The sequence below is a fragment of the Micromonospora sp. RP3T genome, from assembly GCF_003027925.1.
In the GTDB taxonomy this organism is placed as follows: Bacteria; Actinomycetota; Actinomycetes; order Mycobacteriales; family Micromonosporaceae; genus Micromonospora.
The window spans coordinates 1-57,091 of the sequence record NZ_PYPS01000007.1 but is presented as its reverse complement, the minus strand read 5'-3'; the positions used below and the strand labels follow the sequence as shown (position 1 = coordinate 57,091).

General features: G+C 74.3%; 53 protein-coding genes and 1 pseudogene (1 of these 54 cut by a window edge). 37 read left to right on the top strand and 17 right to left on the bottom strand.

Annotated features, from left to right (window positions below; all coding sequences use genetic code 11):
• The 4 genes and pseudogenes from C8054_RS08170 to cofC all read right to left on the bottom strand — a co-directional run.
• Nucleotides 1-826: the 5' portion of an NUDIX hydrolase gene (locus C8054_RS08170; protein WP_107156139.1), read on the bottom strand. The gene continues 56 nt to the left of window position 1, outside the view; the window shows 826 of its 882 coding nt (coding positions 1-826); it begins with the start codon at nt 824-826; its stop codon lies off the left edge, out of view.
• A 40-nt stretch (nt 827-866) separates the two neighbouring features.
• Nucleotides 867-3,161 carry an RNA degradosome polyphosphate kinase gene (locus C8054_RS08165; protein ID WP_199199605.1) on the bottom strand — a complete coding sequence of 765 codons (2,295 nt, stop codon included), beginning with the start codon at nt 3,159-3,161 and terminating at the stop codon, nt 867-869.
• A gap of 53 nt (nt 3,162-3,214) precedes the next feature.
• Nucleotides 3,215-3,412, bottom strand: coding sequence for a cold-shock protein (locus C8054_RS32605; RefSeq protein WP_233219543.1), 198 nt, complete (start codon nt 3,410-3,412; stop codon nt 3,215-3,217).
• Nucleotides 3,413-3,451: 39 nt separating this feature from the next.
• Nucleotides 3,452-4,060: pseudogene (gene cofC / locus C8054_RS32600) on the bottom strand (2-phospho-L-lactate guanylyltransferase); the annotation flags it as partial.
• Nucleotides 4,061-4,156: 96 nt separating this feature from the next.
• Between cofC and C8054_RS08155 the strand changes: the two are divergent.
• The 5 genes from C8054_RS08155 to C8054_RS08135 all read left to right on the top strand — a co-directional run bounded on the left by C8054_RS08155 (nt 4,157) and on the right by C8054_RS08135 (nt 9,080).
• The gene (locus C8054_RS08155) at nt 4,157-4,882 is read left to right on the top strand and encodes a 1-acyl-sn-glycerol-3-phosphate acyltransferase (RefSeq protein WP_107156136.1); all 726 of its coding nucleotides are present in this window, start codon (nt 4,157-4,159) and stop codon (nt 4,880-4,882) included.
• Nucleotides 4,879-5,886, top strand: coding sequence for an NAD(P)H-dependent glycerol-3-phosphate dehydrogenase (locus C8054_RS08150; protein ID WP_107156135.1), 1,008 nt, complete (start codon nt 4,879-4,881; stop codon nt 5,884-5,886). The genes C8054_RS08155 and C8054_RS08150 overlap by 4 nt, the downstream gene beginning before the upstream one ends.
• Nucleotides 5,883-7,001 (top strand): cystathionine gamma-lyase, encoded by a 1,119-nt coding sequence (locus tag C8054_RS08145; protein WP_107156134.1) that lies wholly within the window; start codon nt 5,883-5,885, stop codon nt 6,999-7,001. Before C8054_RS08150 ends, C8054_RS08145 begins: the two co-directional genes overlap by 4 nt.
• Before the next feature lie 185 nt (nt 7,002-7,186).
• Nucleotides 7,187-7,978, top strand: a complete 792-nt coding sequence (locus C8054_RS08140) for a putative protein N(5)-glutamine methyltransferase (protein ID WP_107156133.1) — start codon at nt 7,187-7,189, stop codon at nt 7,976-7,978.
• A gap of 67 nt (nt 7,979-8,045) precedes the next feature.
• Nucleotides 8,046-9,080 (top strand): ROK family protein, encoded by a 1,035-nt coding sequence (locus tag C8054_RS08135; RefSeq protein ID WP_107156253.1) that lies wholly within the window; start codon nt 8,046-8,048, stop codon nt 9,078-9,080.
• A 56-nt stretch (nt 9,081-9,136) separates the two neighbouring features.
• Here the strand turns inward: C8054_RS08135 and C8054_RS08130 are convergent, their stop codons facing one another.
• Both C8054_RS08130 and C8054_RS08125 read right to left on the bottom strand, forming a co-directional pair.
• The gene (locus tag C8054_RS08130) at nt 9,137-9,334 is read right to left on the bottom strand and encodes a DUF397 domain-containing protein (protein WP_107156132.1); all 198 of its coding nucleotides are present in this window, start codon (nt 9,332-9,334) and stop codon (nt 9,137-9,139) included.
• A 4-nt stretch (nt 9,335-9,338) separates the two neighbouring features.
• The gene (locus C8054_RS08125; protein ID WP_107156131.1) at nt 9,339-10,184 is read right to left on the bottom strand and encodes a helix-turn-helix transcriptional regulator; all 846 of its coding nucleotides are present in this window, start codon (nt 10,182-10,184) and stop codon (nt 9,339-9,341) included.
• A 275-nt stretch (nt 10,185-10,459) separates the two neighbouring features.
• On the opposite strand from C8054_RS08125, the gene C8054_RS08120 reads away from it, so the two are divergent.
• Nucleotides 10,460-10,684, top strand: coding sequence for a hypothetical protein (locus C8054_RS08120; protein WP_107156130.1), 225 nt, complete (start codon nt 10,460-10,462; stop codon nt 10,682-10,684).
• 241 nt (nt 10,685-10,925) lie between these two features.
• Complete coding sequence (locus C8054_RS08115; RefSeq protein WP_107156129.1) at nt 10,926-12,029, top strand: D-alanine--D-alanine ligase family protein; 1,104 nt, start codon at nt 10,926-10,928, stop codon at nt 12,027-12,029.
• 16 nt (nt 12,030-12,045) lie between these two features.
• Here C8054_RS08115 and C8054_RS08110 read toward each other — a convergent pair whose 3' ends face one another.
• Both C8054_RS08110 and C8054_RS08105 read right to left on the bottom strand, forming a co-directional pair.
• Nucleotides 12,046-12,681: a DUF3515 family protein gene (locus tag C8054_RS08110; protein ID WP_107156128.1), complete on the bottom strand. Its 636-nt coding sequence runs from the start codon at nt 12,679-12,681 to the stop codon at nt 12,046-12,048.
• Nucleotides 12,682-12,915, bottom strand: coding sequence for an Lrp/AsnC ligand binding domain-containing protein (locus C8054_RS08105; protein ID WP_013284547.1), 234 nt, complete (start codon nt 12,913-12,915; stop codon nt 12,682-12,684).
• Between the two features lie 156 nt (nt 12,916-13,071).
• Between C8054_RS08105 and C8054_RS08100 the strand changes: the two genes are divergently transcribed.
• Nucleotides 13,072-14,010 (top strand): thiamine-phosphate kinase, encoded by a 939-nt coding sequence (locus C8054_RS08100; RefSeq protein WP_107156127.1) that lies wholly within the window; start codon nt 13,072-13,074, stop codon nt 14,008-14,010.
• A gap of 97 nt (nt 14,011-14,107) precedes the next feature.
• Entirely contained in the window at nt 14,108-14,575 is a 468-nt protein-coding gene (locus tag C8054_RS08095) for a GNAT family N-acetyltransferase (protein WP_107156126.1), read from the top strand.
• Between the two features lie 9 nt (nt 14,576-14,584).
• On the opposite strand, the gene C8054_RS08090 is transcribed toward C8054_RS08095, so the two are convergent.
• Both C8054_RS08090 and rpmB read right to left on the bottom strand, forming a co-directional pair.
• Nucleotides 14,585-15,838: an ATP-grasp domain-containing protein gene (locus C8054_RS08090; RefSeq protein ID WP_107156125.1), complete on the bottom strand. Its 1,254-nt coding sequence runs from the start codon at nt 15,836-15,838 to the stop codon at nt 14,585-14,587.
• Between the two features lie 182 nt (nt 15,839-16,020).
• Nucleotides 16,021-16,212, bottom strand: coding sequence for a 50S ribosomal protein L28 (rpmB, locus tag C8054_RS08085; RefSeq protein WP_013284551.1), 192 nt, complete (start codon nt 16,210-16,212; stop codon nt 16,021-16,023).
• 242 nt (nt 16,213-16,454) lie between these two features.
• Here rpmB and C8054_RS08080 point away from each other — a divergent pair, with 242 nt between their 5' ends.
• Nucleotides 16,455-18,068 (top strand): DAK2 domain-containing protein, encoded by a 1,614-nt coding sequence (locus C8054_RS08080; protein ID WP_107156124.1) that lies wholly within the window; start codon nt 16,455-16,457, stop codon nt 18,066-18,068.
• On the top strand, nt 18,065-20,266 hold the full coding sequence (gene recG, locus C8054_RS08075) for an ATP-dependent DNA helicase RecG (protein WP_107156123.1): 2,202 nt from the start codon (nt 18,065-18,067) through the stop codon (nt 20,264-20,266). Before C8054_RS08080 ends, recG begins: the two co-directional genes overlap by 4 nt.
• A gap of 232 nt (nt 20,267-20,498) precedes the next feature.
• Here recG and C8054_RS08070 read toward each other — a convergent pair whose 3' ends face one another.
• Nucleotides 20,499-21,452, bottom strand: coding sequence for a cell wall anchor protein (locus C8054_RS08070; protein WP_107156122.1), 954 nt, complete (start codon nt 21,450-21,452; stop codon nt 20,499-20,501).
• Nucleotides 21,453-21,701: 249 nt separating this feature from the next.
• On the opposite strand from C8054_RS08070, the gene rsmD reads away from it, so the two are divergent.
• From rsmD to C8054_RS08020, 10 genes are all read left to right on the top strand, one after another.
• Nucleotides 21,702-22,265 carry a 16S rRNA (guanine(966)-N(2))-methyltransferase RsmD gene (rsmD, locus tag C8054_RS08065; protein WP_107156121.1) on the top strand — a complete coding sequence of 188 codons (564 nt, stop codon included), beginning with the start codon at nt 21,702-21,704 and terminating at the stop codon, nt 22,263-22,265.
• Entirely contained in the window at nt 22,262-22,738 is a 477-nt protein-coding gene (gene coaD, locus C8054_RS08060; protein ID WP_107156120.1) for a pantetheine-phosphate adenylyltransferase, read from the top strand. Before rsmD ends, coaD begins: the two co-directional genes overlap by 4 nt.
• Nucleotides 22,739-22,967: 229 nt before the next feature.
• The gene (locus C8054_RS08055) at nt 22,968-23,465 is read left to right on the top strand and encodes a hypothetical protein (RefSeq protein WP_107156119.1); all 498 of its coding nucleotides are present in this window, start codon (nt 22,968-22,970) and stop codon (nt 23,463-23,465) included.
• Between the two features lie 127 nt (nt 23,466-23,592).
• Nucleotides 23,593-24,156, top strand: coding sequence for a DUF177 domain-containing protein (locus C8054_RS08050; RefSeq protein WP_107156118.1), 564 nt, complete (start codon nt 23,593-23,595; stop codon nt 24,154-24,156).
• A 5-nt stretch (nt 24,157-24,161) separates the two neighbouring features.
• The gene (gene rpmF / locus C8054_RS08045; RefSeq protein ID WP_107156117.1) at nt 24,162-24,335 is read left to right on the top strand and encodes a 50S ribosomal protein L32; all 174 of its coding nucleotides are present in this window, start codon (nt 24,162-24,164) and stop codon (nt 24,333-24,335) included.
• Nucleotides 24,336-24,467: 132 nt separating this feature from the next.
• Complete coding sequence (locus tag C8054_RS08040) at nt 24,468-25,427, top strand: phosphate acyltransferase PlsX (RefSeq protein WP_233219542.1); 960 nt, start codon at nt 24,468-24,470, stop codon at nt 25,425-25,427.
• Nucleotides 25,424-26,233: a ribonuclease III gene (gene rnc, locus C8054_RS08035; protein WP_107156115.1), complete on the top strand. Its 810-nt coding sequence runs from the start codon at nt 25,424-25,426 to the stop codon at nt 26,231-26,233. The genes C8054_RS08040 and rnc overlap by 4 nt, the downstream gene beginning before the upstream one ends.
• On the top strand, nt 26,226-27,083 hold the full coding sequence (mutM, locus tag C8054_RS08030; RefSeq protein WP_107156114.1) for a bifunctional DNA-formamidopyrimidine glycosylase/DNA-(apurinic or apyrimidinic site) lyase: 858 nt from the start codon (nt 26,226-26,228) through the stop codon (nt 27,081-27,083). Before rnc ends, mutM begins: the two co-directional genes overlap by 8 nt.
• A 236-nt stretch (nt 27,084-27,319) precedes the next feature.
• Nucleotides 27,320-29,527 carry an MMPL family transporter gene (locus C8054_RS08025; protein ID WP_107156113.1) on the top strand — a complete coding sequence of 736 codons (2,208 nt, stop codon included), beginning with the start codon at nt 27,320-27,322 and terminating at the stop codon, nt 29,525-29,527.
• Between the two features lie 208 nt (nt 29,528-29,735).
• Nucleotides 29,736-31,241, top strand: a complete 1,506-nt coding sequence (locus tag C8054_RS08020; protein WP_107156112.1) for an MFS transporter — start codon at nt 29,736-29,738, stop codon at nt 31,239-31,241.
• Nucleotides 31,242-31,293: 52 nt separating this feature from the next.
• Here C8054_RS08020 and C8054_RS08015 read toward each other — a convergent pair whose 3' ends face one another.
• Both C8054_RS08015 and C8054_RS08010 read right to left on the bottom strand, forming a co-directional pair.
• Entirely contained in the window at nt 31,294-32,166 is an 873-nt protein-coding gene (locus C8054_RS08015) for an endo alpha-1,4 polygalactosaminidase (RefSeq protein ID WP_107156111.1), read from the bottom strand.
• 78 nt (nt 32,167-32,244) lie between these two features.
• Nucleotides 32,245-33,621 (bottom strand): CAP domain-containing protein, encoded by a 1,377-nt coding sequence (locus tag C8054_RS08010; protein WP_107156110.1) that lies wholly within the window; start codon nt 33,619-33,621, stop codon nt 32,245-32,247.
• Between the two features lie 377 nt (nt 33,622-33,998).
• Between C8054_RS08010 and C8054_RS08005 the strand changes: the two genes are divergently transcribed.
• The 3 genes from C8054_RS08005 (at nt 33,999) to C8054_RS07995 (ending at nt 38,653) form a co-directional block, all read left to right on the top strand.
• Entirely contained in the window at nt 33,999-34,193 is a 195-nt protein-coding gene (locus C8054_RS08005) for a hypothetical protein (protein ID WP_107156252.1), read from the top strand.
• A 243-nt stretch (nt 34,194-34,436) separates the two neighbouring features.
• Nucleotides 34,437-38,036 (top strand): chromosome segregation protein SMC, encoded by a 3,600-nt coding sequence (gene smc, locus C8054_RS08000; RefSeq protein WP_107156109.1) that lies wholly within the window; start codon nt 34,437-34,439, stop codon nt 38,034-38,036.
• A complete protein-coding gene (locus C8054_RS07995; protein ID WP_107156108.1) occupies nt 38,033-38,653 on the top strand; it encodes an HAD family hydrolase in 621 nt (206 codons plus the stop codon). Before smc ends, C8054_RS07995 begins: the two co-directional genes overlap by 4 nt.
• A 39-nt stretch (nt 38,654-38,692) precedes the next feature.
• Here the strand turns inward: C8054_RS07995 and C8054_RS07990 are convergent, their stop codons facing one another.
• Entirely contained in the window at nt 38,693-39,628 is a 936-nt protein-coding gene (locus tag C8054_RS07990) for an SMP-30/gluconolactonase/LRE family protein (RefSeq protein ID WP_107156107.1), read from the bottom strand.
• Nucleotides 39,629-39,705: 77 nt separating this feature from the next.
• On the opposite strand from C8054_RS07990, the gene C8054_RS07985 reads away from it, so the two are divergent.
• Nucleotides 39,706-40,695 (top strand): winged helix-turn-helix domain-containing protein, encoded by a 990-nt coding sequence (locus C8054_RS07985; protein WP_107156106.1) that lies wholly within the window; start codon nt 39,706-39,708, stop codon nt 40,693-40,695.
• Here the strand turns inward: C8054_RS07985 and C8054_RS07980 are convergent.
• The 3 genes from C8054_RS07980 to C8054_RS07970 form a co-directional block, all read right to left on the bottom strand.
• A complete protein-coding gene (locus C8054_RS07980; RefSeq protein ID WP_107156105.1) occupies nt 40,682-41,215 on the bottom strand; it encodes a DinB family protein in 534 nt (177 codons plus the stop codon). The genes C8054_RS07985 and C8054_RS07980 overlap by 14 nt on opposite strands.
• 68 nt (nt 41,216-41,283) lie before the next feature.
• Nucleotides 41,284-41,709 carry a MarR family winged helix-turn-helix transcriptional regulator gene (locus C8054_RS07975; protein ID WP_107156104.1) on the bottom strand — a complete coding sequence of 142 codons (426 nt, stop codon included), beginning with the start codon at nt 41,707-41,709 and terminating at the stop codon, nt 41,284-41,286.
• Nucleotides 41,710-41,722: 13 nt separating this feature from the next.
• Complete coding sequence (locus tag C8054_RS07970) at nt 41,723-43,435, bottom strand: alkaline phosphatase D family protein (protein WP_107156103.1); 1,713 nt, start codon at nt 43,433-43,435, stop codon at nt 41,723-41,725.
• A gap of 146 nt (nt 43,436-43,581) precedes the next feature.
• On the opposite strand from C8054_RS07970, the gene ftsY reads away from it, so the two are divergent.
• From ftsY to C8054_RS07910, 12 genes are all read left to right on the top strand, one after another.
• A complete protein-coding gene (gene ftsY / locus C8054_RS07965) occupies nt 43,582-44,763 on the top strand; it encodes a signal recognition particle-docking protein FtsY (RefSeq protein ID WP_107156102.1) in 1,182 nt (393 codons plus the stop codon).
• A gap of 8 nt (nt 44,764-44,771) precedes the next feature.
• Nucleotides 44,772-45,635, top strand: a complete 864-nt coding sequence (locus C8054_RS07960; RefSeq protein ID WP_199199603.1) for an aminoglycoside phosphotransferase family protein — start codon at nt 44,772-44,774, stop codon at nt 45,633-45,635.
• A 164-nt stretch (nt 45,636-45,799) separates the two neighbouring features.
• On the top strand, nt 45,800-47,209 hold the full coding sequence (locus C8054_RS07955) for an ammonium transporter (RefSeq protein WP_107156100.1): 1,410 nt from the start codon (nt 45,800-45,802) through the stop codon (nt 47,207-47,209).
• A gap of 25 nt (nt 47,210-47,234) precedes the next feature.
• Nucleotides 47,235-47,573: a P-II family nitrogen regulator gene (locus C8054_RS07950; RefSeq protein ID WP_013284578.1), complete on the top strand. Its 339-nt coding sequence runs from the start codon at nt 47,235-47,237 to the stop codon at nt 47,571-47,573.
• Nucleotides 47,574-47,590: 17 nt separating this feature from the next.
• Entirely contained in the window at nt 47,591-49,855 is a 2,265-nt protein-coding gene (locus C8054_RS07945) for a [protein-PII] uridylyltransferase (RefSeq protein ID WP_107156099.1), read from the top strand.
• 134 nt (nt 49,856-49,989) lie between these two features.
• Nucleotides 49,990-50,892 (top strand): ABC transporter ATP-binding protein, encoded by a 903-nt coding sequence (locus C8054_RS07940; protein ID WP_107156098.1) that lies wholly within the window; start codon nt 49,990-49,992, stop codon nt 50,890-50,892.
• Nucleotides 50,882-51,703, top strand: a complete 822-nt coding sequence (locus C8054_RS07935; RefSeq protein WP_107156097.1) for an ABC transporter permease — start codon at nt 50,882-50,884, stop codon at nt 51,701-51,703. Before C8054_RS07940 ends, C8054_RS07935 begins: the two co-directional genes overlap by 11 nt.
• A gap of 17 nt (nt 51,704-51,720) precedes the next feature.
• Entirely contained in the window at nt 51,721-52,848 is a 1,128-nt protein-coding gene (locus tag C8054_RS07930; RefSeq protein WP_107156096.1) for a sensor histidine kinase, read from the top strand.
• Nucleotides 52,845-53,501, top strand: coding sequence for a response regulator transcription factor (locus C8054_RS07925; protein ID WP_107156095.1), 657 nt, complete (start codon nt 52,845-52,847; stop codon nt 53,499-53,501). The genes C8054_RS07930 and C8054_RS07925 overlap by 4 nt, the downstream gene beginning before the upstream one ends.
• A gap of 118 nt (nt 53,502-53,619) precedes the next feature.
• A complete protein-coding gene (gene ffh / locus C8054_RS07920; RefSeq protein WP_107156094.1) occupies nt 53,620-55,176 on the top strand; it encodes a signal recognition particle protein in 1,557 nt (518 codons plus the stop codon).
• A 67-nt stretch (nt 55,177-55,243) separates the two neighbouring features.
• Nucleotides 55,244-55,825: a Uma2 family endonuclease gene (locus C8054_RS07915; protein WP_107156093.1), complete on the top strand. Its 582-nt coding sequence runs from the start codon at nt 55,244-55,246 to the stop codon at nt 55,823-55,825.
• A 20-nt stretch (nt 55,826-55,845) separates the two neighbouring features.
• A complete protein-coding gene (locus C8054_RS07910; RefSeq protein ID WP_107156092.1) occupies nt 55,846-56,925 on the top strand; it encodes an amidohydrolase family protein in 1,080 nt (359 codons plus the stop codon).
• Nucleotides 56,926-57,091: the final 166 nt, after the last annotated feature.

The following is a 57,091-nucleotide window of genomic DNA, read 5'->3' as shown; positions in this document are numbered from 1 at the left end:
CGCCCTTGGCGGTGGTGAAGTCGTCGGACCGGCCGGTGAGCCGTTCCAACGCGCCCGGGATCACCTTGCCCTGGCTGCACACCGCGACCGGCTCCCCGTCGGCGGCCAACGCCACCAACCGCGCGGCGGCGGCCAACGCGCACTCCTCCGGCTGCTGGCCCGGCCCCGGCTCGTCCAGGTCGCCGCAGACCTCGATCGGCAGGTCCAGCCGCGCTGCCGCCGGGTCCAGCGTCTGCACGCACCGGCGGGCCGAGGCGGAGAGCAGGCGGGCCGGGCGGACCAGGGCCACCAGCGGAACCAGCGCCCGCGCCTGGGCCCGCCCCTCGGCGTCCAGCGGCCGGCCGGTGTCCGGACCGGACCACGTGCCCCGCTTGCCGGCGTGCGCGTGCCGCATCAGCAGCACGGTCGTGGTGACCGGCGGCAGCGCCGCGAACGCGCCGATCACCTCCGCGTCGTGCGGGTAGCTGACCCGGCGGGCCGCCGCGTCGACCGGGAACCAGGCCACGTCGTCCACCTCGGTGCCGGGCTGGAAACCGCCGCTGCCGACGGCCCGCATCGACCACCAGTCGACCGCCTTGGCGCGGCCCTCGCTGCGGTAGTGGACCGTGGGCAGGCGCACCTGCGGCACCGCCCGCACGTCGGTCTCCTCGGCCACCTCCCGGACGGCCGCCGCCAGCGGGTGCTCGCCGGCGTCCAGCTTGCCCTTCGGCAGCGACCAGTCGCCGTACCGGGGGCGGTGCACCAGGCAGACCTCGACACCGTCGGGGCCGGGACGCCAGACGACCCCGCCCGCCGCCCGGATCCGCACCGGCTCGTCGTCGCTCATCCGATCACCGTATGCCCGCCCACCGCGTGCCGCGCGCCGCTCAGTCCGCCCGGCCGCCGACCCGACGCAGCAACAGTTCCTGGAGATGGGTCGACGGCCCGTCGCCGGTACGCCGGTGCCAGGTGCCGTCCGCCGCCAACTCGAACGCGTCCACCTCGGGATCGAACGCGGCGGCCAGCACGTGGTCCAGCTCGGCGCGGGCCACCGGGTCGCTCACCTGCACCAGCGCCTCCACCCGGCGGTCCAGGTTGCGGTGCATCAGGTCGGCCGAGCCCATCCAGAACTCGGCGTCGCCGTTGTTGCCGAACCGGAAGATGCGCGAGTGCTCCAGGAACCGGCCGAGGATCGACCGGACCCGGATGTTCTCCGACAGCCCCGGCACGCCCGGCCGCAGCGTGCACATGCCCCGGATCAGCAGGTCCACGTGCACGCCGGCCCGGGACGCCCGGTAGAGCGCGTCGGTGATCTCCTCGTCGACGAGTGCGTTCACCTTGAACTGCACCAGGCCCGGCATGCCCAGCCGGACGTGCTCGATCTCCCGCTCGATCCGTTCGATCAGGCCGCTGCGGATGCCCTGCGGCGCGACCAGCAACCGCCGGAAGGCCGTCTGCCGGCTGTAGCCGGTGAGCACGTTGAACAGGTCGGTCAGGTCGGCGCCGATCTCCGGGTCGGCGGTGAGCATGCCGAAGTCCTCGTAGAGCCGGGCGGTCTTCGGGTGGTAGTTACCGGTGCCGATGTGGCAGTAGCGCCGGATCTGGTTGCCCTCCTGCCGCACCACCAGCGCGGTCTTGCAGTGCGTCTTCAGGCCGACCAGGCCGTAGACCACGTGGCAGCCGGCCCGCTCCAGCGTGCGCGCCCAGCCGATGTTGGCCACCTCGTCGAAGCGCGCCTTCACCTCGACCAGCACCACCACCTGCTTGCCGGCGGCGGCGGCGTCGACGAGCGCGTCGACGATCGGGGAGTCGCCACTGGTGCGGTACAGCGTCTGCTTGATGGCGAGCACGTTCGGGTCGGCCGCGGCCTGCTCGACGAAGCGCTGCACGCTTGTCGCGAACGAGTGGTACGGGTGGTGCACCAGCACGTCCCCGTCGCGCAGGGTGGCGAAGACGCTGCGCGGCACCTCGCCCTCGGTCAGCCGGGGATGGGTGGCCGGCACGAACGGCCGGTCCTTGAGGTCGGGGCGGTCGGCCTCGCCGTACACCTGCCAGAGCGCGGAGAGGTCGACCAGGCCGCGGACCCGCAGCACGTCGTGGTCGTCCATGTCCAGCTCGCGGACGAGCAGCTCCAGCATGTGGTCGGAGATGGAGGCGGCCAGCTCCAGCCGCACCGGCGGGCCGAACCGGCGTCGGGCCAGTTCCCGTTCGAGCGCCTGGAGCAGGTCCTCGTCGCGGTCCTCGTCGACCTCCACCTCGGCGTTGCGGGTGACCCGGAACAGGTGGCACTCGACCACCTGCATGCCGGAGAAGAGCTGGCCCAGGTGGACGGCGATGAGGTCCTCCACCGGCAGGAAGCGGACGCCGGGCCGGTCCCGGGCGACCCGGACGAACCGGGGCACGTTGTTCGGCACCTTGACCCGGGCGAACAGCTCGGAGCCGCCGTCCGGGTCACGCACCGAGACGGCCAGATTCAGTGACCGGCCGGAGATGTAGGGGAACGGGTGCGCCGGGTCGACCGCCAGCGGGGTGAGCACCGGGAAGATGTGCTCCCGGAACCAGGTGCGCAGCCGCTCCCGCTCGGCGTCGTCCAGCTCGCTCCAGCGCAGGATGCGGACGTCTTCCTCGGCGAGCCGGGGGAGCACGTCGTCGACGAAGCAGGCGGCGTGCCGGGCGACCAGGTCGGCGGCCTTCTCGGTGATCAGGTCGAGCTGGGTGCGCAGCGGCAGCCGGTCGCCGCCGCGGACCGGCAGGCCGGCGGAGAGCCGGCGCTTCAACCCGGCCACCCGCACCATGTAGAACTCGTCCAGGTTCCCGGCGAAGATGGCCAGGAACTTCGCCCGCTCCAGCAGCGGCGTCCGGGGGTCCTCGGCGAGCGCGAGCACCCGGGCGTTGAAGTCGAGCCAGGACAGCTCCCGGTTGAGGAAGCGGTCCTCCGGCAGCGGCTCCGCGGCCGGCGGCTCGTCCCGCGGGCCGGCGATCGGGCCGGGCCCCTCGACCGGGTCGAGCGGCTCGTCCAGCCCGGTGGCGCCGGCCGCGTCCGGGTCGGCCCCGAGGCGCTCCTCGGGCGGCCGGGACGGCCGGAACCGCCCGTCCGCGCCGCGCGTCGGGCCGCCGTTGCGGGGCGGGCCGGGGTCGAGGATGGGCGGCGGACCGTCGGAGTGCTCGCGAGGGGTGCTCACCACCCCATGATTCCCCGACGAGGGTGAACGGAAAATGAACTCGACCAGGTTGTTCAGGCCATCGTCGGCAACGTCACCCGGGTGACCTCGCCGGTCTCGTCCCGTTCCACACGCACCCGCTGCCCGAGCCGCAGCAGCCGCAGCCCGGAGGCGTCGAAGGCGCGGGCCGGGAACGCCAGCTCGGTGCCGTCGTCGAGCAGCAGCACGCCGCTGCGCGTCGACGCGTCGTAGGTGGCCACCGTGCCCTGCATGTCAGCACCGTACCGGACCGGGTCGCCGGCGCGGTCCAGCAGCGCAGCGGTGCGCGGCCCCAGGCCCAGCCCGGCGGCGGTGGCCAGGTCGGCGGCGGTGTCCACGTCCCGCCGCAGGCTGGGCCAGTCGCCGGCCAGCGGCAGCGCGCCGCTGGCCGCGTGCGCACCGGCCGAGCCGGGCCCGAACCGGGGCTCCAACGGCACCCCGGGCGGTGTGGCCAGCAGCACCGTGCCGGTGCCCGGGGCGTCGGTGACGAAGCCGCGTACCCCCTCGACCGCGCGTAGCGCCGCGGCCAGCTCGGCCGGGCGCAGCGCCGGCAGGTCGGCGGTGAGGGCGGCCACCGGGGCGCGCGGCCCGGCCACCGCGGCGCCGTGCCGGAAGGCGGCGTTGAGCCCGCCGGCGGGGTCGCCCGCGACCCGGGCGCCCGCCGCGGTCACGGTGGCGGTCACCCGCGGGTCGTCGGTGACCACCAGCACCCGCCCGACCGCCGGGCAGGCCAGCGCCGCGCGCACCGTGTCGGCCGCCAGGGCCAGCGCCAGCTCCTCATGGGGTACGCCGGGGAGCGCGCCACGCAGGCGGCTCTTCGCCACCCCGAGGTGCTTCACCGGCGTCACCACGGTCCAGCTGGGCTCAGGCACACCGACCATCCTGCCAGCGCGGCCGGCGGTACCCTCACTGGCCGGACCGGTGGCGAGCAGGCATGATTCTTCCCCGGGGCGCGTGGGGCGGAACGAGGAGGCACTGTGGCACCGCGGAGGCTGGGATTCTGGCAACGGTTCGCCGTGGTGCTGGTGAAGCCGGTGTTGACCGTCTGGACCCGGCGCACCTGGCGGGGCATGGAGCACCTGCGGGGCGACGGCGGCATCATCATCGTGCCCAACCACATCTCGCACGCCGACCCGCTGGTCTCCGCGCACTTCATCTACGACGCCGGGCGCTGGCCGCAGTTCCTCGGCAAGGCCAGCGTGTTCCGGGTGCCGGTGATCGGGTGGATCCTGCACCGGTGCAAGCAGATCCCGGTCGAGCGGGGCAGCGTCGAGGCGGTCAAGTCGCTGGACAAGCTGATCGCCGCGCTGGACGAGGGAGGCGCCGTGGTGATCTACCCGGAGGGGACCACCACCCGGGAGCCGGAGCTGTGGCCGATGAGGGGCAAGACCGGCGCGGCCCGGCTGGCGCTGGCCACCGGCGCCCCGGTGATCCCGGTGGCCATGATCGGCCCGGAGCGGATGTTCGACCCGCGCACGGCCCGGTTCGGGCTGCGCCCGCGTACGCCGGTGACGGTGGTCGCCGGGCCGCCGATCGACCTCAGCCGGTGGGCGGGCGCCACGCCGACCCGGCCGATCCTGGAGGAGATGACGGACACCATCATGCTGCGGATCCGGGACCTGGTCGCGGAGATCCGGGGCGGCACACCGCCGCCGCTGTGGCAGCGCCCGGCCCGTACCGGCACCCCGGAGGTCTCCGAATGAGCGGCCACGTCGCGGTGCTGGGCGCCGGTTCCTGGGGGACCGCGTTCGCCAAGATCCTCGCCGACGCCGGGCGGGACGTGACGGTGCTGGCCCGCCGCGTCGCGGTGGCCGAGGCGATCCGCGACGGGCGGCACAACCCGGAGTACCTGCCGGACGTGCGCCTGCCCGAGCGGGTCACCGCCACCGGCGACGCCGCCGAGGCGATCGAGGGGGCCGAGGTGGTGGTGCTCTCGGTGCCCTCGCAGACGCTGCGCGGCAATCTCGCCGAGTGGACGCCGCACCTGGCCCCCGACGCCACGCTGGTGTCCCTGATGAAGGGCATCGAGCTGGGCACCACCAAGCGGATGAGTCAGGTGATCATGGAGACGGCCGGGGTGCCGGCCGACCGGGTGGTCGTGGTCTCCGGGCCCAACCTGGCCCCGGAGATCGCCGCCGAGCAGCCCGCCGCCACCGTGGTCGCCGGCACCGACAGCCGGCGTACCGCGCTGGTGCAGGCGTCGATCCGGACGCCCTACTTCCGCCCCTACACCAACGACGACGTGATCGGCTGCGAGCTGGGCGGCGCGGTGAAGAACGTGATCGCGCTGTCGTACGGCATCGCCACCGCGATGGGCTTCGGCGACAACACCCGGGCCATGCTGATGACCCGTGGCCTGGCCGAGACCGCCCGCCTCGGGGTGGCGCTCGGCGCCGACCCGATCACCTTCGCCGGGCTGGCCGGCATGGGCGACCTGGTCGCCTCCTGCTCGTCGCCGCTGGCCCGCAACCGCACGTTCGGCGAGCACCTGGGCCGGGGCGAGACGCTGGAGCAGGCCCAGGCGGCCACCCGGCAGACCGCCGAGGGCGTGAAGAGCTGCCTGGCCATCCGGGACCTGGCCCGGGCGCACGGGGTGGAGATGCCGATCACCGAGCAGATCGAGCGGATCTGCCACGAGGGGATGGACCCTCGCCTGGCCGTGGACGCGCTGATGAGCCGCACCGCCAAGCCGGAGTCGTACGAGTGAGCGCGGGCTGGGGGGACGGCACCCGGAGCGTCCACGCCGGCCTGCCGGACGCGGTGCCGGGCCAGCCCTTCCTGCCCGGCCCGGTGTTCGCCGCGCCGTACCACCTCGACCCGTGGCGCGGGCCGGCGGCGGCACCCGACGGGTACGGGCGGCCGGACAATCCCACCCGCCGGCTGCTGGAGGCGGCGATCGGCGAGCTGGAGGGCGGGGAGTGCCGGGCCTTCGCCAGCGGCCAGGCGGCCATCACCGGGCTGCTGCTGGCCGTACTGCGCCCCGGTGACACGGTGCTGCTCCCCGCCGACGGCTACTTTCCGGTGCGCGCGTTCGCCACCGAGACGCTGGAGCGGATCGGGGTGCGCGTCGTCCTCGTGCCGACCGCCGGGCCGTACCCGTCGTTCGACGGCGTCCGGCTGGTGCTGCTGGAGACGCCGGCGAATCCCGGTCTCGACGTGGCCGACGTGCCGGCGCTGGCCGGGGCGGCGCACGCCGCGGGCGCGCTGCTGGCGGTGGACAACACCACCGCGACGCCGCTCGGGCAGCGCCCGCTGGACCTCGGCGCGGACGTGGTGGTGGCCTCCGGCACCAAGGCGCTCACCGGCCATTCGGACCTGCTGCTCGGCTACGTGGCGACGCGCGACGCCGCGCTGCGCGACGCGGTGACCGGGTGGCGGACCACCACCGGCGGGGTGCCCGGCGCGTTCGACTGCTGGCTGGCCCACCGCTCGCTGGCCACCGTCGACCTGCGGCTGGCCCGACAGACCGCCAACGCCGGGGCGCTTGCCGAACTGCTCGCCGGCCGACCGGACGTGACCGGCCTGCGCTGGCCGGGGCGGCCGGCGGACCCGGCGTACCGGGTGGCGTCGACGCAGATGCGGCGCATCCCCGGCGTGCTCTCGTTCGACCTGGGCGACGCCGACCGGGTGGCCCGGTTCCTCGACGCGTCGCGCCTGGTGGCGGCCGCCACCTCGTTCGGTGGGCTGCACACCACCGCCGACCGGCGGGCCCAGTGGGGCGACGACACCGCGCCCGGCTTCGTCCGGCTCTCCTGCGGCATCGAGGACGCCGCCGACCTGGTCGCCGACGTGGCCGCGGCGCTGGACGCCGCCGCGCGCTGACGCGCCGGGCTGACGCCGGGTCGACCGCTGGGCTATCGTGACGGGCAGCCACGGCCCGTGCGGCCCCGACGCGAGGAGGTGAGTCCGATCCACCAGCAGAGGACCGGCGCTCCCTCCGAGTCCGTGTCGCCCCGGGGCTGAGGCGACGCCGGGGGCGCCGACGAGCGTTCCCCGAGAGGCTTGCCATGGCATCCACCGTGTTCACTCCCGACCGTCCCGCCCTCGTCCGTCGGCTGCGTGCCGCCGGTTGCGTCTTCGCCGAGGACGAGGCGGATCTCCTGATCGCCGCCGCCGACTCGGCCCGCGCGCTGACCCTCCTGGCCGATCGTCGCGTCGCCGGCCTGCCGCTGGAGCACCTGCTCGGCTGGGCCGAGTTCTGCGGGCGGCGGATCGTCGTCCACCCCGGCGTGTTCGTGCCCCGGGGGCGTACCGCGCTGCTCGTCGACGCCGCCGTGGCGGTGACCGGGCCGACGCCGGCGGTGCTCGACCTGTGCTGCGGCTCCGGCGCCGCCGCCGTGGTGCTGCACGACCGGCTGGCGCCGCGCTGGCTGGGCGCCGCCGACGTCGACCCGGTGGCGGTGGCCTGCGCCCGGCGCAACCTCGACCCGCTGGGCGTGCCGGTCTACCGGGGCGACCTGTTCGCGCCGGTGCCGGCGCGCTGGCGCGGCCGGCTGGACCTGGTGGTGGCGAACGCCCCGTACGTGCCGAGCGACGCGGTGGCGACGCTGCCGCCCGAGGCCCGGCTGTACGAGGCCCCGGTGGCGTTGGACGGCGGCGCGGACGGGCTGGCGGTGCTGCGCCGGGTGGCCGCCGGCGCGGCCGAGTGGCTGGCCCCGGGCGGCCACCTCGTGGTCGAGGCGAGCGCCGAGCAGGCGCCGGCGCTCTGCGCCGAGTTCACCGCCGTCGGGCTGGACCCGACAGTGGTGCGCGACGAGGAGTGGGAGGCCACCGCCGTGACCGCGCGCCGCCCCGGCTGACGTAGCCGTGGCGGGTGGGCCGGCCGGGAACTAACCTCGGCTCAGACTCGACGGCGAGGCGGTGACGGTGGGCAGCACAGGAATGCCGGTGGTGGTGGGGCTGGACAACGGCGGCACGAGCAACAACGCCACCGTGCTGACCGTCGACGGCCGGTTCCTGGTGGACGGGCTGCGGGAGATCCCGAGTGAGGTGGGCGACGGCCCGGAGGTGGCCGTCGAGGCGCTCGCGCGGGCCTTCGACGGGGTGCTCGCGGACACCGGGGTGCCCCGTGAGCTGGTGCGCGCGGTCGGGCTGGACACGCCCGGCCCGGCCAGCGCCACCGGGGTGATCTCGTCGCGCGGGTCGACCAACTTCGCGCAGCCCGCCTGGCGCGGCTACGACGTGCGCAGCGCGCTGGAGCGGCGGCTCGGCCTGCCGGTGGTGTACGCCAACGACGGCAACGCCGCCGCGCTCTACGCCCACCACGTGCACTTCGGCGCGGACGCGGCGGCCCGCTCGTCGGTGTCCGCGATCGTCGGCACCGGCCTCGGTGGGGGCGTGGTCGAGGCCGGCCGGGTGGTCGGCGGCGCGGCCGGCATGGCGGGCGAGTTCGGGCACGTGCACGTCCCGCTGGACGGGCTGCTCGAACCGGGCCAGCCGGTGCCGGTCTGTGCCTGCGGCTTCGCCGGGGACGCGGAGAGCGTCGCCTCGCTCACCGCCATCCGGCGCAACCTGCTGCCGTACTGGCTGGCCCGGCATCCGGAGCATCCGCTGGCGGCGGAGGAGCCCGGCCGGGCGGCGCGGCTGCTCCGGGACCTCGGCGAGCGGGGCGACCCGTTGGCCCGTCAGGTGTTCGGCCAGCAGGCCCGGGCGTTGGGGCGGTTGTTCACCATCGCGGCGAACTTCACCGACCCGCACGCGTACTTCGTCGGTGGCGGCGTGGTGGAGGCCGCGCCGGAGTTCCGGGACTGGTTCCTCGCCACCGTCGCGGAGCACACGGTGCTCCGCGACGAGCAACGCGCGGTGGCGAGGTTCGCGCTGGTCCCCGACCGCGACATGGCCGGCGCGCGGGGCGTCGCGATCGCCGCCCTGGACCGGGTGAAAGGCGGGGCCCCCGCTTAACGTCTTCGGTAGAGGCGGGGGCCCCGCTTAACAGCGCCCGGCGCGGCGCGATGTCGTCAGGCGCGGGGCGGCGCGGCGGTGAAGGCGGCCCAGGCGGCGGGCGGGAACACGAGCACCGGGCCGGTCGGGTCCTTGGAGTCGCGGACCGCGACGGTCTCCGGCAGCGGCGCCATCTCCACGCAGGCGCCCTCGTCGCCGCTGTGGCTGCTCTTGCGCCATCGCGGCGTCGGGTGGCTGGGGGTCGTGCCGTTCATGCGGTCACCTCTCGTTGAGCAGACGGAGGAGCTGGTCCCGACTGGCCGCCGGGCTCAGCGCCACGGTCCGCAGGTGCTCCATGATCTTTGTACAGGTACGCAGGTCGCCCGGCCGGTCCAGGACCATCTGCCCGGCGACGGTCTCCACCGACGCGATGATCGGGTCCTCCGGGTCGGCGAACTCCAGGATGTGCAGGGAACCCCGGGTGCCCCGGTGGTAGCCGGCGGAGAGGGGGATCACCTGCACCGTGATGTTCGGCAGCTCGGTCATCTTGAGCAGGTGCTGGAGCTGGCCGGCCATCACCGCCCGGCCGCCGACCGGGCGCAGCAGCGCGCCCTCGTCGATGATGGCGTCGAGGATCGGCGGCTCCGCCGCGGTGATCCGCTGCTGGCGGTCCAGCCGTAGGTGGACGCGCTGCTCCACCTGCTCGTCGCTGAGCGTGTGCGGGCCGCCGCGCATCACCGCGCGGATGTAGTCGGCGGTCTGCAGCAGGCCCGGCACCACCGACGGTTCGAAGTTCGCGATGCCGGTGGCCTCGGCCTCCAGCGCGATGAAGTCGATGGTGCGGCGGTCCAGCAGGTACGAGTAGGACACCCACCAGCCGGGCTTGCGGGCGTCCTTGGCCAGTTGGACCGCGGCGGCGATCTCGTCGGGTCCCACGCCGTAGCTGGTGAGCAGCGCGCGCACGGTGGCCGGGCTGATCAGCGTCTGGGCGTTCTCGTAGCGGGACAGCGTGCTGCGGGTGCTGTTGATCTCGTCGGCCGCGGTCTCCAGCGTGAGGCCGGCGGCCTCACGGTGGGTTCGCAGGGCGATGCCGAGCCGTCGGGCTCGGGCGGTCTTCGGCGCCATGTATCGATGGTCTCATATCCGGTGGGAAAATGGGCATGAGAGAAAGCCGATGAGAGTTGCATTCACGCCCGTCCACCTGTCAACCTGTGATGGCGTCCTCACCACCGGTTGTCGTGGCGACGGTGGTGGTGAGCGACCGGAGGGGATGGGGTGCGCGGCGGTCGGGTTTACTCCCCCACGACCCGATCGCCGCGTGCCCCTGACCGGTCCGCCAGACGGGGAGGATTCGCGATGACGGTGACGGCCTGCCGCCCCGGGGGCGGGGGTGGCCCGGAATGACCCGGTTCCTCGTGGTCCTCACCGACGTACGTCCCACCGAAGGCCCCGGACGCGACGAACGCACCAGCCCCGAACGACGCCGGCAGGTGGTCGGCGCGAGCAGCCGGGAGGCGGCCGACCGGATCGCCGGCGCGTTCATGGCGCTGGGCATGGTGCGGGCCGGCCGGCAACGGGTCAAGGTCATCGCGGTCGGTCGCCGGCTCCGGCGTCCGGCCACCTGAACCACACCGGGCCCGACCCCGTGGAGGCGGCAACGGGGGTCGGGGAGCCGGGCGGCCGACGGCAGGTCCCGCCGTCGGCCGCCCGCGCCGTTACTCCCTGTATATGTCATCTTGACCGTTTGCCACGCGGTTGCGCTCTGCCCGGGTATCGGCCACCGCTGCCGGCGACGCACAGTAAGGTCAACCGGGTGAGCGCCACCGGCGAGCACGGCCAGCCGCAGCCGCGAACGATGAGGTGACCATGACCACCCCAGGCAAGACCCGTGTGGCGATCGTCTTCGGTGGCCGGAGCCCCGAACACGGCATCTCCTGCGTCAGCGCCGGCAGCGTGCTGGCCGCCCTGGACCCGGACGAGTTCGAGGTCGTCCCGGTCGGCATCACCCGGCAGGGCCAGTGGGTGCTCGCCAGCGGCGACCCGGCCGGGCTCGCCATCGCCGACCGCAAACTGCCCGAGATCACCGCCGGCTCCGGCGCCGAACTGCTGCTACGCGCCGACCCGGCCGCCGGCGGCCTGGTGGTGCTCGACCCGGCCCAGGGCCCGGTGGCGCTGGCCGACGTGGACGTGGTCTTCCCGGTGCTGCACGGCGCGTACGGCGAGGACGGCACGATCCAGGGCATGCTGGAGATGGCCGACCTCCCCTACGTCGGGGCGAACGTGTTCGCCTCCGCCGCCGCCATGGACAAGGAGTTCACCAAGAAGCTCTGCGTGGCCGAGGGCATCCCGGTCGGCCCGTACGCGGTGCTGCGCGCCGGAATGTCGCTGAGCGAGGAGGACAAGGAGCGCCTCGGCCTGCCGGTCTTCGTCAAGCCGTCCCGCGCCGGTTCCTCGTTCGGCATCACCAAGGTCGACGACTGGGCGCAGTTGGACGCCGCGCTGACCACTGCCCGCAACATCGACAGCAAGGTGCTGGTGGAGGCCGCCGTGGTGGGCCGCGAGATCGAGTGCGGCGTGCTGGAGGGCGAGGCCGGCGGCGCGCCCGAGGCGTCGGTGCTCGCCGAGGTGCGGATGATCGGCGACCGCGACTGGTACGACTTCGAGGCCAAGTACATCTTCGCCGACGAGGTCACCGAGTACGACGTCCCCGCGGAGCTGCCCGAGGCGGTGACCCGGCAGGTGCGCGACTACGCCACCCGGGCGTTCACCGCGCTGGACTGCTCCGGCCTGGCCCGGGTCGACTTCTTCGTCACCCCGGCGCAGGAGGTCTTCCTCAACGAGATCAACACGATGCCGGGCTTCACGCCGACCTCGATGTTCCCGCGCATGTGGGCGGCCAGCGGGCTGGAGTACCCGAAGCTGGTCAACCGCCTGATCCGGACCGCCCTGCACCGCCGCGCCGGCCGCTGACGGGCCGGCGCGGGCGTCACCCGGCGCAGCCCGAGGGGGCCTGCTTCGCCGAGGGGACCGCGCTGACGATCGCGTCGGAGATCTGCACCACCCACTGCAACGCGGGCTGGTACGTCCCCGGCGCCCGGACCTGGACGGGCACCTCCCGGTCGACGGTGGTCAGCACCGTGGCCCCGCCCCCGGTCACCGGGTGCCAGCAGACGCCGTTGACCCGGAACACCTCGTCGGTGTCCGGGAAACAACCGGCGGGCAGCGTGGCGCCGCCGGTGGGCGACGGGCAGGGTCGCACCGGCGGCGTTGCGCCGCAGGCCACGGTGAGCGCCGGGTCGCCGTACGCCGCGTTCTGCTCCGGACCCGCGGTGACCGGGCGCTGCCGCAGGTCACGCACGCTGTCGGGAAGCTGCGAGACCAGCGCGCGGCAGACCACCCCGGGACGCTGGGCGAGCGTCGGCGCGGGCAGCTCGACCGGCGCGGTGGACTGCGCCCGAGGGCTCGCCGACGCGCTCGGCGCGGCGTCCGGGGACTCCGGGGCGAGCTTTGCGAACGTGAAGCCGGCCACCGCCAGGGTCACCGGCACCGCGATCACCGTGGCCCAGAGCGCGGCCCGTCGGGTGCCGGGGTCCCGGCGCGTGGTGGGTTCCGTCTCGTCCACTTACAGCCGCACCACCGAACACGTGAGCGTGCGGGTGATGCCGGGCACCATCTGCACCTTGCTGACGATGAGTTTGCCCAGCTCGTCGACCGTGTTCGCCTCGGTGAGCACGACCACGTCGTAGGGCCCGGTGACGGCGTCGACCCGTACCACGCCGGCAAGGTCCGCGATCAGACCGGCCACGTCACGCGCCCGGCCGACCTCGGTCTGGATGAGGATGTACGCCTGTACCACGACTCGACCTCCGTCCGTCGCCGCCTGGGGCGGCCCGAAGGGTGAAACTACCGTACCGACCGGGCGTGATCCCTATCGGTCGCCGGTGGGCGGGCAGGCCGGGGGCGGGGGACGGGTGCGGAACGTGCGGAACGACGGAGCGAACGAGGGGACGGCATGACGGTCGAGGGCGTCGGGGAGTTCGGACTGATCGACCGGGTGACCGCCCGGCTGTCGTACGGGGAGAGCTGCCTGCTCGGCCCCGGCGACGACGCGGCGCTGGTGGCGGCGCCGGACCGGCGGGTGGTCGCCTCCACCGACGTGCTCGTCGAGGGGCGGCACTTCCGGCGGGACTGGTCCTCGGCGCGGGACGTCGGGCACCGGGCCGCCGCGGCCAACCTCGCCGACGTCGCCGCCATGGGCGCGACGCCGACCGCGCTGCTGGTCGCGCTCTGCATGCCGGCCGACCTGGACCCGGCCTGGGCCGAGGAACTGGCGGACGGGCTGGGCGCGGAGGCGGCCGGCGTGGGCGCGAGCGTGGTCGGCGGGGACATGTCCGCCAGCCCGACGCTGACCGTCGCGGTCACCGCGCTCGGTGACCTGGCCGGCCGCGCGCCGGTGGTCCGCTCCGGGGCGCGACCGGGCGACGTGGTGGCGCTCGCCGGGCGTACCGGCTGGGCGGCGGCCGGCTTCACCGTGCTGTCCCGCGGCTTCCGTACGCCCCGGCTGCTGGTCGAGGCGTTCCGCCGCCCCGAGGTGCCGTACGCCGCCGGGCCGGCCGCCGCCGCGGCCGGCGCCACCGCCATGATCGACGTCTCGGACGGGCTGCTCGCCGACCTGGGACACGTGGCCACGGCCAGCGGGGTGGCGGTCGACCTGAGCCGGGGCGCGTTCGAGGTGCCCCGACAGATGCGCGACGCGGCGCAGGCGCTCGGCGTCGACCCGTACTCCTGGATCCTGGCCGGTGGCGACGACCACGCCCTGGCGGCCACGTTCCCCGCCGACGCGGCGCTGCCGGACGGCTGGCGTCCGGTCGGCCGGGTCACCGACGGCGCCGGGGTCACCGTCGACGGCGGTGACTACGACGGCCCCCGTGGCTGGGACCACTTCCGCTGAGCCGGTCAGGGCCCGCCCGCCAGGGGCCGTAGTGATCTGCGTCCGAGCGTGGCGACCGGCGCCGGCCGGGTGCCCGGGCCGGTCGTAGCCTGGCACGGTGAGCGAGATCGAGATCCTCCCGCGGCGTTTCGACGCGCCCGAGTCGCAGGAGCTGATCCGGGCGGCGCTGGCCGACCTGGGCGCGCGGTACGGCGGCAACGGCGACGAGACGCCCGTCGACGCCGCCGAGTTCGTCCCGCCGGCCGGCGCGTTCCTGGTCGCGTACCTGGACGGCCGGCCGGTGGGCTGCGGCGGCTGGCGCAGCCACGGCGTGGACGGCGAGGAGGCCGAGCTGAAGCGGATGTACACCGCGCCGGCCGCCCGGGGCCGGGGCGTGGCCCGTGCGGTGCTCGCCGCGATCGAGCGGTCCGCCCGCGACGCCGGCCGGAAGCGGATCGTGCTGGAGTGCGGCGACAAGCAGCCCGAGGCGCTCGCCATGTACGCCTCGGCCGGCTACGAGCGGATCCCGAACTTCGGCTACTACCGGGACGCGCCGGGCTGCCTGTCGTTCGGTCGACCGCTCTGACCGTCGCCGTCAGCCGACCGTGATGCGGATCTCCGCGGCGGCCCGCCGGGCGGCGACCGCCGCCTCGTCCGGCGTCGCGCCCCAGGTCATCAGGTGCCCGCTGCGGTGCGCCGAGGAGAGCAGCTCGGGCACGGTCTGCCCGACCTTCGTCTCGACCTGGACGTCGAGCACGCCGGGCACGCGCAGCGCCGCCCGCCGGCCGTCCACCGCGATGACCCGGCCGGGCTGGGCGGTCAGGAACTCGACCGCCGCCGCGCCGGTGGGCCGCTGCGGCAGCGCCGGCCGTTCGCCGCACAGCACCCGCAGGTACGCCTCGATGACGTCCCCTTCGTAGGCGATCGAGATGAGCGCCGTGATCATGTCGCCGGGCATCCGGGCGGCGCACTCCACGAGCGTCGGCACGCCGTCGGTCAGGATCCACTCGCTGTGCAGCATGCCGCTGCCGAAGCCGGCCGCCGCGGCGAGGCGGGCCGCCGCCGACCGCATCGCGTCATGCTCGGCCGGCGGCAGCGCGGACGGCACCGTGTGCCCGGTCTCCACCGGGTGCCGGCCACCGGCGACCCGCTTGTCGGTGACGTTGGCGAAGATCACCTCGCCGTCGGCGACCAGCAGCTCCACGCTGTGCTCGGAGCCGACGAGCAACTCCTCGACCAGGACGCCGGTGGGCAGGCCCGCGGTGGCCTCGGGCGGCTCCGGCGGGGTGGCGCTGGCCGCCCAGCGGGCCGGCACCTCGGCCGGGTCGGTGATGAGCTGCACGCCGAGGCTGCCGGAGCGGCGGGTGGGCTTGAGCACGCACCGGCCGCCGTGCGCGCGGGCGAACTCCGCCGCCCGGCCCGCGTCGTCGACCAGCTCGTAGGCCGGGTTGGCCAGGCCGATCTCGTCGGCGAGCAGCCGCATCCGGTGCTTGTCGGAGAAGATGTCCGCGGCGACCGCCCCGGCGCCGGGCCGGCCGAGCCGGTCGGCCAGCCGGGCGGTGGCGGCGACCGCGTACTCCAGGCCGGGCAGCACCAGGCGCGCGTCGGCCAGGCCGGGCTCGCGACCGAGCAGGGCGTCGACGTCCAGGCCGGTCTGGTATTCCGCGGCCACCAGGCGGCCGATCAGCGGCAGCTCCTCGGCGAACCGGACCAGGTCGCGTCGGCGGATCACGTCCGGCTCCTCGACCAGCACCACACTGCCGGCCGGCAGCTCCTGGTCGAACCAGCGCAACGAGCCGAACGACCCGCCCACCACCACCAGTTGCTCGCGGCCCAGATCGAGGTCCACCGGTCGTCCTCCCCACGGTCCGCGCCGGAACCGGACGGCCGGCGCAGCAGCACCCTAACCGGCGGGGACCAGGCGGTCGCCGTACGGTCGGTCAGCGGTCGCCGCGAACCGGCGGACACGACAGAAGCCGGCGGACCCGAGGGGGCCGCCGGCGACCGACGATGTTCCGGTGGTGCTCCGCGTCAGGCGCGGGTGACCTTGCCGGCCTTGATGCACGAGGTGCAGACCTGCAACTTCTTGGTGGTGCCGCCACCGGCCGGGGTACGCACCGACTGGATGTTCGGGTTCCAGCGGCGGTTGGTCCGCCGGTGCGAGTGGGACACGTTGTGGCCGAAGCCCGGTCCCTTGCCACAGACGTCGCACACGCTAGCCACGGGATACTCCTGGGATTGAAACGTTCATGAGGTCGCCGCCAGGCGCAGCCCGGGCAACCTGGCCAGGTTACCCGATGCCGGTCGGTACGCCCAATCGGCCCTACGCCGAGTCCACCGCAGCGTACCGGCCGGCCGGGTCGGCGCGTGGTCGACCCGGGACCGGGGCCGACCGGGCCGACCGGCCGGGCGGACACGCCGGACGACCCCGGCGCGTGTCGGTGTGCGCCAGTAGGCTTCCCGACGTGCTGGACACCCTCGACGCCGCCGCGGTGCGCCGCTGGTGCACGAGCGGGCTGGCCGCCCTCCAGCGGCACCAGGGCGAGATCGACGGCCTCAACGTCTACCCGGTGCCGGACGGCGACACCGGCACCAACCTGGTGCTCACGCTCACCTCGGCCCAGCAGGCCCTGGCCATGGATCTCGGCACCCTTCCCGACGACGGGCACACCCCGCACGGGCACGCGCTGCGGCTGATGGCCCGCGGCGCGCTGCTCGGCGCGCGGGGCAACTCCGGGGTGATCCTCTCGCAGATCCTGCGCGGCCTCGCGGACGCCCTCGCCGCCGCGCCGGCGGTCCGGGGCCGGCAGCTCGCCGGTGCGCTCGCCGACGCCGCCACCGCCGCCTACGCCGCGGTCGCCCGGCCGGTCGAGGGCACGCTGCTGAGCGTGGTCGCCGCGGCGGCCCGCGCGGCCCAGCGGGCGGACAGCGACGACCTGCACACGGTGGCCGGGGCCGCCGCCGAGGCGGCCACGCACGCGCTGGCTCGCACCCCGGAGCAACTGCCGGAGCTGGCCCGCGCCGGCGTGGTCGACGCCGGCGGGCGCGGGCTCTGCCTGCTGCTCGACGCGCTGGTCGAGGTGATCACGGGGGAGAGCCCCGGCCGGCCGGCCGCCGCGCCGGCCGCGCCGCACCGGCCCGGGGCCGCCGTCCGGGAGACCGGCTCCGACGCGTACGCCTACGAGGTGCAGTACCTCCTCGACGCCACCGAGGAGGCGGTCGCGCGGCTGCGCGGCGAGCTGGCCGGGCTCGGCGACTCCCTGGCGGTGGTCGGGGACGGCGACGGCACCTGGAACGTGCACGTGCACGTCAACGACGTCGGGGCCGCCGTGGAGGCGGGCGTGGTCGCCGGCCGGCCGCACCGGATCACCGTGACCCGGTTCGCCGACCACCCCGTTCCGACGCCCGGCCCGCCGCCGACGCCGTCCGGTGGCCGGGCCGCCGTGGTGGTCGCCACCGGCGCCGGCATCGCCGAGCTGTTCGCCGCCGAGGGCGCGGTGGTGGTGCCGGCCAACCCGTCCACCGGCGAGCTGCTCGACGCGGTCCGGGCCACCGACGCGGCCCGGGTGGTGGTGCTGCCGAACGACCCGAACACGCAGTCGGTGGCGAGCGCGGCGGCCAGGGAGGCGCACCGCCTCGGCATCAAGGTCAGCGTGGTGCCCACCCGCTCCCCGGTGCAGGCGCTCGCCGCGCTCGCCGTCCGCGACCCGAAGCGCCGCTTCGAGGACGACGTGATCGCGATGGCCGAGGCCGCCGGCGCCTGCCGCTACGCCGAGGTCTGCCACGCCGGCCGGGAGGCACTCACCGTCGCCGGCCCGTGCCGGCCGGGTGACGTGCTGGCCCTGGTGGAGGGCGAGGTGCACCTGATCGGGCAGGATCTGACCGACACCTGCACCGCCGTGGTCGACCGGATGCTCGGTGGCGGCGGCGAGCTGGTCACGTTGCTCTGCGGGGCGGACGCCCCGGCCGGGCTGGCCGACCGCGTCCGCGCGCATGTCGAGCGCGCCTGGCCGTTCGTCGAGGTGCAGGCGTACGAGGGCGGCCAGCCGCACTACCCGCTCCTGCTGGGGGTCGAATGACGAGCGAACCGTCGACGGTGGACACCCCGCTCAAGAAGCTGGTCGGGGAGAAGACCGCGAAGGCGCTTGCCGGTCACCTCGACCTGCACACCGCCGGTGACCTGATCTACCACTTCCCGCGCCGCTACGACGAGCGCGGCGAGCACACCGACATCCGCTCGCTCGATGTGGGGGAGCAGGTCACCGTGCTGGCCCAGGTGCAGCGCACCGCGGTCCGCCCGATGCGCCAGCGGCGCGGCAACCTGCTGGAGGTGACCGTCGGCGACGGTTCCGGCGGCGTGCTGACCTGCACCTTCTTCGGTAACCAGGCGTGGCGGGAACGGGAGCTGCGACCGGGCCGCTGGGGGCTGTTCGCCGGCAAGGTGACCGAGTTCCGGGGCAAGCGGCAGCTCAACGGCCCGGAGTACGTCCTGCTCGGCGAGGGCGGTGACGGCGAGGCGGCGGCCAACGAGGAGGTCGAGGAGTTCGCCGGCGCGCTGATCCCGGTCTACCCGGCCGCGGCGGCGGTGCCGACCTGGGTGATCGCCCGCTGCGTCCGGGTGGTGCTGGACACGTTCACCCCGCCGGACGACCCGCTGCCGGCCGCCCTGCGGACCACCCGCAACCTGGTCGGCATCGGCGCCGCCCTGCGGGAGATCCACCGGCCGTCCAGCAAGGAGGCGCTCTACCGGGCCCGCCGCCGGCTCAAGTGGGACGAGGCGTTCGCGGTGCAGCTCACCCTGGCGCAGCGCAAGCACCGGGCGGCGGCGTGGCCGGCGCGGGCCCGACCGGCCCGGCCCGGTGGCCTGCTGGACGCGTTCGACGCCCGACTGCCGTACGAGCTGACCCCCGGCCAGCAGGTGGTCGGGCGGGAGATCGCCGCCGACCTGGCCACCGCGCACCCGATGCACCGGCTGCTCCAGGGCGAGGTGGGCTCCGGCAAGACGGTGGTGGCGCTGCGCGCCATGCTCCAGGTGGTCGACGCCGGCGGTCAGGCCGCGCTGCTCGCTCCGACCGAGGTGCTCGCCGCCCAGCATCACCGCGGCATCCGGGAGCTGCTCGGCCCGCTCGGCACGGCGGGTGAGCTGGGCGCCGCCCCCGACGCCACCCGGGTGGAGCTGGTCACCGGCTCGCTGGGCGCGGCGGCCCGACGCCGTGCCCTGGCCGAGGTGGCCGAGGGCCGGGCCGGCATCGTGCTCGGCACGCACGCGCTGCTCTACGAGGGTGTCGACTTCGCCGACCTGGGCCTGGTGGTGGTGGACGAGCAGCACCGCTTCGGCGTGGAGCAGCGGGACGCGCTGCGGGCCAAGGCCGAGCAGCCGCCGCACGTGCTGGTGATGACCGCCACCCCGATCCCACGCACGGTCGCCATGACCGTCTACGGCGACCTGGAGACCTCCACGTTGTCCCAGTTGCCGCAGGGCCGCTCGCCGATCGCCTCGCACGTGGTGCCGGCCGCCGAGAAGCCGGCCTTCCTGGACCGGGCCTGGCGTCGGCTGCGCGAGGAGGTCGGCAAGGGCCACCAGGCGTACGTGGTCTGCCCCCGGATCGGTGAGGGGCCGGTCTCCGACGAGGAGGCGCCGCGGGAGGACGACAACGGCCGCCGGCCGCCGCTGGCGGTGACCGAGGTGGCCCCGCTGCTCGCCGACGGGCCGTTGCACGGGCTGCGGATCGGGGTGCTGCACGGGCGGCTGCCGGCCGACGAGAAGGACGCGGTGATGCGCGCGTACGCCGCCGGCGACCTGGACGTGCTGGTGGCGACCACTGTGGTCGAGGTGGGCGTGAACGTCCCCAACGCGACCGTGATGATCGTGCTGGACGCCGACCGGTTCGGCGTCTCCCAGTTGCACCAGTTGCGCGGCCGGGTGGGCCGGGGGTCGGCCGCGGGGCTCTGCCTGCTGGTCACCGAGGCGGCAGAGGGCTCGTCGGCCCGGGAGCGGCTGGACGCGGTGGCCTCCACCACCGACGGGTTCAAGCTGGCCGAGCTCGACCTGGAGCAGCGCCGGGAGGGCGACGTGCTCGGCGCGTCCCAGTCCGGCCGGCGCTCACACCTGCGGTTGCTGTCGCTCCTGCGCGACACGGAGCTGATCCGGGACGCCCGCGCCGAGGCGATCGAGCTGGTCGAGGAGGATCCGGAGCTGGCCCGGCACCCGGCGCTGGCCGCGTCCGTCGCCGCCCTGGTCGACGAGGAGCGCGCCGAATACCTGGAGAAGGGCTGACCCCACCGGTCGACCCGGTGCTCCCCATGCTCCGACGAATGTCAGTGAGGTACCGCGCGGGCGAGGACGCGGGGGCGCGACGCCCCGGCGCCCTGTTTCACGGAAATAGTGGCTGACTGGGCCCCGACGGCCACTCTTTCCGTGAAACAGGTCCGTGAGGCGTGTGAGGTGCGGGGGATGCGAGGGCGCGCCGACCGGGTGGTCGACGCGCCCTCGCGGCGGTGCGGGCGGGTCAGGCGGTGAAGCGGATCCGACGGCGGCGGGCCACCACGAACAGCACCGCGCCGGCGGCCAGCAGCAGCGCGGCGCCACCGGCGATCGCGCCGGCGGCCGGGCCGGTCACCGGCAGGCCGCCGCCCTGGCCGGAGCAGTCCTCCGGCTGGGTGTACGGGACGGTCTCGGCGTCGGCGACCACGTCGTACTTCACGGTGACCTTGAGGCCCCGGTAGGCGTCGAACTCGACCGAGGTGGTCGTGCCCGGCTCGGAGGTGAGCTTCTTGGTGACGCCCTTCTCGGTGGTCAGCGTGGCGGTGAAGGGGATGCCCTTCGCCGGGTTCTCCACGATGAAGGTCATCGAGTCGCAGTCCTGGTCCAGCTTGAAGATCGGCTCGGCCGGCTCGGCCGGGGCGGACGGCGTCGCGGACGGGCTCGGCGGCGTGGAGACGGACGCGGACGGCGTCGGGGTGGGCTGCTCCGGCGACCGGGTCGGCTCCGGCGTGGCGCTCGGCGACGGCGAGCTGGGCGACGGCGACGGGCTCTCCACGATTTCGCAGTCGCGGCTGGGCCGGGCCACCACGGTGCGCTCGCCGTCGTGCGACTGGCGGCCCCGCTCCCAGTGCGCCCCGACGGTCAGCTTCAGCTCGGGGATCTCACCGGTGAACGTGTGGGTCTGGGTGCCGGTCAGCGGCCCCTCGCTCTGCTTCTTCAGCTCCGCGCCGACGGTCAGGCCGCCGGTGATGTCGCCGGGCACGGTGGACTCCAGCTTGGTGATCCGGCCGGAGATGTCGCGCTCGCTGCTGATCACCGACCAGGTGACGGTGACCGTGCCGTCCTTGGTGGCGCAGAAGCTGCCGGACGGTTCGGGGTGGTGGGCCGCGGCCGGGGCGGCCGTGGTGGCGACGCCCGCGAGGCCGATCAGCGCGCCGGCGGTGAGGACGGCGGCACGCCGGAGGTTGAGACGGTTCACGTCTTCTCCTGATGAGGGGAGGTGCGGAGAGGGGTGCGGCGGACGGACCGGAGTCACGCGTCCACGCGGCAACCGGGCAGACCCTAGCGAGATCGACACCGTGGGCGTTACCGCGATCTACGGGTCGTAAAGGGTCCGTTATGAATTCGAGATCATTGATGTACGGGGTGTCACGAACCGTCGCTCCCGGTGGTCCGCTCGTCCCGTGTCCGCGGTCGCGTAGCGTCGGGGCATGCGGAGGGAACGACGGTGACCCGGATCGTGGCCGGCGCGTTCGGTGGGCGGCGGATCGCCGCGCCACCCGGCGCCGGCACCCGACCGACCTCGGACCGGGTGCGGGAGGCGCTGTTCAGCGCCGTGCAGGCCGATCTCGACCTGGCCGGGGCGCGCTTCGCCGACCTGTTCGCCGGCTCCGGCGCGGTCGGGCTGGAGGCGCTGTCCCGGGGTGCGGCGCACGTGCTGCTTGTCGAGTCGGACGCCCGGGCCGCCCGGGTGATCCGGGAGAACATCGCCACGCTCCGGGCTGCGCCGGCCGCCCGCCTGGTCACCGGCAAGGTGGCCGGTGTGCTGGCGGCCGGGCCGGACGGCGGGCCGTACGACGTGGTCTTCGCCGACCCGCCGTACGCGGTGCCGGCCGCGGAGATCACCGCGATGCTGGCCGCGCTGGTCGACGGCGGCTGGCTCGCGCCGGACGCCCTGGTGGTCGTCGAGCGGTCCCGCCGATCCGGACCGGTCGACTGGGTGGAGGGCGTCACGCCGGAACGCAGTCGCCGCTACGGCGAGACCACCCTTTGGTACGGTCGCCGATCATGAGACGTGCGGTCTGTCCGGGCTCGTTCGACCCGGTCACCAACGGTCACCTCGACATCGTCGGCCGGGCCAGCAGGCTCTTCGACGAGGTGATCGTCGGCGTGCTGGTCAACCAGTCGAAGCAGGGGTTGTTCACGGTCGAGGAGCGGATCACGATGCTCCGCGAGGTCACCGCCTCGTACGACAACGTCCGGGTGGAGTCGTTCCGCGGCCTGCTCGTCGACTTCTGCCGCGACCAGCAGGCGAGCGTGCTGATCAAGGGCCTGCGGGCGGTCAGCGACTTCGACTACGAGCTGCAGATGGCCCAGATGAACATCGGTCTGGCCGGCGTGGAGACGCTCTTCATGCCGACCAACCCGCTCTACTCCTTCCTCTCCTCCAGCCTGGTCAAGGACGTGGCCAAGTGGGGCGGCGACATCTCCGCCCACGTCCCCGACCTGGTCCGCGAGCAGCTCGTCGCCCGCCTCCGCCCCTGACCGCCCCTGACCCCGCCGATCTTGCACTTGTGGCCCGGCAGGTGTCCCTTTCGCGCCAGATGTCGGGGCGGAAAGTGCAAGATCAACGGCGGTGGCGGAGCGGGGGCGACGCGCCGGGTGGGCGGGGTGGGGCGGGAGTGGGCGGGGCGCGACATGATGGGGGCAGCGCCGGAACCGGGCGCAGGCCGCATCATGGAGGGCGGCCGACGAAGACAGGAGTGAGGCGCCGGTGGACCCGCTCGATCGCATCGACGAACTGATCGCCATGGTGGAGCAGGCCCGCTCCGTCCCGATGTCGCGCAACAACTGCATGGTCGACCGCGGTGAGATGATCGCCGTGCTCGACGAGCTGCGCGCCGAGCTCCCCGCCGACCTGCGCCGGGCCGCCGCGCTGCTGGAGGAACGGGACAAGATCATGGAGGCCGGCAAGCGCGAGGCCGACCGGATCATCAGCGAGGGTGAGGCGGAACACGCCCGCCTGGTCTCGGTGAACGAGATCACGGTCTCCGCCGAGCACGAGGGTGCCCGGATCATCGGCGAGGCGCGGGCCGAGGCGCAGCGCCTCCGCGAGGAGGTGGACGACTACGTCGACACCGCGCTGGCCAACTTCGAGCAGTTCCTCACCAGGGCGTTGGCCTCGATAGAGCGCGGCCGGGACAAGATGCACGCGCTGCGCGAGATCGGCACCTTCGCGGGGGACGAGGCCGATCGCCCGCTACCCTTCTGAGCGGCGCACGGGCCGGTCGCCGACAGCCGGCTGCCGCCGGACCGGGGCGGACACGCCCCCGGTTCGACGGTCCGCCCCCCTGCCAGGTAACCTTTTTTGTCGGCCTCTCACCGGCCGGAGTCTGACTATGCCCAAACATTCGCCACGCCAACTCGACCCCAGGGCGCCGCTGGTCCTCGACACGAGGGACCTGCCGCGTCGCCCTGGCGCGTTGCGTACGCACCGGCGGGTCGTGACGGCACCGGCGGACCTCGGCGTCGAGTTGATCGGCGTGCCGGCGGGCGCGGACCTCGACCTTGACCTGAGGTTGCAGTCGGTGTCCGAGGGCGTGCTCGTCTCCGGGACCGTCACCGGTCCCGTCAAGGGCGAGTGCGGTCGCTGCCTGCGCGAGATCGACGACTCGGTGGTCGTGAACCTCCAGGAGCTGTACGCGTACGAGGACAGCACCACGGACGAGACGACCGACGAGGACGAGGTGGGCCGGATGCAGGGCGATCTGATCGACCTGGAGCCGGCGTTGCGGGACGCGGTGGTGCTCGCGCTGCCGACCAACCCGCTCTGCCGGGAGGACTGCCCAGGGCTGTGCCCCGAGTGTGGGGTGCACTGGGACGATCTGCCGGCCGACCACAGTCACCAGCAGGTCGACCCGCGTTGGGCGGGCCTGTCGCAACTGACCCGTACAGAGGAGTAGGAACCGTGGCCGTCCCCAAGCGCAAGATGTCGCGCAGCAACACCCGCGCCCGCCGGGCGAACTGGAAGGCCACGGCGGTGTCGACCGTTGCCTGCCCGCAGTGCAAGTCGCCGAAGCTGCCGCACGCCGCCTGCTCCGTCTGCGGCACGTACAACGGCCGCCAGGTTCTCGAGGTCTGACCTGGACGCCGAGTGACGCCCCCGACCACCGGTCGGGCGGCGCGCGCACCACGGCTCACGCCCGGTGCCCCGGCTCCCTCCGCCGCCGGCCGTTCCCCGGCCGGCGGGCCGACGGAGCCGGGCACCGCGCGGATCGCCGTCGACCTCCTCGGCGGGGACGATGCTCCCGCCGTCGTGGTTGACGGCGCTCTGCGGGCGGTGCGCACCGACCCTGACCTGCGCCTGATGCTCGTCGGCCCGACCGAGGTGGCCGACGGGCTGATTGCTGCGCTCGACCCGGCGCACCGCGCCCGGGTCACGGTCCGCCCGGTGCGGACCGCCGTCGGCATGGCCGACCATCCGACCGCCGCACGCGGCGAGAGCACGGTACGCACGGCCGTGCAGGCCGTCCACGACGGGCTCGCCGACGCCGTGGTCTCCGCCGGCTCGACCGGGGCCACCGTCACCGCCGCCGCGCTCGGCCTGGGCCGCTGGACCGGGGTACGCCGACCCGCGCTGGTCGCCACGCTGCCGGCCGTCGCCGGGCCGGTGGTCCTGCTGGACGTCGGCGGCACACTCGAACCCGGCCCCGCCACGCTGGTCCGGCACGCCGTCCTCGGCGCCGCCTACGCGGCGGTGGCGCACGGCATCGTCGCACCCCGGGTGGGGCTGCTCTCCGTCGGCCACGAGGCCGGCAAGGGGGACCGCCTGCGCCGGGCCGCCGACCCGGCGCTGGCCGCCGTGCCACTGCCCTGCGGCGCCCGCTACGTCGGCCTCGTCGAGGGATTCGACCTCTCCCTGGGCGGTCGCGCCGACGTGGTGGTCACCGACGGCTTCACCGGCAACGTCCTGCTGAAGGCCATCGAGGGCGCGTACGCCATGGCCGGTGGGCCGCCGGTCGGCGGTGGCGCGCCGCGCGCGGCGGCCCTGCTCGGGGTGGCCGGCACGGTGGTGGTGTGCCACGGCGCGGCCGGCCCCGAGGACGTGGCCTCGGGCATCGCGCTGGCCGCCCACCTCTGGCGTCGCGACGCCGCCGGCACGGTCCGTGCCCTGCTCGCCGAGATCCCGCACGATCCCGCACCTGACCGCAACGACACCGAGGTAGCACCATGACCAACGACAAGCGGCGGCGTGCTCCCGTCGGCCTCCTCGAGGCGGCCTTCGGGGTGTCGCTCGACCCGGAGCTGCTGGAACGCGCCCTGACCCACCGCTCGTACGCGTACGAGAACGGCGGGTTGCCCACCAACGAGCGGCTGGAGTTCCTCGGCGACTCGGTCCTCGGCGTGGTGATCACCACCGCGCTCTTCCACAACCATCCGGACCTGCCCGAGGGGCAGTTGGCGAAGCTGCGGGCCAGCGTGGTCAACATGCGCGCGCTGGCCGACGTGGCGCGTGGCCTCGGCCCGGACGGGCTGGGTGCGTACCTCCTGCTCGGCAAGGGCGAGGAGGCCACCGGCGGTCGGGACAAGGCGAGCATCCTGGCCGACACACTGGAGGCGCTGCTCGGCGCCATCTACCTCCAGTACGGCCTGGACACCGCCGCCATCGTGATCCACCGCCTCTTCGACCCGCTGATGGCGGAGTCGGCCGGGCGGGGCGCGGCACTGGACTGGAAGACCAGCCTCCAGGAGTTGACCGCCGCGCTGGGTCTGGGCGTGCCGGAGTACCGCATCGAGGGCACCGGACCGGACCACCTGAAGACGTTCACCGCCTGGGTGGTGGTGGCCGGCAACCGGTACGGCGGCGCGGAGGGGCGCAGCAAGAAGGAGGCCGAGCAGCGGGCCGCCGAGTCGGCCTGGCGGATGCTCACCGAGCAGGCGGAGGCGACCGCGCGGGCGGAGGCCGAGGCGCGGGCGGCGGCCGAGGCCGGGGCGGCGGTCGACCCGGAGGACGCCGAGGCGGGCGCCGGCCGTGCCTGAGCTGCCCGAGGTCGAGACCGTCCGGCAGGGGCTGGCCGAGTGGGTGGTCGGCCGACGGATCAGCGCCGTCGAGGTGCGCCATCCCCGGGCGGTCCGCCGGCACGCGCCGGGCGGCGCGCACTTCGCCGACGTGCTGGCCGGCCGGACGATCACCGACGTCCGCCGCCGGGGCAAGTATCTCTGGCTGCCGCTGGACAGCGGGGACGCGGTGATCGGCCACCTGGGCATGTCCGGGCAGTTGCTGCTGCAGCCGGTCGGCGCGGCCGACGAGCTGCACCTGCGGGTCCGGTTCCGGTTCGCCGACGACGGCCCGGAGCTGCGCTTCGTCGACCAGCGCACGTTCGGCGGCCTGTCCGTCTCCGACGGCGGGGCGGAGCTGCCGGCCGAGATCGCGCACATCGCCCGGGACCCGATGGACCCGGAGTTCTCCGACGACGCGTTCGTGGCCGCGCTGCGCCGCCGGCGTACGGAGATCAAACGGGCACTGCTCGACCAGACGCTGATCTCCGGCGTGGGCAACATCTACGCCGACGAGGCGCTGTGGCGGGCGAAGCTGCACGGCGCCCGGCCGACCGACGCGTTGACCCGGCCGGCGGCGCTGCGGCTGCTCGGCCACGTGCGGGACGTCCTCGGCGAGGCGATCAAGCAGGGCGGCACCAGCTTCGACGAGCTGTACGTGAACGTCAACGGCGAGAGCGGCTACTTCGACAGGTCGTTGAACGCGTACGGCCGGGAGGGCGAGCCCTGCCCGCGCTGTGGCGCGCCGATCCGGCGGGAGGCGTTCATGAACCGTTCCTCCTACAGTTGCCCGCGCTGCCAGCCGCGTCCCCGGGGCACCCTCCGGGGATGACCCCGAGCCGGTTCGGGGTTGCGCCGGTGTGCTGCGCCGGGCCGGGCCCGGGGGCCCACCGCGACGTACCGGAGAAATGCCCTTTTCCGCCCGACCGGCGCGGCCGGCTCCGGCCGCCCGGTAGGGCCAGCCCTATCGGGGAGGAGCCGGGGCCGTTCCCCGATGTCCGGGCTCCGTCGGCTGCCTAGCGTCTCCAGACGTCGGCACGGCGCCGACGGCTGGAGGGGGACCCGGATATGGGCAGGCGACCGGTGACCGTGCGGGTGGCACGGTGGAGTGCGGAGCATCCGTGGCGGGCCATCGCGCTGTGGGTGGTGTTCGTGGCGGTGTGCTTCCTCGGCGGCAACGCCGCCGGGCTGAACGAGGCCACCGACGCGGATCAGGCGATCGGTGAGTTCGGGCGGGCCGAGCTGATCGTCGACAGTGGCGGCTTCCACCAGGCGGCCACCGAGAACGTGCTGATCACCGCGCGGTCGGGCGCGCTCGATCCGGCCGCGGCGCGGGCCGCCGCGACCGACGCCGCGGGCCGGCTGCGGCAGGTCGAGGGCGTCGCGTCGGTGGGTACGCCGATGCCGTCCCGGGACGGGAGCGCGCTGCTGCTGCCGATCACCATGTCCGGCGACCCGGAGACCGCCGGGGACCGGGTGGGGCCGCTGCGGGACGCCACCGCCGACGTGCAGGCGGCCCATCCGGGGTTGCGGGTGGAGGAGGTCGGCGGCCCGTCGATCGACAAGGCGCTCGACGACACGCTCGGCAAGGACTTCAAGCGGGCCGAGCTGCTCAGCCTGCCGGTGACGCTGGCCATCCTGATCATCGCGTTCGGCGCGTTGATCGCCGCCGGCGTGCCGGTGCTGCTCGCGCTCTCCTCGGTGGCCGCCGCGATGGGCCTCTCCACGCTCGCCTCGCACCTGGTGCCGGCGACCGACACCACGGCCAGCGTGATCCTGCTGATCGGCATGGCGGTGGGCGTCGACTACTCGCTGTTCTACGTGCGGCGCGAGCGCGAGGAACGGGCGAAGGGGCGGTCCGGCCTGGACGCGGTGGAGGTCGCGGCGGAGACGTCCGGGCACGCCGTGGTGGTCTCCGGGACCGCCGTGATCATCGCGATGGCCGGCTTGCTGCTCGCCCAGGACGCGATCTTCTCGTCGCTGGCGGTCGGCTCGATCCTGGTGGTCGCGGTGGCGGTGCTCGGCTCGCTGACCGTGCTGCCGGCGCTGCTGGCCAAGCTGGGCCGGTGGGTGGACCGGCCCCGGGTGCCGCTGCTGTGGCGGCTCACCACCCCGCGTGCCGGGCGGCGTCCCCGCTTCTGGCCGGCGGTGCTCCGGCCCGCGCTGCGCGCGCCGGTGGCCACCCTGCTGGTGTCGGTGGCGCTGCTGCTCGCCCTGGCCGCGCCCGCGTTGGGCATGAAGCTGAAGTTCCCCGGGACCGAGGACGTGCCGCGCACCACGGCGGCCATGCAGGCGTACGACCGGCTCGCGGCGGCCTTCCCGAGCAACGGCACCAGCCACACGGTGGCCGTGCGGGCGCCCGCCGACCAGGCCGACCGGGTGCGGGCCGCGCTCACCGGGCTGGCCGCCCGCACCGGCGCCGACCCGCTCTTCGCGCCGGCCGAGGGGGACGGCCCGGAGATCCGGGTGTCGACGGACCGGCGGGTGTCGGTGCTGGAGGTGGCCACCCCGTTCGCCAGCCGCTCGGACGAGGCGTCCCGCTCGCTGCACGAGCTGCGCGACGACCTGGTGCCGGCCGCCCTGAACGGCGTTCCCGGCGTGGAGTACGCGGTCGGCGGCGGGGTGGCCGCCAGCGAGGACTACGCCGACCACATCTGGGCGAAGCTGCCGGTGGTCGCGGCGTTCGTGCTGGCGCTGACGTTCCTGGTGATGGCCTGGACGTTCCGGTCGGTGGTGGTGGCGCTGACCTCGATCCTGCTGAACCTGCTCTCCGTCGGCGCCGCGTACGGGCTGCTGGTGCTGGTCTTCCAGAGCCACTGGGCGGAAGGGCTGCTCGGGTTCACCTCGATGGACGCGATCGTCACCTGGCTGCCGCTGTTCCTGTTCGTGGTGCTGTTCGGGCTCTCCATGGACTACCACGTCTTCGTGGTCAGCCGGATCCGCGAGGCGGTGGACCGGGGCATGCCCAACCGGGAGGCGGTGGCGTACGGGATCACGTCCTCGGCGCCGGTGGTGACCAGCGCGGCGATCGTGATGGTCGGGGTCTTCTCGATCTTCGCCACGCTCAGCATGATCGACTTCAAGCAGCTCGGCATCGGACTGGCGGCGGCGATCCTGCTGGACGCCACGATCATCCGTGCGGTGGTGCTGCCGTCGGTGATGACGCTGCTGGGTGACGCGAACTGGTGGGCGCCGCGGTTCCTGCGCCGCCGGGTGACCACCCCGCCGGCAGAGCCGCCGCCCGCGCCGGCGCCGGAACTGGTCGGCGTCCGCTGACCGACGGGGGCCGGATCGTCCGATCCGGCCCCCACCGGCGACTCCCATGCGATTGCCATCCGATTCCCAGCCGGCTCCCATCCGGCCGGGAAAGCCGAAGGCAGGATTAGTGCTGGTGGCCCCGGGGCATCTGGGCGGCCATGGACGAACAGCTCTCGCCGGAGGCGCTTACTTCCGCCCCGGCTCCCGAATCCCGCCGGCGGGCGTCATGAGCACCGACGTGTCGACCGGCACCGTACGGACCAACGTCCCGGCCCGCCTCGACCGGCTGCCGTGGTCCCGCTGGCACTGGATGATCGTGATCGGTCTCGGGACGGTGTGGATCCTCGACGGTCTCGAGGTGACCATCGTCGGCAACCTGTCCGGGAAGCTGGCCGAGCCGGGCAGCGGTCTGGACATCACCCAGAGCCAGGTCACCGGCCTGGCCGCCGCGCTCTACGTGGCCGGCGCGTGCACCGGCGCGCTCTTCTTCGGCTGGCTCACCGACCGGTTCGGCCGCAAGAAGCTGTTCCTGCTGACGCTGGGGCTCTACCTGGTGGCCACCGCGCTCACCGCGCTCTCGTTCGACACCTGGTGGTTCTTCCTGTTCCGGTTCCTCACCGGCATGGGCATCGGTGGCGAGTACGCGGCCATCAACTCGGCCATCGACGAGCTGATCCCGGCCCGCCACCGCGGCCGGATCGACATCATCATCAACGGCACGTTCTGGCTCGGCGCGGCGATCGGCGCGCTGCTGACCGTACCGCTGCTCAACGGCCTGCCGACCAACCTCGGCTGGCGGGTGGCGTTCGGCATGGGCGCGGTGCTCGGCGTGGTGATCCTGCTGGTCCGCCGGCACGTGCCGGAGAGCCCACGCTGGTTGTTCATCCACGGCCGGGCGGACGAGGCGAACCACCTCGTCGACTCGGTCGAGGCCGAGGTGGAACGGGAGACCGGCAAGGACCTCGCCGAGGCCGACAACTACATCGAGATCCGGCAGCGGAAGAGCACGAACTTCCTGGAGATCGCGAAGACGCTGTTCCGCCGCTACCCGAAGCGCGCCACGCTGGGCTTCTCGCTCTTCATCGGGCAGGCGTTCCTCTACAACGCGATCACGTTCGGCTTCGCCCAGATCCTGGAGACCTTCTTCGACGTCCCGCCCGGCAACAGCGGCTACTACTTCGCGGTCATCGCGGTCGGCAACCTGCTCGGCCCGCTGCTGCTCGGCAAGCTGTTCGACACGGTCGGCCGGGTGCCGATGATCGCCGGGTCGTACATCGGCTCGGGCGTGCTGCTGCTCGGCACCGCCTGGCTGTTCCACTCCGGCGTGCTCAGCGCGGTGACCATGACCGCCTGCTGGTGCGTGGTGCTCTTCTTCGCCTCGGCGGGGGCCAGCGCGGCGTACCTGACGGTCAGCGAGATCTTCCCGATGGAGACCCGGGCCATGGCGATCGCGTTCTTCTACGCGATCGGCACCGCCGCCGGTGGCATCACCGGCCCGCTGCTCTTCGCCAAGCTGGTCGGCAGCGGCCAGGTCGGCGACACCGTGATCGCGTTCGTCATCGGCGCCACCATCATGATCATCGGTGGTCTGGTGGAGCTGGCGCTCGGCGTCAAGGCGGAAGGAAAGTCCCTGGAGGACCTGGCCACCCCGCTCAGCGCCGAGCACCCCGACCTGCCGTCGCAGCGCGGCGCCGACAGCCCGACCTCGACCACCGGCGCGAGCGCCGGCTGACCCCCACCACGCCCACCGCCCCCGCCCACGACGGGCGGGGGCGGTGCCGCGTTCACGGCAGCGCGCAGGGCTCACGCCAGGCGTCGAGGGCGCGGTCCTTGCGGATCGACGCGAAGCCGTAGCCGACCGAGGTGACGCAGAACGTGGCCGGCTCGCCGACGTACTCGACGTGGAAGACCGGCTTGTGCGCGTCGACGAACGGCAGCAGCTTCGCGCACTCGCGCCGGCGGACGCACTCCTGGTTGACCGCGAAGTCGAAGTCGGGCGCCAGCGCCGCCACCTGCGTCACGTCGTCGACCAGGCCGGGGGAGAGGTCGAACCGTCGGGCCAGCCCGGCCAGCCGACGGTTGAACAGCAGCTGCTCGTCGAAGCCGAGCGGGAAACCGGAGCGGTGCCGGAAGCCGTCCACGTCGGACAGCGCCACCGCGCCGAAGCCCTTGCCCCGGCAGAGCCGGAACCGGTCGGCCAGCACCGGCTCCAGCGAGTCCCAGCGCCGGACGTCCAGGAACCGGCTACCGGGCCGGTCCGGCACCGCCGCGCCGCGCACCGCGGCCGGGAAGCGGGTGGCGTCCGGGTCGCCTGTCGCGTACGTGCCGACCCGGACCTGACAGACCAGCCGGCGTCCCCTGGCCCGCAGCGCGGCGGTCTCGGTCGAGGTGGTCGCGACCGGGTCGAGGAGGAAGACGTCCGCCGCGACCGAGACGTCGACCGGGCCGGTGAGCTGCCACTGCCACGCCCAGCGACGGGCCAGCGCGGCCGGCCACGAGGTGGGGGCGCCGGGCGGCGGGGCGAGCCGGTCCCGGCAGCCCGGGAGCGGGGCGAGCAGCAGCGCGGTCAACGCCAGCGCCACGCCCCGGCGCGGCCCTCGTCGGCGGACGCGGACCGGCCGGGAGCGCGGCACGGCGTGCGCCGGCCGGATCCGCATCGACAGCTCCCCGGACGCGGGCGGCCCGACGCCGCCCCCGACCGGTCAACGAGCGCCGGCCCGGTCACGACGCGCCGGTCAGCGCGGGGTGCCGAAGTCCTGCGTCCAGTACGGTCCGTTGCTGCGTGCCACGCCCACCCCGATCTCGGTGAACGAACAGTTGAGGATGTTGGCCCGGTGGCCGGGGGAGTTCATCCAGGCGTCCATGACCGCGGCCGGGCTCTGCTGGTTCCAGGCGACGTTCTCGCCGTACGCCCGCCAGGCGTAGCCGGCCCGGTCGAGCCGCTGCCCGACGTCGCTGCCGTCACTGCCGTCGTGCGTCATGGTCTTGTGGTCGGCCTGGTCCTGGCTGTGCCGCTGGGCGGCGAGCGTCAGCTTCGTGTCGACGCCGAGCGCCTTGCAGCCGGCCTTGGCCCGCTCCTGGTTGACCAGGTCGACGACCTGCTGCAACTCGGCGCTGAGCGCGCCCGAGGAGGTGGTCCGGGCGGTGGTGCCGCTCGGCGCGCTGCTGCGCTCCTGCTGGCGCGACGGGGCGGTGGTCCGGCTCGGCTTCGGCGCGACCTTCCTCGTCGGGCTCGGCTTGGCGGTGGTCGGCGCGGTGGACGGGCTGGCGGACGCCGAGCCGGAGGCGGACGCGTCCGGGGCGGGCGTGGCGTCGGACTCCCCGGTCGGCGACGGGGCGGCGGCCACCGGCGCGTCCACCGCGGCCCGCTCGGCCGGCCCGTCGTCGCCGGGCAGCAGCACCGCGCCCACGCCCAGGCTCACCACGAGCGTGGCCGCGGCGGCGGCGCCACCGATCACGAACGGACGGGACAGCCGCCGCTTCGGCCGGTGCCGGCCGTCGTCGTCGGCGGGGGTGTCGGTCACCGGCTGCCAGGCGGCGGTGGGCTGCTCCCACCCGCCGGCGGGCTCCTCGCCGTTCCAGCGGTCCCGGTCCGCCGGGTGGCTGTCGCCCGGCGCGTACGCCGCCCGCGGGTCGTACGCCGGCTGCGCCTGGGCATGGCCGGACGCCGTAGCGGCCCCGTAACCGGGCTGGCCGTAGCGGGCCTGGTCGTAGCCGGCGGTCTGGTCGTAGCCGGCGGTCTGGTGGTAGCCGGGCGCGGCGGCGGGGCCGTGACCCGGGTGCGCGGCCTGGCCGTACCCCGGCTGGTCGCCGTGGCCGTAGCCGGCGGCTGGGCCGTACCCCGGCTCGGCCGGGTGGCCCCAGCCCGGGTGCGCCCCGGTGGCGTCGGCCGGGCCGTGGCCGGGCCGGGCGGTGTCGCCGTAGCGGTCCGCGTCGAGGGTGGGCGGCAGGTGGCCGGCGGGCGGCTGCCCGGACTCGTCCCCGAAGAGGTACGACGACCGCGGCTCGGGCCGGTCGGTGAGCCACGCCGGACCCTGGTCGGTCGGCGGCTCCGGGCGCCGGGAGGCGTCGTCCGGGTCGATCGGGTCGATCGGGTCGGTCCAGCGGTACACGCCTGTGCCTCCACGGGTCGGTTGCGGGCCGGGGTGACGCTACGGGCGCGGCCCGAGCAGCGGCAACGTGGCTAAGAAAGAGTTAAGGCGAACCGGGCGGGAAGGGGGAGGTGTTCCCGGGTACCCGGGCGTACAGTGAAGGCGTCCGGACAGAGCGTGTCCGCGCCCTTTGTGGCAGCCCCCCGGTGAGTGGCCCGGCCGACGTGGAGATGATCTACGGCCTGCGGCAACTTGACGAAGGAGGGGGGTTCGGCTCAATATATAGGTGTCGCCAGTCGCGCCCAGCCATGTCCCGATGCACAGCGGGAATGGCAGTCGCGAACATCATGGGCGCGCGTTGGCCGGCCTTTCCGGCAGCGCATATCGAGGAGTTCAGCATGGCGAAGGCCCTCTACGGCCACGTAGGTGCAGCGTCCGACCGGCGTCTGCTCGACGAGGTCACCCGACTGCGTGCCAGGGTTCAGGCACTGGAATTCGAGATCACGCGTCTGCGCGCCGAGAACGATCGGCTCGCGGCGGCGGCAGCGGAGGCGGACGACCTCCTCCGTCTCGCCGAGCCCGCGCTGACCTGAGTTCCAGTTGTCGGAAAACTGAATCGCACCACACCGAAAAGCGCGCCGACACTTCAGTGCCGGCGCGCAGCCATGTGCGTACCCTTTCCGCAATTATCGATCTTGCGAGGCGTTCCGGAATTGCGCCGGAGGAAACCGGGTGGGTCGCGTGCCGGCGGCGTCCCGGTCGCGGGTTAGTCTGCGGGTTCACCAGGTCCGCGGCTCCGGCGACGGTACGGCGGCCACCGGACGAGGATCGAGAAGGTGCATCTCAAGAGCCTGACGGTGAAGGGCTTCAAGTCCTTCGCCTCCGCCACGACGTTGAAGCTGGAGCCCGGGATCACCTGCGTGGTCGGTCCGAACGGCTCCGGCAAGTCCAACGTCGTCGACGCCATCGCCTGGGTGCTCGGCGAGCAGGGCGCCAAGGCGCTGCGCGGCGGCAAGATGGAGGACGTCATCTTCGCCGGCACCGCCGGACGGGCCCCGCTGGGCCGGGCCGAGGTCACCCTCACCATCGACAACACCGACGGCGCGCTGCCGATCGAGTACACCGAGGTCTCCATCACCCGCCGGATGTTCCGCTCCGGCGAGAGCGAGTACGAGATCAACGGCGACTCCTGCCGCCTGCTCGACATCCAGGAGCTGCTCTCCGACTCGGGCATCGGCCGGGAGATGCACATCATCGTCGGCCAGGGCCGGCTCGACGGCATGCTGCACGCCAAGCCGGAGGACCGGCGGTCGTTCATCGAGGAGGCGGCCGGCGTCCTCAAGCACCGCAAGCGCAAGGAGAAGGCGCTGCGGAAGCTCGACGCGATGCAGGTGAACCTCAACCGCCTCACCGACCTCACCGCGGAGCTGCGCCGCCAGCTCAAGCCGCTGGGCCGGCAGGCCGAGGTGGCCCGGCGGGCCGCCGCCATCCAGGCCAACCTGCGCGACGCCCGGCTCCGGCTGCTCGCCGACGACCTGCACACGCTGCGGACCACGCTGGACAAGGAGATCGCCGACGAGACCGCGCTGCGCGAGCGGCGCGAGCAGATCGAGGGCGAGCACGGCGAGGTGCAGGGCCGCCTCGGTGAGCTGGAGGCGGCGCTGGCCGAGGACGCCCCGCTGCTCGCGGCGGCCCAGGACACCTGGTACAAGCTCTCCGCGTTGCAGGAGCGGTTCCGGTCCATCGAACAGCTCGCCCGGGAGCGCCTGCGGCACCTCAGCGCCACCGGCGACGACGAGCGGCCCGGCCGCGACCCGGAGCAGCTCGAAGCGGAGTCGCGGCGGGTCCGCGAGCAGGAGGAGGAACTGCGCGCCGCGCTCACCGACGACCAGATCCGGCTCGCCGAGGCGGTCGAGCACCGGCAGGAGCTGGAACGGCAGCTCGCCGCCGCCGAACGGGAGCTGGTGGCCGCCGCCAAGGCCATCGCCGACCGGCGCGAGGGGCTGGCCCGGCTGACCGGCCAGGTGAACTCCGCCCGGGCGCGGACCACGAGCGCCGGTGAGGAGATCGAACGGCTCGCCGCCGCGCACGCCGACGCGCTGGGCCGCGCCGAGAAGGCGCAGGCCGACCTGGACGCGGTCGCCGAGCAGTCCACCGAGGCGGACCGGGACAACGCCGACCTGGACGCCCGGCACGCCGAGGCGGTGGCCGCGCACGAGCGGGCCCAGGCGACCGTGCGCGGTCTCGTCGACGCCGAGCGGGCCGCCGAGAAGGACGCCGCCACCTGGAAGGCCCGCGAGGAGGCGCTCGCGCTCGGCCTGCGCCGCAAGGACGGCGCCGGCGCGCTGCTGGCCCGCGCCGACCAGGTGCCCGGCCTGCTCGGCAGCCTCGCCGGGCTGCTCACCGTGGCCCCCGGCGACGAGGCGGCGCTCGCCGCCGCGCTGGGTGGGCTCGCCGACGCGGTCGCGGTCACCGGCGTGGACGAGGCCGTCGAGGCGATGCGGCTGCTCAAGATCTCCGACGCCGGCCGGGCCGGGCTGCTGGTCGGCAGCCCCGCCGGGCCCGGCATGGACGGCTCGGCGGACGCGCTGCGCCCGAAGCTGCCCGAGGGCGCCCGCTGGGCGCCCGATCTGGTGGAGTGCGCGGCCGGGATCCGTCCGGCCGTGCACCGGGCGCTGCGGGACGTGGCGCTCGTCGACGACCTGGCCGCCGCCGCCGAGCTGGTCGCCGCGAACCCGGAGCTGCGCGCGGTCACCCCGGACGGCGACGTGGTCGGGGCGTACGCGGCGGCCGGCGGGTCGGCCAAGGCGCCCAGCTTCATCGAGGTGCAGGCCGCGGTCGAGGAGGCCCGCACCAACCGGGCCACCGCCGAGCACACCGCGGCCGAGCTGCGGGAACAACTGGTCGAGGCGCGGGCCGAGGTGACCGCCGCGAAGGAGGCCGTGCAGCACGCCGCCGCCGCGAAGCGGGAGGCGGAGAGCCACCGCAACGCCGCCGCCCGCCGCCTCGCCGAGCTGGGCGCCGCCGCCCGGTCGGCCAAGGCGGAGACGGACCGGCTCGGCGACTCCCGGGCCCGTGCCGAGGCGGCCCGGGAGCGGGACCTGACGGCCCTGGCCGAGCTGGCGGAGCGGCTGCGGCTGGCCGAGGTCACCCCGATCGACGCCGAACCGTCGACCGAGGAACGCGACCAGCTCGCCGCCATGGTGCCGCCCGCCCGGCAGAACGAGATGGAGGTCCGGCTCGCGGTGCGTACCGCCGAGGAGCGGGTCTCCTCGATCGCCGGCCGGGCCGACTCGCTGGCCCGGCAGGCGACCGCCGAACGCGCCGCGCGGGAGCGCGCGGCGGCCCGCCGCGCGGCCCGTACCCGCGGCGCGGAGATCGCCCGCGCGGTGGTCGGCGGCGCCCGCGAGGCGCTCACCCGGCTCACCGTCTCGCTCGCCCGGGCCGAGGAGCACCGGGACGCCGTCGCCCGCGAGCGCGCCGCCCGCGAGGCCGAGCTGTCCGAGGTACGCGGCGCGGCCAAGCGCCTCGCCGCCGAGCTGGAGCGGCTCACCAGCCAGGTGCACCGGGACGAGGTGGCCCGCGCCGAGCAGCGGATGCGCATCGAGCAGTTGGAGGCGAAGGCCGCCGAGGACTTCGGTCTGGACGTGCCCACGCTGGTCGCCGAGTACGGCCCGGTGCAGCTCGTGCCACCGACCGACGCGGACGTCGCGCAGGCCGAGAAGGACGGCCGGCCGGTGCCCGAGCCGGTCCGCTACGAGCGGCCGGCGCAGGAGAAGCGGGCCGCCAAGGCGGAACGGGAGCTGGCCCTGCTCGGCAAGGTGAACCCGCTCGCGCTGGAGGAGTTCGCCGCGCTGGAGGAGCGCTTCAAGTTCCTCTCCGAGCAACTGGAGGACCTCAAGGCCACCCGGCGGGACCTGCTCACCGTGGTCAAGGACGTGGACGACCGGATCCTGGAGGTCTTCGCCAGCGCGTTCGCCGACACCGCCCGCGAGTTCGAGCAGGTCTTCACCGTGCTCTTCCCCGGCGGCGAGGGCCGGCTGGTGCTCACCGACCCGGAGGACCTGCTCACCACCGGCGTCGAGGTCGAGGCCCGCCCGCCGGGCAAGAAGATCAAGCGGCTCTCGCTGCTCTCCGGCGGCGAACGGTCGCTGACCGCGGTGGCCATGCTGGTGGCGATCTTCCGCGCCCGGCCCAGCCCGTTCTACATCATGGACGAGGTGGAGGCGGCGCTCGACGACGTCAACCTGGGCCGGCTGATCACGTTGATGGCACAGTTGCGGGAGAAGAGCCAGCTGATCGTCATCACCCACCAGAAGCGGACCATGGAGATCGCCGACGCGCTCTACGGCGTGACGATGCGCAGCGGCGTGACCCAGGTGATCAGCCAGCGGCTCAACCGGGCCGAGGACGACGGGCAGGAGACAGACGAGTGAGTCGGGAACGCGCCACGGCGCTCCTGGTGGATTTCGACGGCGTGCTGCGCCGCTGGGACCCGGCGGTGGCCGCCGGCGTCGAGCGGGAGTACGGGCTCACCGAGGGGGTCCTCGGCGAGATCGCGATGTCCTGGGGGCTGCTCCAACCGGTGCTCACCGGCCGGATGAGCCACGCCGCATGGATGGCGAGCGTGGCGGACGCGCTGACCCCGTCGGTCGGCGACCCGGCCCGGGCCCGCGCGGCGGTCGAGGCGTGGCAGCGCTACCGCGGGGAGGTGGATCCCGACGTGCTCGCGTTCGTCCGCGAGGTGCGGGCGGCCGGCATCCGGGTCGGGTTGGGCACCAACGCCACCGACCTGCTCGACGCCGACCTGGCCGCGCTGGAGCTGACCGACGAGCTGGACGTGGTGGTCAACTCCTCGGTGGTGGGCGTGCACAAGCCGGCGAAGGAGTACTTCCAGGCCGCCTGCGCGGCGCTGGACACGCCGCCGGGCCGGGTGCTCTTCGTCGACGACCAGGACCGCGCGGTGGCCGGCGCCCGGGTCGCCGGCCTCTCCGCGCACCGGTGGAGCGGGCCGGCCGACCTGCGCTACCTGCGCGCCGCGCTGGCGTACTGAGCCGGACGGGCCCCGTGTCCCGCCCGGCTCGTGCGCCGTTCACCGCAGGTCGGGCACCTCGGTGACCGTGAACGGCGGGCTGGGGGTGGCGGCGAAGAGTTGGCTGTCCACCCACAGCAGCCGGCCGGCGTCGCGCGCCACCGAGGTCGGTGACCGGTCCGTGCCGACCGGACGGGACCGGTCGAGCACCCGGGCGGTCCGCAGTCCGTCGTCGAGCCGGGCCAGGTTCACCACGAACTGCGTCCCGCCGACGCCGTCCGGTTCGTTGACCACCCCGTAGAGCCGGTTTCCCTCCAGCAGCAGGCCGTCTGCGCCCATCCGGCCGCCGGTCACCTCGACCTCGGTCACCGACCGGGTCGTCAGGTCGACCCGGTACAGGCGCTCGCCGCCCTGCTCCGCGACGAGGGCGAGCCGGCCCGGGGGGTCGGCCACGATGCCGTTGAGGAAGACCGGAGCGGCGGGGAAGTCGCCGGGACGCACCCACGGGTCCAGCGCGCCGACCCGCCCGCCGTCGAGTGCGGCCCGCCACACCGTGCCGGTGGCCGAGTCGGTGACGTAGACCGCGTCGGCGGTGACCGCCAGATCGTTGAGGGCGGCACCGGGAGCGGCGTCGCGGCGGGCGAGCAGGGCGCCGTCCGGGGCGTACACGAACAGGGCGCCGGTGGCCCAGCCGGCGACGAAGATCCGGCCGCGATGGTCCACCCGGATCCCGGCTGCGCTGGTCCGGCCGTCGGAGCCGGCGGGGAGGAACGGGCGCAGCCGGTCCCGGCGGATGTCGCCCCGGTAGACCGCGCCGGTGGCCGAGCTGGTGACGTACATCGTGCCCGCCGGGGTGACGGTGAGCCCTTCGGGCATCACGCCCGGCTCGGCGGAGACCAGGTAGGTGTCGGGACGGAGGCTGGCGGGGGCGGGCCGGGGCGCACCGACGGCCAGTGCCGTCAGGACCGCGGTCGCCGCCGCGAGAAGTGTCTTCACCCGACGCAGCGTCCGGCGGCGCCGGCCGGTCCGGAAGCCCCTTTCGGTACGGGCCGAAAGGTCGCTACCGTTCGCCGGTGACCACGCTGCGGCTCAACGCGACCGACCTGAGCCGCACCGTCCTGCGATCCGACCCGGCGGTGCTGATCGAGCTGGCGATGGCCGCCCAACGGCTGTTCCTGGCCGACGTGCCCGCACATCTCACCCGGTGGCGGGCCCGCACCCGGGCGTCGCTGCGGCCGGACATGCGGCCCTACCTCGACCTGTGCCGGACCCCGTATCTGGTTCCGGACTTCCTCACCCCGCCCCGGTTCGACGGCGACGTCGCCGGCCTGCTGGAGCAGGTGGCCGGCACGCCGGACGAGGTGCTCGCCGCCGAGCTCGGGCCGCTGGTGGCCGCGGGCACCCTGCCCGCCCGGGTGGCGTCGTTGGCCGCCGGCGAGCCCGCCGCCCGGGCCCGGCTGCGCGCCGCGATGGACGCCTTCCATCGGGTGGCGCTCGCGCCCTACTGGGCGGAGATCGAGACGGCGGTACGCGTCGACCGGTCGGTACGTGGCCACACGCTGGCGGCCGGTGGCCTCGACCGGGTGTTGCGCGACCTCAGCCCTTACCTGGCCTGGGCCGAGACGGGGGAGCGCTACGCGCTGTCCTACCGGTGTGCGGTCGCCGACGACGTCGAGGTGGCCGCGGGCGGCCGGGGCCTGACCCTGCTGCCCTGTCACCTGGCCCCGCAGCCCTACCTGCTGGCGGACCCGCACGGCCCGCTGGTGCTGGTCTACCCGATCCGGCCGGGGCGGCGTGAGCTGGGGGCCGGGGCGCCGCTGGCCGGCCTGCTCGGGCGTACCCGGGCGGCCGTGCTGGCGGCGACCGTCGATGCCCCCGGCACCTCCGAGCTCGCCCGCCGGGTCGGTGTCTCCGCCGCCACGGCCAGCGAGCACGCGGCGACCCTCCGGGCCGCCGGCCTCATCACCACCCGGCGGACCGGAGCGGCGGTACGGCACTGCCTGACCCCGCTGGGCGAGCAGTTGCTGCGGGCGGGCGCACCGGCGGAGGTCAGGAGCCGGTGACGCCGTCGATGCGCTCGCGGATCAGGTCGGCGTGGCCGTTGTGCCGGGCGTACTCCTCGATCATGTGGACGTAGACCCAGCGGAGGCTGATCTCCTTGGTGCTGCCGTCGCGGCGGCGATGCGGAAAGGTGTGCTCCAGCGGCAGGTCGGCCACCGCCCGGTCGGCCGCCTCGACCTCGGCGGCCAGCGTGGCGAACGCCTCGGCCGGGTCGGCGTCGGCGATGTCGTTGAGGTCGGCGTCCGGGTCCTTGTCGTAGTCGTACATGTCGGGCAGTTCCAGGCCGGCGGCGTGGACGCGGAACCACCAGCGCTCCACGTCGGCCATGTGCCGGACCAGGCCGAGCAGGGTCAGCCCGGACGGCTCGACGCTGCGGGTGCGTAGTTGCTCGGCGGTCAGCCCGGCGCACTTGAGGCGCAGGGTGTCGCGGTGGTTGTCCAGCCAGCCCTGGAGCATGGCGCGTTCGTCGGCGACGAAGGGCTCGTGGCGGCGGTCGATCTCGGGTGCGGTCCAGGTTGTCATCCCGGCGATGTTAGGAGAGGGCCCGGGTACCACGCGAGGCGTTAAAAGGGGGCCCCGCCTTACACACCTCAGAACGTCTCGTTGAAGCGGTGCATCAGCCGGGCGAACGCCGCCACGTCCTCGGCCGGCCAGCTCTCCAGCGACCGCCGGATCTGCCCGAGCCGGGCCGCCCGCGCCGCGTCGAACCGCCGGGTGCCCTCCTCGGTGAGGCTGAGCTGGGCGGCCCGCCGGTCGGTCGGGTCCGGGTCGCGACGCACCAGGCCCAGCGTCTCCAGGCCGCCGATCTGCCGGCTCAGCGTGCCCTTGCCGATGCCCAGCTTCACGGCCAGGTCGGTGAGCCGGATCTGACCGGAGCGGCGCAGCCAGAGCAACAGCCCGTAGGCGTTCGGCTCCAGGTTCGGGTGGACCTCGCGGGCGATCTCCCAGGACAGCGCCCGGCCGCGGCGCAGCAGCGCGGTCAACTCGTGTTCCACGGCCCGCAGCGTCTCGTCCATGATCAGAGGATAGTCAGTCCTCGTCGCTGAGCTGCTGGCGTGCCACCGGCCGCAACTCGCCCTGACTGGTGGTGCCCTCGATCACCACGGCGGCCGACCGCCCCCGATGGGTGAGCGTGGCCACCGCGTTGCCGAAGTACGGCCCGGCGAGCTTGCGCCACCGCACCGGCGGCCGGCGCACCCCGGCCGACCGGGCCAGCGCCCGGGTCGCCCCGGCCGGACCCGGGTTCCAGCCCAGCGTCATCAGCGGGCGCATCGCGGCCGGCACCTGGTTGTGGATCGGCGAGCAGGTGAGCTGGTGCACCGGCGTCCGCACGCCGCGGTCGGCGAACCGGGCCCGGGCCACGTACGAGTGGTGCACGTCGCCGGAGAGCACGCTGATCGACGCCGGCCGCGGGTACGCCGGACCGGCGCCCACCCGGGCGCCGGTGCGTGCCGCGGCGCCGCTGCCCAGCCGGGCGAACAGCTCGCCGAGCGCCTCGAACGAACGCCGGAACGCCGCCCAGTGCTCCAGGTCCCAGGCCCGGCGCATCTGCTCGGCCAGCCGCGCCACCCACTGCCGGTCGGAGTCGGCCAGGCGCTCGTTCCACGCCTCCACGTGGTGGATGCCCGGCGGCAGCAGCCACGGCAGCGAGGTGCCCACCACCAGGTGGTCGTAGGCGCCGTGCGCCTGGTCCAGGAACCACGACCACTCGCCCGGCGGCAGCATCGCCCGGCTGCCCGGCAGCAGCACCCGGCTGGAGCGGTTGTCCAGCATCACCAGGCGGGTGCGCCCCAGGTCCAGCGCGTAACTCCACTGGTACTGCACGGCCCGCCAGCGCTCGGTGTCGTGCGCCAGGTCGGCCTCGGTGTCGACCCGCGCGCCGAACTCGTGCAGCACGCTCGTGGCGTCCTCGGCGGCCACCACCTTGGCGTACACCGGGTCGGCGGCGATCTCGTCCGGGCTCAGGTTGCCCAGGTGCTGGTAGACCCAGTAGGAGGCGAGGCCGCTGCGGATCCGCTCGGCCCACCACGGCTGCTCCCGCATGTCCGCCCGCCAGGACCGCGAGGTGTTCCAGTCGTCGATGACCTCGTGGTCGTCGAAGATCATCACGCTCGGCACGGTGGAGAGCAGCCAGCGGATCTCCGGATCCCGCCAGGACTCCAGATACAGCTTCGTGTACTCGTCGAAGCTGACCACCTGCGTGGCCGGGGCGTCCTTCGGCCGCCGCCGGCGCCGCTTGAGCAGCTTGCGCACGGTAGGTGAGGTCTCGTCCGCGTAGACCTGGTCACCGAGCAGCACCAGCAGGTCGGGCAGCGTGTTCTCCTCGGGCGCGGCCATCACCCGCCGGGCGTACGCGTCGAGCGCGTCCGGCGGCAGCTTGCGCGCGGTGGAGTGCTGGGTGGTCTCCCGGCAGGAGCCGAACACCAGACGCACCGGCTGGTCGGCGTCGTCGGCCGCGCGGGTGCGGATCACGCTGGGCGGGAACGTGCTGTCCGGCAGCGGCCAGGCCGCCTCGTCGTCGATCAGCACCTGGTATTCGGTGGTGCTGTCCGGGGTGAGCCCGGTCACCACCACGATCGCGTAGTGGTGGTCGTACGCGGAGAAGGTGGGCGCGCTGCCGGTGGCGCCGTCGGCCGTGCGGACGGTGACCACGGCGGGCGCGCTGGTCTCCACCCAGACCGTCGCCCGCGTGTCGACGACCCGGCGCAGCAGTGGGCCGATGAGCAGGCGGGAACCGGGCACGGCGTCTACCTCCGACAAGATCGTATGGGCGTTCCTACCCGGCCGGCGGTTGCGGTACGCCTTCCGAACGCGAGCGTACCCGCAGGTTGTTCGCGTGCCGAGGCGGTGAGTGGGACGCCGTCGCCGGCATCTGACAGGATTTCGGCATGAAGGAATACCTCCTCGTCGCTCTCGCCCTGCTCGGCGTGCTCATCATCGGCGGCCTGAGCCTCGTGGTGCCCCGGCTGCGCCGGCGCCCGGAGCCGCCGCTGCCGCGCACGGAGGTCGACACCCGCACCGAGGAGGACCTGGCCGGCCCGCCGGTGGAGGCGCCCGAGTCGGAGCTGACCACCGGCGTGGTGGTCGAGGCGCCGCCGGTCGAGGCGCCCCCGATCGAGGTCCCCGAGCCCACCGCCGGCCGGCTGGTCCGGCTGCGCTCCCGGCTGTCCCGCTCGCAGAACGCGTTCGGCAAGGGACTGCTCGGCCTGCTCAGCCGCGACCGGCTCGACGAGGACACCTGGGAGGAGATCGAGGACAGCCTGATCACCGCCGACGTCGGCGTGGACTCCACCCGGGAGATCGTCGACCGGCTGCGGGAGCGCACCCGGGTGCTCGGCACCCGCACCGGCGACGAGCTGCGCACGCTGCTCGCCACCGAGCTGGTCAACGCGCTCGACCCCGGCCTGGACCGGTCGCTGCGGACCACGCCGACCGACGGCGTGCCGGCGGTGGTGCTGGTGGTCGGCGTCAACGGCGCCGGCAAGACCACCACCTGCGGCAAGATCGCCCGGGTGCTGGTCGCGGACGGCCGTACCGTGCTGCTCGGCGCGGCCGACACGTTCCGGGCCGCCGCCGCCGACCAGTTGGAGACCTGGGGCGGCCGGGTGGGCGCGGAGACGGTCCGCGGCCCGGAGGCCGCCGACCCGGCCAGCGTCGCGTTCGACGCGGTCCGGCGCGGCATCGAGGTGGGCGTCGACACCGTGCTCATCGACACCGCCGGCCGGCTCCAGAACAAGATCGGCCTGATGGACGAGCTGGGCAAGGTCAAGCGGGTGGTGGAGAAGCACGGCCCGATCGACGAGACGCTGCTGATCCTGGACGCCACCACCGGCCAGAACGGCCTGGAGCAGGCCCGGGTCTTCACCGAGGCGGTCAACGTCACCGGCGTGGTGCTGACCAAGCTCGACGGGACGGCCAAGGGCGGCATCGTGATCGCCGTGCAACGCAAGCTCGGCATCCCGGTCAAGCTGGTCGGGCTCGGCGAGGGCAAGGACGACCTGGCCCCGTTCGACCCGGCGCAGTTCGTCGACGCGCTGCTCGGCACCGAGCCGCTCGGCCGGGACGCGTAACCCCTGCCGTGAGCACCGATGATCGCGCCTACCCCGGGTGGCGCGACCCCCACCACCCCGCGCCGCGCCTCGGGAGACCGTACGTGACTTCGCAGGAGATCCCGCTGCACGGCGGGAACGTGAGCACCGTGGTCCGCGTGGGCGACACGGTCCGGCGCAACGCCGGCCCCTGGACCCCCTCGGTGCACGCGCTGCTGCGCCACCTGGAATACGTCGGCTTCACCGGCGCGCCGCGCGCGCTCGGCATGGACGAGCGCAACCGGGAGGTGCTGTCGTACCTGGAGGGGGAGTGCGGGGAGTACCCGCTGGCCCCGCACTGGGTGACCGACGAGGCGCTGGTCACGGTGGCCACCATGCTGCGGATGTTCCACGACGCCCAGTACGGTTTCACCCCGCCGCCCGGCGCGGTCTGGCGCTCGTTCGGCCCGCCCCCGCCGGACACCGAGGTGATCTGCCACCACGACGCCGCGCCGCACAACGTGATCTGGCGTCCCGACGGCACGCTCGGGCTGATCGACTTCGACCTCGCCTCGCCCGGCGCCCGCATCTACGACGTGGCGTACGCGGCCTGGACCTGGGTGCCGATCTTCGCCGACCGGGACTCCATCACGCTCGGCTGGAAGCGCCCGGACCGGCCACGCCGGCTGCGCCTCTTCGCCGACGCGTACGGGCTGATCCCGCGTGACCGGCACCGGCTCATCCGCACCATCCGCAAGCGCATCGTCGACCACGTCGAGGGCATCCGGCGGATGGCCGCCGCCGGTGAGCCGGCGTTCGTCCGGATCGTGCACAAGGGCCACCTCCGCCGCCCGATGCGGGACCTGCGCCTGCTCGACTACGAGCGGCACCACCTGGAGTACGCGCTGCGCTGAGCAAGATCGGCGTTCTTCACACGCCGGAAACAACCCGTGACGCGTCGGAAATCGAGCGGTGTCGGTGCAGGAAACAGCGGCCGACCAAGCTTCCGCGCAACCGGCGTACGGGCGACGCTGCCCCGGAAGCCGCGAAGGAGGAAGTTCACCTTTAGGAGGCCAGCGTGCCTGAAGCACCGACGATCGACGGCGGCAACACCGTTTGGCTGCTGGTTTCGACCGCTCTCGTGCTGCTCATGACCCCCGGCCTGGCGCTGTTCTACGGCGGCCTCAACAGGTCCAAGGGCGTGCTCAACATGATGATGATGAGCTTCTCGGCCATCGGGCTCATCTCTGTTCTGTGGTGGTTCTACGGTTTCAGCGTCGCGTTCGGCAGCGACGTCAACGGGCTCTGGGGTGACCCGGGCGCCTACCTCGGCACCAAGACGTTCCTCGCCGAGACCGACCTCTGGGGCGCCACGGCGGAGAACCCCAGCGGCATCGGCATCCCGCTCTACGTGTTCATGGCGTTCCAGATGGTCTTCGCGGTGATCACCGTCGCGCTGATCAGCGGCGCCATCTCCGACCGGGCCAAGTTCTCCGGCTGGCTGCTCTTCGCGTTCGGCTGGGCCACCCTGGTCTACTTCCCGGTCGCGCACTGGGTGTGGGGCGGCGGCATCATCGGCGCCAAGCTGCACGCGCTGGACTTCGCCGGCGGCACCGCGGTGCACATCAACGCCGGTGCGGCGGCGCTCGGCGTGGCGCTGGTGCTCGGCAAGCGGGTCGGCTGGCCCCGCGAGGGCATGAAGCCGCACAACATCCCGCTCGTCGCGCTCGGCGCCGGTCTGCTCTGGTTCGGCTGGTTCGGCTTCAACGCCGGCTCCGAGCTGACCGTCGACTCGGTGGCCGGCCTGGCGTTCCTCAACACCCAGCTCGCCACCGCCGCGGCGGTGCTCGGCTGGTTGCTGGTCGAGCGGATCAAGGACGGCCGTCCGACCATGGTCGGTGCGTCCTCCGGCGCGGTCGCCGGCCTGGTCGCGATCACCCCGGCCTGCGGTTTCATCGCCCCCTGGGCGGCGGTCCTGCTCGGGCTCGTCGCCGGTGCGGTCTGCGCGCTCGCCATCAGCCTGAAGTACAAGCTCGGCTACGACGACTCGCTCGACGTGGTCGGCGTGCACTTCGTCGGCGGCTGGATCGGCTCGCTCTGGCTCGGGTTCTTCGCCACCAACTCCGTCAACAGCGCGATCGGCGACGTGATCGGCGCCTCCGACGGCCTGTTCTACGGCGGCGGCATCACCCAGCTCGGTCGGCAGGCGCTGGCCGGCCTGATCGTCACCGTCTGGTCGGGCGGGGTGGCCTGGCTGCTCGCCTTCGCCATCCAGAAGACGATCGGCTTCCGGGTGTCGGCCGAGGCCGAGGTCGACGGCATCGACGTCGCCGAGCACGCGGAGAGCGCGTACGACCTGTCGCCCACCACGGGCAGCAGCACCAGCGCGTTCGCCCTGGCCGGGATCGGCGGCGGCAAGCCGAGCCCGGAGCCCACCGACGAGGCGGACCCGTCCGCCGCGCCGGTCGGCGAGAAGGTCGCCGGTTAACGTTCCTGGGATGGAGGGATTGGACATGAAGCTGGTGACCGCGGTCATCAAGCCGTACCAGCTGGACGCGGTGAAGGAGGCCCTGCACGCCCTCGGCGTGGCCGGGCTGACCGTCAGCGAGGTCCAGGGCTACGGCCGGCAGAAGGGGCACACCGAGGTCTACCGGGGTGCGGAGTACACGGTCGAGTTCCTGCCCAAGATCCGGGTCGAGGTGCTCACCGACGAGATGGACGTCGACAAGATCGTGGACGCCATCGTCGGCGCCGCCCGGACCGGCAAGATCGGCGACGGCAAGGTCTGGGTGACCGGTGTCGAGGAGGTCGTCCGGGTGCGTACCGGCGAGCGCGGGCTCGACGCGCTCTGACCACGGAATCCGCCGACGTGACCTCGTTGACCACGGCCACCGCCCCGGGCGGGGACGGCGTACCCGTGGTCAACGAGGTCACCGGCCTGCCCGGGGGCGTCGGCGCGGCGGCCCGCGCCGCCCGCGCCGACGCGCTCGACGCCTGGCTGCACCGGATCTTCCCGGCCCGGCCCGGCGTCGCGCTGGTCGCCGTGGGCGGGCTCGGCCGCCGCCAGTGCGCCCCCTACGGCGACCTCGACCTGGTGCTGCTGCACGCCGGGGTGCCCGGCGTCGACGAGCTGGCCGCCGCGCTCTGGTACCCGATCTGGGACGCCGGCCTGCGGCTCGACCACTCGGTCCGCACCGTCGCCGAGGCGCTCTCGGTGGCCCAGGACGACGTCAAGGTCGCTCTCGGCCTGCTCGACGCGCGCCACGTGGCCGGCGACCCGGCCCTGACCGAGCAGCTCGCCCGCACCGCCACCGACCACTGGCGGCGCACCGCCATCCGGCAGCTCCCCGGGCTGCGCGAGATCACCGCCGCCCGCTGGGAGGCCCACGGCGAGCTGGCCTTCCTGCTCGAAGGCGACCTCAAGGAGGCCGCCGGTGGGCTGCGCGACGTCGGCATCCTGCGGGCCATCGCCACCGCCGGCGTCACCGACGCGCTCCGTCCCGCCGTGCACGCCGCGCACCGGCGTCTGCTGGACACCCGCGACGCCCTGCACCAGCAGGTCGGCCGCCGGGTCGACCGCCTGGTCGCGCAGGAACGCGACGGCGTCGCGAAGCTCCTCGGCGTCGACGGGGGCGACGCGCTGCTGCGCCTGACCGCCGGCGACGCGCGGACCGTCCGCCACGCCCTCGACGACGCCTGGCGGGCCGCCGACCGACTCCGTTCCGGCCGGCAGCGTGCCGCCTCGGGCCGGCCGGTGCGACGCCCGGTCGCCCGGGACGTCGTCGAGCAGGACGGCGAACTGGTGCTCGCCCGGACCGCGATCGGGGCCCGCCCCGACCCCTGCCTGTCGCTGCGGGTGGCCGCCGCGGCGGCCAGCACCCGGCTGCCCATCGCGCGCGCCACCTGCGAGTGGCTGGCCGCGTACTGCCCGCCGCTGCCCGCGCCCTGGCCGCCGGCCGCCCGCGCCGCGTTGATCACCCTGCTCGGCGCCGGCCCCGGCCTGGTGCCCGCCTGGGAGACCTGCGACAGGTACGGGCTGATCGACGGCTGGCTGCCCGAGTGGACCCGGATGCGCAGTCTGCCCCAGCACAACCCGGTGCACCGGTTCACGCTCGACCGGCACCTGGTGCAGACCGCGTACGAGGCCAGCCGGCACACCCGCGACGTGGAGCGCCCCGACCTGCTGCTGCTCGGCGCGTTCCTGCACGACATCGGCAAGGGACTGCCTGGAGATCATTCGACGGTCGGGGCGCCGCTGGCCGAGGCGGTGGCCACCCGGATCGGGCTGCCCCCGGCCGAGGCGGCGCTGATCGGCACGCTGGTCCGGCTGCACCTGCTGCTGCCCGAGGTGGCCACCCGGCGGGACCTGTCCGACCCGAAGACCATCGCCGGGGTCGCCGGGCTGGTCGGCGACGCCGGCACGCTGGAACTGCTGCACGCGCTGGTCCGGGCGGACGCCGCCGCCACCGGCCCGGCCGCCTGGTCGGGCTGGAAGGGCCGGCTGATCGCCGACCTGGTCGCCCGGGTACGCACCACGCTGGACACCGGCGAGGTGCCCGCCCCGCCGGCCCCCGACCCGGCGCTGGTCGCCGGCCCGCTGCCGGTCGTACACCTGGGCGAGGACCGGGTGTCGGTGGCCGCGGCCGACCGGCGTGGACTGCTCGCCACCGTGGCCGGGTGCCTGGCCCTGCACCGACTGGAAGTGATCTCCGCGGACGCCGCCACGGTCGACGGTCGCGCCCTGGTCGAGTGCCGGGTGCAGCCGCGCTACGGGCTCGCCCCCGACCCGATCGCGCTCAGCGCCGACCTGCGCCGGGCGGTGGCCGGCGACGTCTCGGTCACCCAGCGGCTGCGCGGCCGGGCGCTCGCGGCCCGCAGCCGGGGTGCCGCGCCCCGCGTGGTCTGGCACCGGGAGGCGGCCACCGACGCGGTGCTGCTGGAGTTGCGCGCGGCGGACGCGGCCGGCCTGCTCTACCGGGTCACCTGCGCGCTCGACGAGGCCGGCGCCCAGGTGCGCGCCGCCCGGATCGCCACCCTCGGCGGCGACGTGGTGGACACGTTCTACCTGGTCGGCACCGACCTACCGGACGAGCGTCGGGCCGTCGTCGAGGCCGCCGTCCTCGCCGCCGTGTAAGGAGGGGCCCCCTGTTAACGTTTTCGGTAGAGGCGGGGCCCCTGCTTAACACCTCGCGCTACGTCCGCTGACGTACGCCGGGAGCCGCCGCCGGGCCGACGCGACGCAGGGCCGCCGACGGGACGCTCAACGGCATGAACCCGCCCGTGCAGACCGAAGCGCTCACCAAACGGTACGGCGGCCTGACCGCCGTGCGGCAGCTCGACCTGACCGTCCGACCCGGTGAGGTGTACGGATTCCTCGGCCCGAACGGCGCCGGCAAGACCACCACGCTGCGCATGCTGCTCGGCCTGGTCCGTCCCAGCGCCGGCACGGTACGGCTGTTCGGCCGTACCCCCGGCGCCGGTCGGCTCAGCGGCGTCGGCGCGCTGATCGAGGGGCCGGCGTTCTACCCGTACCTGTCCGGCCGGGACAACCTGCGCGTGCTGGCCCGCTACGCCGGTGTCGGCGCGGACCGGGTCGCGGCCGTGCTCGACCAGGTCGACCTCGCCGACCGGGCCGGCGACCGGTACACCGGCTACTCGCTGGGCATGAAGCAGCGCCTCGGGGTGGCCGCCGCGCTGCTGAAGGACCCGCGCCTGCTGATCCTGGACGAGCCGACGAACGGCCTCGACCCGGCCGGCATGGCGGACATGCGGACGCTGATCCGGCGGCTCGGCGCGGCCGGGCACACCGTGCTGGTCTCCAGTCACCTGCTCGGCGAGGTCGAGCAGATCTGCGACCGGGTGGGCGTGGTCGCCCGGGGCGCGCTGGTCGCCGAGGGCAGCATCGACGAACTACGCGGCGCGGCCGGGCTGCGGGTGCTCGCCGACCCGCTGGACGCGGCGGCGGAGCGGGCCCGGGAACTCGTCGGCGCGGACCGGGTCCGCGTCGTCGACGGCGGGTTGGAACTCGCGGTCGAGCCGGCGCGGGCCGCCTGGCTGAACACCGCGCTTGTCGGTGCCGGACTCGCCGTACGCGAGCTGCGGCCCCGGGAGCGGGACCTGGAGCAGATCTTCTTCGACCTGGTGGAAAGGGGTACCGCCGATGTCGCGTAGTTTCCGTGCCGAGCTGGTCAAGCTGGTCCGGCGACCGGCCGTCTGGCTGCTGCTGGCGATCACGCTGGCGCTGTCGCTGATCTTCACCTACCTCTTCCCGTACGCCGGGGTGGCCGGCGGCGCCGACGGCCCGAACACGGACCGGGCGCTGCCCGCCCTGCTCCCCGACCACCTGGTCGGCAACTCGCTCGGCGGCCTGCCGATCTTCCTCGGCGCGATCCTGCTGATCCTCGGCGTGCTCACGGTCGGCGGCGAGTACGGCTGGGGCACCTGGAAGACCGTGCTCACCCAGGGCCCGACCCGGCTTCAGGTGTACGTGGGCAAGCTGCTCGCGCTCGCGGTCGCGGCGCTGGGCGTGGTGCTGGCCGTGTTCGCGGTCGGCGCGGTGGCCGCCACGCTGATCGCGTCCGCCGAGGCGCAGCCGGTGCGCTGGCCGTCGGCCGGTGATCTGGTGGTCGGCGTCGGCGCGGGGTGGCTCGTCGCCACGATGTGGGCCATGCTCGGTGCGGTGCTCGCGGTCGCGTTGCGTGCGGTGGCGCTTCCGGTCGGCTTGGGACTGGTGTGGATGCTCGCCGTGCAGAACCTGCTCGCCGCCATCGCCGCCCCGCTCGTCGACTGGGTGGCGACCGCCCAGCAGGGGCTGCCGGGCCCGAACGCCGGGGCGTTGGCCGCCGCGCTGGGCGCGCCCGAGGACACCCCGGGTGTCGCCACCACCGTCGGCGGTGGACTGGCGGCGGTGGTGGTGGCCGCGTACCTGGTGGGTTTCGCGGCGGTCGGCGCGGCGCTGCTGCGCCGGCGGGACATCGGCTGAGCCGGGACGGGGGCGAGATGGACCGCGAGCGTCGGCGTCGAGGTCGGTGGTCCCTCGACGGCCTGCTCGCCCTGGCCCTGCTGGCGATCGGCCTGGCCGGCACCGGGCCGGCCGGCCTGAACCAGGATGTCCGGGCCGACCTGGGCGCCTATCCGCTGGTAGCGGTCGCCGCGCTCGCGGTGGCGGGACGCCGGCGGTGGCCGGTGCCGACCCTGGCCGTGGTCACCGCCGCGACCACGGCGTACCTGATGCTGGGCTACCCGTACGGCCCGATCCTGCTGTCGTTCTTCGCCGCGGTCTACGCGGTGGCCGTGCACCGGCCGTTCCGCGACGCGGCGGGGGCCGGCGCGGTCGCGTTGGTCGCGCTGCTGGTCTACGTGTTCGTCGGGGTCCGGCCACCGGGGCCGGTCGGTCTGATGCCGGTCGCCGCGTGGGTGGTGGTGCCGGTCGCGATCGGGGTCACCGTGCGGATGGGCCGGGAGGCCACCGCGCGGAGCCGGGCGGACGAGGCCCGCCGGTTGGCCGACGCGGAGCGGCTGCGGGTGGCCCGGGAGGTGCACGACGTGGTGGGCCACGGGCTCGCCGCGATCCACCTCCAGGCCGAGATCGCGTTGCATCTGCTGGCCCGTAGGCCCGAGCAGGCCGAGGCGGCGCTCACCGCGATCAGCCGGACCAGCCAGGAGGCGCTTGACGAGCTGCGGGTCACGCTCACCGTGGTCCGTCGCGAGGAGTCAGTCGACGAGCGCGCGCCGGCGCCCGGGCTGGGCCAGCTCCCGCAGTTGCGGGAACGGCTGGCCGGCGCCGGCGTGCCGCTCACCGTCGAGGTGGCCGGCATGACGCGCGCGCTGCCGGCGGCGGTGGACCTGGCCGCGTACCGGGTGGTGCAGGAGGCGCTGACCAACGTGTTGCGGCACGCCGGGCCGGCCACCGCCGCGGTCCACGTCGGGTACGCGCCGGGCCAGGTCACCGTGGAGGTCACCGACACCGGCCGGGGCCCTTCCGCCCGGCCCGCCCGGCCCACCGGCTCGGGTCTGGCCGGCATGCGCGAACGGGTCATCGCGCTCGGCGGTACGTTCAGCGCCGGGGCGGCCCCGGCCGGCGGGTTCCGGGTGCACGCCACGCTGCCCACGCGGGAGGTCACATGATCCGGGTGCTGCTCGCCGACGACCAGGACCTGGTCCGGATCGGACTGCGGGCCCTGGTGGAGAGCGAGGACGACCTGACGGTCGTGGGGGAGGCCGCCGACGGGCTCGCCGCCGTGACGGTGGCCCGCCGGGAACGCCCCGACGTGGTGCTGATGGACGTGCGGATGCCCGGCGTCGACGGCATCGAGGCCACCCGGCGTATCGTCGGCGACCCGACGCTGGCCGGCACCCGGGTGGTGGTGCTCACCACGTTCGAGCTGGACGAGTACGTCTTCGACGCGCTCCGGCACGGGGCCAGCGGCTTTCTCACCAAGGACACCCGCCCGGTCGACCTGTTGCGGGCGATCCGCCTGGTCGCCGACGGGGAGGCGCTGCTGTCCCCGTCGGTGACCCGACGGGTGGTCCGGGAGTTCGCCACCCGGCCGGCCCGGGTGCCGCGTCCGCATCCCCGGCTCGGGTCGCTCACCGACCGGGAACGCGAGGTGGTGGGGCTGGTCGGGGAGGGGCTGAGCAACGCCGAGATCGCGGACCGGCTGGTGGTCAGCCCGGCGACGGCGCGTACCCACGTCAGCCGGGCGATGGTGAAGCTCGGCGCCCGGGACCGGGCGCAACTGGTGGTGTTCGCGTACCAGTCGGGCCTGGTCGTCTCCTGACCCGCTCGGGGGCGGCCGGGTCGGAGCGGGGGTGCGGGCGGCGGGCTACCCTAACGGTGGGCTGGACAGCCGGCCCGGCCGCACTGTGCCCGCCGATGACGACAAACGGGATGTTCGCGTGTTTGACACCTTGAGTGACCGCCTGTCCGGGATCTTCACCAAGCTCCGCGGCAAGGGACGGCTCACCGACGCCGACATCGACGCCACCGCACGCGAGATCCGGATGGCGCTGCTGGAGGCCGACGTCGCCCTGCCGGTGGTCAAGGGCTTCATCGCGAACGTCAAGGAGCGGGCCCGCGGGTCCGAGGTCTCCCAGGCGCTCAACCCGGCCCAGCAGATCGTCAAGATCGTCAACGAGGAGCTGATCACCGTCCTCGGCGGCGAGGGGCGGCGGCTCCAGTTCGCCAAGAACCCGCCGACCGTGATCATGCTCGCCGGCCTCCAGGGCTCCGGCAAGACCACGCTCGCCGGCAAGCTGGCCCGCTGGCTCAAGGGCCAGGGCCACCAGCCGCTGCTGGTCGCCGCCGACCTCCAGCGCCCGAACGCCGTCGGGCAGCTCCAGGTGCTCGGCGGCCGGGCCGGCGTCGAGGTGTACGCCCCGGCGCCCGGCAACGGCGTCGGTGACCCGGTGCAGGTGGCCCGCGACTCGATCGAGCACGCCCGCCGCGCCGCCCGCGACATCGTCATCGTGGACACCGCCGGCCGGCTCGGCATCGACGCCGAGATGATGCGGCAGGCGGCGGACATCCGCGACGCGGTCCAGCCGGACGAGGTCATCTTCGTCATCGACGCCATGGTCGGCCAGGACGCGGTCCGTACCGCCGAGGCGTTCCGCGACGGCGTCGGCATCACCGGCGTGGTCCTCTCCAAGCTCGACGGTGACGCCCGCGGTGGTGCCGCGCTCTCCGTCCGGGAGGTCACCGGCCAGCCGATCCTGTTCGCCTCCACCGGCGAGAAGCTGGAGGACTTCGACGTCTTCCACCCCGACCGGATGGCCAGCCGGATCCTCGGCATGGGCGACGTCCTCACGCTGATCGAGCAGGCCGAGGCGGCCTTCGACTCCGATCAGAAGGAGAAGATGACCGCCAAGCTGATGGGCGGGGAGACCTTCACGCTGGAGGACTTCCTCGATCAGCTCATCGCGGTCCGGCGGATGGGTCCGATCGCCAACGTGCTGGCCATGATGCCCGGCATGGGCCAGATGAAAGACCAGATCGCCGAGCTGGACGACAAGCACTTCGACCGGGTCACCGCGATCATCCGGTCGATGACGCCGGCCGAGCGCACCACCCCGAAGATCATCAACGGGTCCCGGCGGGCCCGCATCGCGGCCGGCTCCGGCGTCACCGTGATGGACGTCAATCAACTGCTCAACCGCTTCGCCGACGCGCAGAAGATGATGAAGCAGATGGGCGGCATGATGGGGCTGCCCGGCGGCGGCCGGCGCAAGGCGACCAAGTCGCCGAAGAACAAGCGCAAGGGCACCAAGGGCGGCGGCGGTCGGCCGCGTACCGGCGCCGGGATGCCGGGCGGCTTCCCTGGCGGCATGCCGCAGCTCCCGCCGGGCCTGGACCCGGGCGACCTGGCCGGTGGGCAGGGCCTGCCTCCGGGCTTCAAGCTGCCGAAGATCGACTTCAACAAGCTGGGCAAGGGCGGGGACAAGGGTCCCCGCTAGCGTGTCGGTGACGGTGGGCGACATCATCATCTCCTAGGGTGATGTCGTCCCCCTGAAGGAGATGTCAATGACCGCGGCCCCGATCCTGCCGGAGCGGCACGAGTGGACGGTCGACGACCTGGGCGACCTGCCCAAGGACCTTCCGTACGAACTGATCAACGGAAGGTTGATCGTGCCGTCCCCCACTGCCGTACACCAGGAGCTGTGTGTCCGACTGCTGCTCGCGCTCCGCGTCAACTGCCCGCCCGAGTTCCTCGTCACCATCGACCTCTCGATGCAGGTCGACCGGCGCAACGAGCCGCGACCCGACGTGGTGGTCATCCGGCGCAAGCACGCCGGCCGGTCACCGGTGCCGGTCGAGGACGCGTTGCTCGCGGTGGAGGTGGTCCCGCCGACGTCGCACTTCCGCGACCTCTCCGACAAGGCCAAGGTCTACGCCCGCGCCGGAGTCGGCTCCTACTGGGTGGTGGACCCGCAGCACGAGCGGATCGCGCTCACCGAGTACACGCTCGGCGGCGCTGCCCGCGAGTACGAGCAACTGATCCACACCGAGGACCTGTTCGTCACCGAGCGCCCCTGGAAGGTTTCGGTCGACCTGCCGGCGTTGACCGCACGACGCAACGACCTGCTGGCCGGCGCGGACGACTGAGATCGGGTAGGACTGTGCGCATGGCTCTGCATGTGCGCGGTGTGTTCCTCCCCGACGACGAGGTCCGGGACGTCTGGCTGGTCGGCGACCGGGTCACCTTCGAACCGGTGCCCGGCGCCGAGACGGTGGCCGACGGCGGCTTCGTGCTGCCCGGCCTGACCGACGCGCACTGCCACCTCGGCATCGCCCGCGGCGGCGCGCCGATCACCTCGCTCGACCAGGCCCGCGAACTGGCCCGGATCGACCGGGACGCGGGCGTGCTGGCGATCCGCGACGCCGGCTCGCCGTACCCGTACCCCGAGTTGGAGGACGAGCCGGAGCTGCCGCGCCTGGCCCGCGCCGGCCGGCACGTCGCGCCGCCGAAGCGGTACCTACGCGACATCGGCGTGGAGGTCGACGCCGCCGAGGTGGCCACGACCGTGACCGCGCAGGCCGCCGCCGGCAACGGCTGGGTCAAGCTGGTCGGTGACTGGATCGACCGGGGCGTGGGCGACCTGGCGCCGGCCTGGGACGCCGACACGATGACCGCGGCGGTCGCCGCCGCGCACGCCGCCGGGGTACGCGCCGCGGTGCACACGTTCTCCGAGTCGGCCGTGGAGATCATGGTGCGGGCCGGGGTGGACTCGGTGGAGCACGGCACCGGGCTGAGCCTCGACCTGATCGACCTGATGGCCCGGCAGGGCACCGCGCTGGTGCCCACGATGATCAACATTCGGACGTTCGGCCACATCGCGGAGCAGGCCCGGACCAAGTTCCCCGGGTACGCCGACCACATGCTCGCCCTGCGCGACCGCTTCCCCGAGGTGGTCCGCGCCGCGCACGAGGCCGGCGTGCCGATCTACGTGGGCACCGACGCCGGCGGCGGCATCGACCACGGGCTCGCGGCCGAGGAGATGCTGCTGCTGCACGAGCAGGCCGGCATGTCCGCCGAGGACGTGCTGGCCGCCGCCTCCTGGCGGGCCCGGGAGTGGCTCGGCTTCCCCGGCCTGGTCGAGGGCGGCCTCGCCGACCTGGTGGTCTACGCCGCGGACCCGCGCCGCGACCTGCGGGTCGTCCGGACGCCCAGCCGGATCGTGCTGCGCGGCCGCGTGATCCGCTGACGCCGCATCCGCCGGCGCGGCCCCCGTCCGCGCGCCCCCGTCCGCCCGCGTGCCCCGTCCGTGTGGCTGCTGTTTCACGGAAAGAGTGCTTATTCCGCGTCGAATGGCCACGCTTTCCGTGAATTAGGGCCCGGCGTGGGGGTGGGTGGCGTGGGGGTGGGTGGTG

Excerpts from the sequence above, each read along its gene's own strand:
- rnc (WP_107156115.1), top strand. The coding sequence starts at position 25,424 with ATGACCAACGACAAGCGGCGGCGTGCTCCCGTCGGCCTCCTCGAGGCG.
- C8054_RS07930 (WP_107156096.1), top strand. The coding sequence starts at position 51,721 with ATGGACCGCGAGCGTCGGCGTCGAGGTCGGTGGTCCCTCGACGGCCTG.
- C8054_RS08115 (WP_107156129.1), top strand. The coding sequence starts at position 10,926 with ATGACCACCCCAGGCAAGACCCGTGTGGCGATCGTCTTCGGTGGCCGG.
- C8054_RS08125 (WP_107156131.1), bottom strand. The coding sequence starts at position 10,184 with ATGGCGCCGAAGACCGCCCGAGCCCGACGGCTCGGCATCGCCCTGCGA.
- C8054_RS08140 (WP_107156133.1), top strand. The coding sequence starts at position 7,187 with ATGGCATCCACCGTGTTCACTCCCGACCGTCCCGCCCTCGTCCGTCGG.
- C8054_RS32605 (WP_233219543.1), bottom strand. The coding sequence starts at position 3,412 with ATGCAGGGCACGGTGGCCACCTACGACGCGTCGACGCGCAGCGGCGTG.
- C8054_RS08120 (WP_107156130.1), top strand. The coding sequence starts at position 10,460 with ATGACCCGGTTCCTCGTGGTCCTCACCGACGTACGTCCCACCGAAGGC.
- C8054_RS07980 (WP_107156105.1), bottom strand. The coding sequence starts at position 41,215 with ATGACAACCTGGACCGCACCCGAGATCGACCGCCGCCACGAGCCCTTC.
- C8054_RS08005 (WP_107156252.1), top strand. The coding sequence starts at position 33,999 with ATGGCGAAGGCCCTCTACGGCCACGTAGGTGCAGCGTCCGACCGGCGT.
- C8054_RS07910 (WP_107156092.1), top strand. The coding sequence starts at position 55,846 with ATGGCTCTGCATGTGCGCGGTGTGTTCCTCCCCGACGACGAGGTCCGG.
- C8054_RS08025 (WP_107156113.1), top strand. The coding sequence starts at position 27,320 with ATGGGCAGGCGACCGGTGACCGTGCGGGTGGCACGGTGGAGTGCGGAG.
- coaD (WP_107156120.1), top strand. The coding sequence starts at position 22,262 with ATGAGACGTGCGGTCTGTCCGGGCTCGTTCGACCCGGTCACCAACGGT.
- C8054_RS07950 (WP_013284578.1), top strand. The coding sequence starts at position 47,235 with ATGAAGCTGGTGACCGCGGTCATCAAGCCGTACCAGCTGGACGCGGTG.
- C8054_RS07935 (WP_107156097.1), top strand. The coding sequence starts at position 50,882 with ATGTCGCGTAGTTTCCGTGCCGAGCTGGTCAAGCTGGTCCGGCGACCG.
- C8054_RS08150 (WP_107156135.1), top strand. The coding sequence starts at position 4,879 with ATGAGCGGCCACGTCGCGGTGCTGGGCGCCGGTTCCTGGGGGACCGCG.
- C8054_RS07915 (WP_107156093.1), top strand. The coding sequence starts at position 55,244 with ATGACCGCGGCCCCGATCCTGCCGGAGCGGCACGAGTGGACGGTCGAC.
- C8054_RS08050 (WP_107156118.1), top strand. The coding sequence starts at position 23,593 with ATGCCCAAACATTCGCCACGCCAACTCGACCCCAGGGCGCCGCTGGTC.
- C8054_RS08015 (WP_107156111.1), bottom strand. The coding sequence starts at position 32,166 with ATGCGGATCCGGCCGGCGCACGCCGTGCCGCGCTCCCGGCCGGTCCGC.
- C8054_RS07975 (WP_107156104.1), bottom strand. The coding sequence starts at position 41,709 with ATGGACGAGACGCTGCGGGCCGTGGAACACGAGTTGACCGCGCTGCTG.
- C8054_RS08020 (WP_107156112.1), top strand. The coding sequence starts at position 29,736 with ATGAGCACCGACGTGTCGACCGGCACCGTACGGACCAACGTCCCGGCC.
- C8054_RS07940 (WP_107156098.1), top strand. The coding sequence starts at position 49,990 with ATGAACCCGCCCGTGCAGACCGAAGCGCTCACCAAACGGTACGGCGGC.
- C8054_RS08130 (WP_107156132.1), bottom strand. The coding sequence starts at position 9,334 with ATGAACGGCACGACCCCCAGCCACCCGACGCCGCGATGGCGCAAGAGC.
- ftsY (WP_107156102.1), top strand. The coding sequence starts at position 43,582 with ATGAAGGAATACCTCCTCGTCGCTCTCGCCCTGCTCGGCGTGCTCATC.
- recG (WP_107156123.1), top strand. The coding sequence starts at position 18,065 with ATGACGAGCGAACCGTCGACGGTGGACACCCCGCTCAAGAAGCTGGTC.
- C8054_RS08100 (WP_107156127.1), top strand. The coding sequence starts at position 13,072 with ATGACGGTCGAGGGCGTCGGGGAGTTCGGACTGATCGACCGGGTGACC.
- C8054_RS07925 (WP_107156095.1), top strand. The coding sequence starts at position 52,845 with ATGATCCGGGTGCTGCTCGCCGACGACCAGGACCTGGTCCGGATCGGA.